Source organism: Acidisoma sp. C75 (assembly GCF_054665095.1).
In genome coordinates this window covers 165162-221160 of record NZ_BAAFHD010000003.1, presented here as the reverse complement: position 1 = coordinate 221160, position 55999 = coordinate 165162, and the positions used below count along the sequence as shown (strand labels likewise).

At 65.8% G+C, this 55999-nt stretch carries 53 protein-coding genes (2 of these 53 only partly in view); 29 read left to right on the top strand and 24 right to left on the bottom strand.

Annotated features, from left to right (window positions below; translation table 11 throughout):
• Positions 1-410, bottom strand: partial view of a type 1 glutamine amidotransferase domain-containing protein gene (locus ACYQ7X_RS05405; protein WP_459695835.1) — the 5' portion only. 277 nt of this gene lie to the left of the window's left edge; 410 of the gene's 687 nt are visible here — the first part of the coding sequence; its start codon is at positions 408-410; the stop codon falls past the left edge of the window.
• Positions 411-809: 399 nt separating this feature from the next.
• Here ACYQ7X_RS05405 and ACYQ7X_RS05400 point away from each other — a divergent pair, with 399 nt between their 5' ends.
• The 5 genes from ACYQ7X_RS05400 to ACYQ7X_RS05380 all read left to right on the top strand — a co-directional run bounded on the left by ACYQ7X_RS05400 (position 810) and on the right by ACYQ7X_RS05380 (position 8010).
• Positions 810-1424, top strand: coding sequence for a TetR/AcrR family transcriptional regulator (locus tag ACYQ7X_RS05400; RefSeq protein ID WP_459695834.1), 615 nt, complete (start codon positions 810-812; stop codon positions 1422-1424).
• Between the two features lie 193 nt (positions 1425-1617).
• Positions 1618-2226, top strand: coding sequence for a TetR/AcrR family transcriptional regulator (locus tag ACYQ7X_RS05395; RefSeq protein ID WP_459695833.1), 609 nt, complete (start codon positions 1618-1620; stop codon positions 2224-2226).
• Between the two features lie 26 nt (positions 2227-2252).
• Positions 2253-3422, top strand: coding sequence for an efflux RND transporter periplasmic adaptor subunit (locus tag ACYQ7X_RS05390; protein WP_459695832.1), 1170 nt, complete (start codon positions 2253-2255; stop codon positions 3420-3422).
• Between the two features lie 22 nt (positions 3423-3444).
• A complete protein-coding gene (locus ACYQ7X_RS05385) occupies positions 3445-6585 on the top strand; it encodes an efflux RND transporter permease subunit (protein WP_459695831.1) in 3141 nt (1046 codons plus the stop codon).
• Between the two features lie 3 nt (positions 6586-6588).
• Positions 6589-8010, top strand: a complete 1422-nt coding sequence (locus ACYQ7X_RS05380; protein ID WP_459695830.1) for an efflux transporter outer membrane subunit — start codon at positions 6589-6591, stop codon at positions 8008-8010.
• A gap of 75 nt (positions 8011-8085) precedes the next feature.
• Here the strand turns inward: ACYQ7X_RS05380 and ACYQ7X_RS05375 are convergent, their stop codons facing one another.
• The 3 genes from ACYQ7X_RS05375 to ACYQ7X_RS05365 form a co-directional block, all read right to left on the bottom strand.
• Positions 8086-8379 (bottom strand): SRPBCC family protein, encoded by a 294-nt coding sequence (locus tag ACYQ7X_RS05375; protein ID WP_459695829.1) that lies wholly within the window; start codon positions 8377-8379, stop codon positions 8086-8088.
• A 9-nt stretch (positions 8380-8388) separates the two neighbouring features.
• On the bottom strand, positions 8389-9333 hold the full coding sequence (locus tag ACYQ7X_RS05370) for an aromatic ring-hydroxylating oxygenase subunit alpha (protein ID WP_459695828.1): 945 nt from the start codon (positions 9331-9333) through the stop codon (positions 8389-8391).
• Between the two features lie 61 nt (positions 9334-9394).
• Positions 9395-11434 (bottom strand): oxidoreductase, encoded by a 2040-nt coding sequence (locus tag ACYQ7X_RS05365; protein WP_459695827.1) that lies wholly within the window; start codon positions 11432-11434, stop codon positions 9395-9397.
• Positions 11435-11551: 117 nt separating this feature from the next.
• Here ACYQ7X_RS05365 and ACYQ7X_RS05360 point away from each other — a divergent pair, with 117 nt between their 5' ends.
• Genes ACYQ7X_RS05360 through ACYQ7X_RS05335 form a run of 6 tightly spaced genes read left to right on the top strand, consistent with a single transcriptional unit; the run spans position 11552 to position 18029 of the window.
• Entirely contained in the window at positions 11552-12229 is a 678-nt protein-coding gene (locus tag ACYQ7X_RS05360; RefSeq protein WP_459695826.1) for a TetR/AcrR family transcriptional regulator, read from the top strand.
• Positions 12230-12239: 10 nt separating this feature from the next.
• A complete protein-coding gene (locus tag ACYQ7X_RS05355; RefSeq protein WP_459695825.1) occupies positions 12240-14252 on the top strand; it encodes a CocE/NonD family hydrolase in 2013 nt (670 codons plus the stop codon).
• A gap of 46 nt (positions 14253-14298) precedes the next feature.
• Positions 14299-15243 carry an ABC transporter permease gene (locus ACYQ7X_RS05350; RefSeq protein ID WP_459695824.1) on the top strand — a complete coding sequence of 315 codons (945 nt, stop codon included), beginning with the start codon at positions 14299-14301 and terminating at the stop codon, positions 15241-15243.
• Positions 15224-16093 (top strand): ABC transporter permease, encoded by an 870-nt coding sequence (locus ACYQ7X_RS05345; RefSeq protein ID WP_459695823.1) that lies wholly within the window; start codon positions 15224-15226, stop codon positions 16091-16093. The genes ACYQ7X_RS05350 and ACYQ7X_RS05345 overlap by 20 nt, the downstream gene beginning before the upstream one ends.
• Positions 16090-17061 carry an ABC transporter ATP-binding protein gene (locus ACYQ7X_RS05340; RefSeq protein ID WP_459695822.1) on the top strand — a complete coding sequence of 324 codons (972 nt, stop codon included), beginning with the start codon at positions 16090-16092 and terminating at the stop codon, positions 17059-17061. Before ACYQ7X_RS05345 ends, ACYQ7X_RS05340 begins: the two co-directional genes overlap by 4 nt.
• On the top strand, positions 17058-18029 hold the full coding sequence (locus tag ACYQ7X_RS05335; RefSeq protein WP_459695821.1) for an oligopeptide/dipeptide ABC transporter ATP-binding protein: 972 nt from the start codon (positions 17058-17060) through the stop codon (positions 18027-18029). Before ACYQ7X_RS05340 ends, ACYQ7X_RS05335 begins: the two co-directional genes overlap by 4 nt.
• Positions 18030-18236: 207 nt before the next feature.
• On the opposite strand, the gene ACYQ7X_RS05330 is transcribed toward ACYQ7X_RS05335, so the two are convergent.
• From ACYQ7X_RS05330 to ACYQ7X_RS05305, 6 genes are all read right to left on the bottom strand, one after another.
• Positions 18237-19790 carry an ABC transporter substrate-binding protein gene (locus tag ACYQ7X_RS05330; protein ID WP_459695820.1) on the bottom strand — a complete coding sequence of 518 codons (1554 nt, stop codon included), beginning with the start codon at positions 19788-19790 and terminating at the stop codon, positions 18237-18239.
• 268 nt (positions 19791-20058) lie between these two features.
• Positions 20059-20877 carry a DODA-type extradiol aromatic ring-opening family dioxygenase gene (locus ACYQ7X_RS05325; RefSeq protein WP_459695819.1) on the bottom strand — a complete coding sequence of 273 codons (819 nt, stop codon included), beginning with the start codon at positions 20875-20877 and terminating at the stop codon, positions 20059-20061.
• A complete protein-coding gene (locus tag ACYQ7X_RS05320; RefSeq protein ID WP_459695818.1) occupies positions 20874-21437 on the bottom strand; it encodes a YceI family protein in 564 nt (187 codons plus the stop codon). Before ACYQ7X_RS05320 ends, ACYQ7X_RS05325 begins: the two co-directional genes overlap by 4 nt.
• Positions 21438-21443: 6 nt before the next feature.
• Positions 21444-22064, bottom strand: coding sequence for a cytochrome b (locus ACYQ7X_RS05315; RefSeq protein WP_459695817.1), 621 nt, complete (start codon positions 22062-22064; stop codon positions 21444-21446).
• Between the two features lie 27 nt (positions 22065-22091).
• Positions 22092-22712, bottom strand: a complete 621-nt coding sequence (locus tag ACYQ7X_RS05310) for a YceI family protein (protein WP_459695816.1) — start codon at positions 22710-22712, stop codon at positions 22092-22094.
• Positions 22713-22775: 63 nt separating this feature from the next.
• Complete coding sequence (locus tag ACYQ7X_RS05305; protein ID WP_459695815.1) at positions 22776-23387, bottom strand: FMN-dependent NADH-azoreductase; 612 nt, start codon at positions 23385-23387, stop codon at positions 22776-22778.
• 110 nt (positions 23388-23497) lie between these two features.
• Here ACYQ7X_RS05305 and ACYQ7X_RS05300 point away from each other — a divergent pair, with 110 nt between their 5' ends.
• Both ACYQ7X_RS05300 and ACYQ7X_RS05295 read left to right on the top strand, forming a co-directional pair.
• Positions 23498-24427, top strand: a complete 930-nt coding sequence (locus ACYQ7X_RS05300; RefSeq protein ID WP_459695814.1) for a LysR family transcriptional regulator — start codon at positions 23498-23500, stop codon at positions 24425-24427.
• 10 nt (positions 24428-24437) lie between these two features.
• Positions 24438-24941, top strand: coding sequence for an N-acetyltransferase family protein (locus tag ACYQ7X_RS05295; protein WP_459695813.1), 504 nt, complete (start codon positions 24438-24440; stop codon positions 24939-24941).
• Here the strand turns inward: ACYQ7X_RS05295 and ACYQ7X_RS05290 are convergent, their stop codons facing one another.
• The gene (locus ACYQ7X_RS05290) at positions 24942-25259 is read right to left on the bottom strand and encodes an antibiotic biosynthesis monooxygenase family protein (RefSeq protein WP_459695812.1); all 318 of its coding nucleotides are present in this window, start codon (positions 25257-25259) and stop codon (positions 24942-24944) included.
• A gap of 81 nt (positions 25260-25340) precedes the next feature.
• Here ACYQ7X_RS05290 and ACYQ7X_RS05285 point away from each other — a divergent pair, with 81 nt between their 5' ends.
• The 3 genes from ACYQ7X_RS05285 to ACYQ7X_RS05275 all read left to right on the top strand — a co-directional run bounded on the left by ACYQ7X_RS05285 (position 25341) and on the right by ACYQ7X_RS05275 (position 28464).
• A complete protein-coding gene (locus ACYQ7X_RS05285; RefSeq protein WP_459695811.1) occupies positions 25341-26774 on the top strand; it encodes a mannitol dehydrogenase family protein in 1434 nt (477 codons plus the stop codon).
• 212 nt (positions 26775-26986) lie between these two features.
• The gene (locus tag ACYQ7X_RS05280) at positions 26987-27934 is read left to right on the top strand and encodes an antibiotic biosynthesis monooxygenase (protein WP_459695810.1); all 948 of its coding nucleotides are present in this window, start codon (positions 26987-26989) and stop codon (positions 27932-27934) included.
• A 44-nt stretch (positions 27935-27978) separates the two neighbouring features.
• Positions 27979-28464 (top strand): nucleoside deaminase, encoded by a 486-nt coding sequence (locus ACYQ7X_RS05275; protein WP_459695809.1) that lies wholly within the window; start codon positions 27979-27981, stop codon positions 28462-28464.
• Positions 28465-28518: 54 nt separating this feature from the next.
• On the opposite strand, the gene ACYQ7X_RS05270 is transcribed toward ACYQ7X_RS05275, so the two are convergent.
• From ACYQ7X_RS05270 to ACYQ7X_RS05255, 4 genes are read right to left on the bottom strand one after another with little or no spacing between them, the layout of a single operon-like run.
• Entirely contained in the window at positions 28519-29031 is a 513-nt protein-coding gene (locus ACYQ7X_RS05270; protein WP_459695808.1) for a nucleoside deaminase, read from the bottom strand.
• On the bottom strand, positions 29028-31226 hold the full coding sequence (gene glgB, locus ACYQ7X_RS05265; protein ID WP_459695807.1) for a 1,4-alpha-glucan branching protein GlgB: 2199 nt from the start codon (positions 31224-31226) through the stop codon (positions 29028-29030). The genes ACYQ7X_RS05270 and glgB overlap by 4 nt, the downstream gene beginning before the upstream one ends.
• Positions 31223-34549, bottom strand: coding sequence for a maltose alpha-D-glucosyltransferase (treS, locus tag ACYQ7X_RS05260; protein ID WP_459695806.1), 3327 nt, complete (start codon positions 34547-34549; stop codon positions 31223-31225). Before treS ends, glgB begins: the two co-directional genes overlap by 4 nt.
• Before the next feature lie 2 nt (positions 34550-34551).
• Positions 34552-37794: a maltotransferase domain-containing protein gene (locus tag ACYQ7X_RS05255; protein ID WP_459695805.1), complete on the bottom strand. Its 3243-nt coding sequence runs from the start codon at positions 37792-37794 to the stop codon at positions 34552-34554.
• A gap of 254 nt (positions 37795-38048) precedes the next feature.
• On the opposite strand from ACYQ7X_RS05255, the gene ACYQ7X_RS05250 reads away from it, so the two are divergent.
• On the top strand, positions 38049-38990 hold the full coding sequence (locus tag ACYQ7X_RS05250) for a carbohydrate kinase family protein (RefSeq protein WP_459695804.1): 942 nt from the start codon (positions 38049-38051) through the stop codon (positions 38988-38990).
• 77 nt (positions 38991-39067) lie between these two features.
• Entirely contained in the window at positions 39068-40261 is a 1194-nt protein-coding gene (locus tag ACYQ7X_RS05245; protein WP_459695803.1) for a M20 aminoacylase family protein, read from the top strand.
• A gap of 37 nt (positions 40262-40298) precedes the next feature.
• Here the strand turns inward: ACYQ7X_RS05245 and ACYQ7X_RS05240 are convergent, their stop codons facing one another.
• Entirely contained in the window at positions 40299-41183 is an 885-nt protein-coding gene (locus ACYQ7X_RS05240; protein ID WP_459695802.1) for a LysR family transcriptional regulator, read from the bottom strand.
• 110 nt (positions 41184-41293) lie between these two features.
• Between ACYQ7X_RS05240 and ACYQ7X_RS05235 the strand changes: the two genes are divergently transcribed.
• Positions 41294-42193, top strand: a complete 900-nt coding sequence (locus ACYQ7X_RS05235) for an NmrA family NAD(P)-binding protein (protein WP_459695801.1) — start codon at positions 41294-41296, stop codon at positions 42191-42193.
• 170 nt (positions 42194-42363) lie between these two features.
• Positions 42364-42819: a hypothetical protein gene (locus tag ACYQ7X_RS05230; RefSeq protein ID WP_459695800.1), complete on the top strand. Its 456-nt coding sequence runs from the start codon at positions 42364-42366 to the stop codon at positions 42817-42819.
• 58 nt (positions 42820-42877) lie between these two features.
• Here the strand turns inward: ACYQ7X_RS05230 and ACYQ7X_RS05225 are convergent, their stop codons facing one another.
• Positions 42878-43117 carry a hypothetical protein gene (locus tag ACYQ7X_RS05225; RefSeq protein ID WP_459695799.1) on the bottom strand — a complete coding sequence of 80 codons (240 nt, stop codon included), beginning with the start codon at positions 43115-43117 and terminating at the stop codon, positions 42878-42880.
• Positions 43118-43135: 18 nt separating this feature from the next.
• Between ACYQ7X_RS05225 and ACYQ7X_RS05220 the strand changes: the two genes are divergently transcribed.
• Positions 43136-43927, top strand: coding sequence for an AraC family transcriptional regulator (locus ACYQ7X_RS05220; protein ID WP_459695798.1), 792 nt, complete (start codon positions 43136-43138; stop codon positions 43925-43927).
• A 117-nt stretch (positions 43928-44044) separates the two neighbouring features.
• Here ACYQ7X_RS05220 and ACYQ7X_RS05215 read toward each other — a convergent pair whose 3' ends face one another.
• On the bottom strand, positions 44045-44449 hold the full coding sequence (locus tag ACYQ7X_RS05215) for a winged helix-turn-helix transcriptional regulator (protein ID WP_459695797.1): 405 nt from the start codon (positions 44447-44449) through the stop codon (positions 44045-44047).
• A 97-nt stretch (positions 44450-44546) separates the two neighbouring features.
• Here ACYQ7X_RS05215 and ACYQ7X_RS05210 point away from each other — a divergent pair, with 97 nt between their 5' ends.
• The 5 genes from ACYQ7X_RS05210 to ACYQ7X_RS05190 all read left to right on the top strand — a co-directional run bounded on the left by ACYQ7X_RS05210 (position 44547) and on the right by ACYQ7X_RS05190 (position 48251).
• Positions 44547-45464 (top strand): NmrA/HSCARG family protein, encoded by a 918-nt coding sequence (locus ACYQ7X_RS05210; RefSeq protein WP_459695796.1) that lies wholly within the window; start codon positions 44547-44549, stop codon positions 45462-45464.
• 122 nt (positions 45465-45586) lie between these two features.
• A complete protein-coding gene (locus ACYQ7X_RS05205) occupies positions 45587-46039 on the top strand; it encodes a MarR family winged helix-turn-helix transcriptional regulator (protein WP_459695794.1) in 453 nt (150 codons plus the stop codon).
• A gap of 55 nt (positions 46040-46094) precedes the next feature.
• Positions 46095-46661, top strand: coding sequence for an isochorismatase family protein (locus tag ACYQ7X_RS05200; protein ID WP_459695793.1), 567 nt, complete (start codon positions 46095-46097; stop codon positions 46659-46661).
• Between the two features lies 1 nt (position 46662).
• Complete coding sequence (locus ACYQ7X_RS05195) at positions 46663-46992, top strand: hypothetical protein (RefSeq protein ID WP_459695792.1); 330 nt, start codon at positions 46663-46665, stop codon at positions 46990-46992.
• Positions 46989-48251, top strand: a complete 1263-nt coding sequence (locus ACYQ7X_RS05190; RefSeq protein ID WP_459695791.1) for an MFS transporter — start codon at positions 46989-46991, stop codon at positions 48249-48251. Before ACYQ7X_RS05195 ends, ACYQ7X_RS05190 begins: the two co-directional genes overlap by 4 nt.
• A 92-nt stretch (positions 48252-48343) precedes the next feature.
• Here ACYQ7X_RS05190 and ACYQ7X_RS05185 read toward each other — a convergent pair whose 3' ends face one another.
• The 3 genes from ACYQ7X_RS05185 to ACYQ7X_RS05175 form a co-directional block, all read right to left on the bottom strand.
• Positions 48344-49048, bottom strand: coding sequence for an ABC transporter permease (locus tag ACYQ7X_RS05185; RefSeq protein ID WP_459695790.1), 705 nt, complete (start codon positions 49046-49048; stop codon positions 48344-48346).
• Complete coding sequence (locus ACYQ7X_RS05180; protein WP_459695789.1) at positions 49045-49737, bottom strand: ABC transporter permease; 693 nt, start codon at positions 49735-49737, stop codon at positions 49045-49047. Before ACYQ7X_RS05180 ends, ACYQ7X_RS05185 begins: the two co-directional genes overlap by 4 nt.
• 85 nt (positions 49738-49822) lie before the next feature.
• Positions 49823-50635 (bottom strand): ABC transporter substrate-binding protein, encoded by an 813-nt coding sequence (locus tag ACYQ7X_RS05175; protein WP_459695788.1) that lies wholly within the window; start codon positions 50633-50635, stop codon positions 49823-49825.
• Between the two features lie 428 nt (positions 50636-51063).
• On the opposite strand from ACYQ7X_RS05175, the gene ACYQ7X_RS05170 reads away from it, so the two are divergent.
• Complete coding sequence (locus ACYQ7X_RS05170; RefSeq protein WP_459695787.1) at positions 51064-51837, top strand: ABC transporter ATP-binding protein; 774 nt, start codon at positions 51064-51066, stop codon at positions 51835-51837.
• A 9-nt stretch (positions 51838-51846) separates the two neighbouring features.
• Here the strand turns inward: ACYQ7X_RS05170 and ACYQ7X_RS05165 are convergent, their stop codons facing one another.
• Complete coding sequence (locus ACYQ7X_RS05165; RefSeq protein WP_459695786.1) at positions 51847-52725, bottom strand: MurR/RpiR family transcriptional regulator; 879 nt, start codon at positions 52723-52725, stop codon at positions 51847-51849.
• A gap of 44 nt (positions 52726-52769) precedes the next feature.
• On the opposite strand from ACYQ7X_RS05165, the gene ACYQ7X_RS05160 reads away from it, so the two are divergent.
• Positions 52770-53372, top strand: coding sequence for a hypothetical protein (locus ACYQ7X_RS05160; protein ID WP_459695785.1), 603 nt, complete (start codon positions 52770-52772; stop codon positions 53370-53372).
• A gap of 4 nt (positions 53373-53376) precedes the next feature.
• Positions 53377-53940, top strand: a complete 564-nt coding sequence (locus tag ACYQ7X_RS05155; protein WP_459695784.1) for a DNA-3-methyladenine glycosylase I — start codon at positions 53377-53379, stop codon at positions 53938-53940.
• Between the two features lie 21 nt (positions 53941-53961).
• On the opposite strand, the gene ACYQ7X_RS05150 is transcribed toward ACYQ7X_RS05155, so the two are convergent.
• The gene (locus tag ACYQ7X_RS05150) at positions 53962-54942 is read right to left on the bottom strand and encodes an aldo/keto reductase (RefSeq protein WP_459695783.1); all 981 of its coding nucleotides are present in this window, start codon (positions 54940-54942) and stop codon (positions 53962-53964) included.
• A 137-nt stretch (positions 54943-55079) separates the two neighbouring features.
• Positions 55080-55999: the 3' portion of a multicopper oxidase family protein gene (locus ACYQ7X_RS05145; RefSeq protein WP_459695782.1), read on the bottom strand. It continues 580 nt past the right edge of the window; only the last 920 of its 1500 coding nucleotides appear in the window; its start codon lies beyond the right edge, outside the window; the stop codon is at positions 55080-55082.

Genomic DNA, 55999 nt, shown 5'->3' with positions numbered 1-55999 from the left:
CCGGGGGCATGACAGACCAGGGCGACCGGCTTGTTGGCTGCCAGAAAGCTCTCGATGAGGGCGATCGACGCCTTGTCCTCAGCGAGATCCCAGAGCGGGCCGTGGCCGCCCGGGTAGAAGACGGTGTCGAATTCGGCTTCCGAAACCTCCGACAGCTTGACGGTATGGGCGAGTGCCGCGGTTGCTTCGGCATCCGCCTCGAAGCGCCGGGTGTCATCGGTCTGGTTGGCGGGCTCGTTGCTTTTGGGATCGAGGGGAGGCTGGCCGCCCTTGGGGGATGCGAGCGTGATCTCGGCACCGGCCTGCTTGAAGGCATAGTACGGGGCGGCGAGCTCCTCGAGCCAGAAGCCGGTCTTACGGCCGGTGGTGCCGAGAGCATCATGCGAGGTGAGGACCATCAGGATCTTCATCGAACGTCATTCCTTGTTTGCGCGACCCGAAGGCGAACGGGTTGCGGCGCATCGGCTGGAGAGCGGACTGACCCCCGGCAATCGCGGCGACTACCGACGATTTTCGCCGGCAGCCTGAGCCTTGGGTGGCCCGAACAAGGGCATGACTAACCTTAATCCGACCGGTCGTCTAGTAAAAAAATATCGGCCAGACGCAGTTCTTTCAAATCTGTTTCCTTCGATCTCTTGCCCGTTAAGATGAGGCAGGCCAATCTAGACGACCGGTCAGATCACGTGTAAGAGCGGCTATGGAAGAGGAGAGAGCCGGATGTCTTGCGCTTGGCTTCCTGTTTCAAGCAAGCGGGGCTCGACCTTTCCCCATGAAGAGACGACAAGCCGAAGTAACTGTGTGAGGCGCAGATGGCACTAGCGATTGACGAGCACCATGTTCGCGACACCCTCATCGCGACGGGTCAAAAGATCATGGGCCGGAAGGGATTCTCCGCCGTTGGGCTCGCCGAGATCCTCAAGGAAGCGGGCGTCCCCAAAGGCTCATTTTACTACTATTTTTCGTCGAAGGATGCCTTTGGCGAGGCTTTGATCCTCGAATACTTCAAGCAATACCACGCACAGATGGATGCGCTCTTCACCAAGACGGGGCTGACCATGGCTGACCGCCTGATCATGTATCTCGATAGCTGGCGGGACCATCAATGCGCATACAATTTTCAAGGGCGTTGCCTGGCCGTCAAGCTCGGCGCCGAGGTTTCCGACTTGTCGGAACCCATGCGGCTTGCGCTGAAGGAAGGAACGGCTGGGGTGATTTCCCGTCTGACAGTCGCCATCGAGGCCGGCCTTGAAGAAGGGTCCTTGGCCTCTCCGGAACCGGCCGAGCTTCTCGCGCAATCGCTTTACAGCCTGTGGCTGGGCGCGAGCGTCATGGCCAAGATCGTTCGTGCGGATGCCCCGCTGGATATTGCCCTACACGCCTCGCGGCGACTGCTCGGGATCGCAAAGGCAAGAGGCCAGGGATAGCTCGGGCGGGAAGCCGCCATCACCTAGCACCATCGCCCTGTCAACGCGGGAGGCCGCCCACGCCGCGGCGGGCAGCAGAAAGAAGCCGAGCAGCATCCCGCGCCTGGCGCATACCCGCCCCTGGAAAGGGTGATTGCGCCCGGCTTGGTGACGAATTATATCAGTCGTCACATTTTCATCACGATGAGTTCCCTTGCCCAGTCGTTCCGAAACTCACGAACTGATCCTGGAGACCGCGAAGGAGCTGTTTTCCCGCTTCGGTCCCCGGCGTACGACAGTTGCAGACATCGCCCGAGAACTGCGCATGTCGTCCGCCAATGTGTACAAGTTCTTTCCTTCCAAGGATGCGATCGTCGAAGCAGTGGGCGAGCGATTCATGGAGGAACTGCATCGCGAACTCGTGCCGCTGATCCGCGCACGCAAGCCGGCATGGGCGCGAATCGAAGACCTCGTAAGAGCCGTCAACCGCCACTTCGCGGATATGATCGAGGCCAACGTCTCTCGTCACGGTGCGCAGTTTTTCCAGAATGTCATCGAGTTCGAAATGCTCAAGCGCGAGCAGAAATGGCGTTTCGTCGAGGAATTCCTCCACTCCACCCTCCGGCTTGAAGTGGCCAAGCTTCTGCGCGAGGGTATGGAAACCGACGGGTGGCGCGTGGACGATCCTCTCCTGCATGCCGATACCCTCCTCAATTGCCTTGCCTGCTCTATCGAACCAGTCATGCTGATCGGCCTCTCCCGGGAGGTGATCGAAGCCCGCCTCGACCGGCAGCTGGCCCTCCTCGCCCGCACGCTCTCCTGACATTTTTTTTGGCCAATTGGTGACGAATGTTAAGTTCCGTTACTCGTCTTTCATCATGCGTTACACTCCGCGCGACGGCCGGCCTCGCCGTCCTGGCGCTCGCGCTGACCGCCTGTGACAAGCACGGCCCGGGCGGCCCACCGCCAGGGCCGCCTCCCCCCGTGCCCTACATCACGGTGACCCCCCAACCGGTGACGCGGACAACGGAGCTGCCAGGCCGCACCTCCGCCATCCTGACCTCGGCGGTCGCGCCGCAGGTGACCGGCGTCATCCTCAAACGTCTGTTCACGGAAGGCAGCGAGGTCACCCAGGGTCAACAACTCTATCAGATCGACCCTGCCACCTATCAGGCGACCTATGATCAGGACCGAGCGACGCTCGCCTATGACGAGGCGGCACTCGCCACCGCGCGCGCCAAGGCCAATCGCTATCGCCCCCTGGCCGCGGCCAAGGCCATCAGCAGCCAGGATTACGACGATGCAGTTGCCGCCGCAAAGGAAGCCGCCGCCAATATCCTGATCGCCAGGGCCCAACTCGAACAGGCGCAGATCAACCTCACCTATACCAAGGTGCTGGCACCGATCTCCGGCCATATCGGCGCCTCCGCGGTGACACCGGGCGCCCTCGTCACCGCCAATCAGACGACGGCGCTCGCCACCATCACCCAGCTCGATCCGATCTATGTCGTGCTCAACGAGCCGGCGACCACCATTCTACGCCTGCGCCGCGAGATGCAGCAGGGCCAGTTGCAGGATGCCGGCAATGGCGAGGCACAGGTGACGCTGAAGCTTGAGGACGGCACCACCTATGCCGAGCCCGGTAAGCTCCAGTTCTCGGAAGTGACGGTGAGCGAGACCACCGGCACCGTTCTTGTCCGCGCCGTCTTCCCCAACCCCGACCACCTGCTGCTGCCCGGCATGTTCGTGCGCGCGGAGCTTGTCGAAGGGATCAACAAGAACGGCATCCTGCTGCCGCAGGAGGCCGTTTCCCATAATTTCCATGGAGACCCGACCGTCTATCTCATCGGACCCGATAACAAGGCGCATCAGCAGGTAATTCAGACCGGAGACGCCGTCGGCGACAAATGGATCGTCACCGGTGGCCTCAAGCCAGGGGATCGCGTTGCCGTGGGCGGCTTCATGGCGATCAGGGACGGTGCCCCGGTGACGCCCGTGCCCGCCGCCAGCAAGTCCTGATCCCAGGCCGGAGACCCCTACAGTGTCGCGCTTCTTCATCCATCGCCCGGTCTTCGCCTGGGTCATCGGCATCATTCTCATGCTGGTCGGCGGGATCGAAATACTCCGGCTGCCGATTTCGCAATTTCCAACCATCGCGCCGCCGCAGATCTCGATCTCGGTCACCTATCCCGGCGCCTCCGCCGAAACCGTGGCCGATACCGTCGTGCGGCCGATCCTGCAGCAGATGAGCGGGCTCGACGGTCTTGAATACATCTCAGCCAGCGCCCAGGCGAACGGCTCGATGGAAATCGACCTCACCTTCACCCAAGGCACCAACCCCGACATCGCCCAGGTGCAGGTGCAGAACAAGGTCTCGCTTGCCGAGTCGACACTGCCGACGGAGGTGACCCAGCAGGGCATCACCATCGAAAAGTCCACCAAAAACTACATGCTGATCGTGGGCCTGGTCTCCACCAACGGCAGCATGACGGCGCAGGACATTTCCGATTACATCGCCTCCAACATCGAGAATCCGCTGACGCGCATTCCTGGCGTGGGCGACTATCAGCTCTTCGGCTCCGAATACGCCATGCGCATCTGGGTCGATCCGGCAAAACTCTACAAATACGCGCTGACGATTTCGGACGTGACGACAGCGATCGCCGCTCAGAATGTCCAGGTCTCCTCGGGTGAGCTCGGCGGCCTGCCAGCAGTGAAGGGGCAACGGCTCGATGCCCTCATCGTCGGCCCCAGCCGTATGACGACGCCCAATCAATTCCGCAACATCCTGCTGAAAGTGGAGCAGGACGGCAGCCGCGTCCTGCTGAGCGATGTCGCAACCGTCGAACTCGGCGCCCAGAACTACAGTTCGAGCGCGCTCTATAACAATCACCCTGCTTCGGGCATCGCGCTCAAGCTCGCGCCCGGAGCCAACCAGCTAAGCGTCGAAAAGGCGGTCAAGACCGAACTCAACAAACTCAGCACGCAATTCCCCTCGGGCCTCGAGATGGTCTATCCGATCGACGGCGCGCCCTATATCTCGCTTTCGATCGAAGAAGTGGTGAAGACGCTGGCCGAGGCGATCGCCCTCGTCGTCATCGTCATGCTCATCTTCCTGCAAAACATCCGGGCAACCCTGATCCCGGCAATCGCCGTGCCGATCGTGCTGCTCGGCACCTTTGCCGTGCTCGGCACCCTCGGCTACTCCATCAACACCCTGACCATGCTCGCGATGGTGCTTGCCGTCGGCCTGCTCGTTGATGATGCGATCGTCGTCGTCGAGAATGTCGAGCGGCTGATGCAGGAGTACAACCTCTCGCCAAGGCAGGCAGCCCTTCGCTCCATGGAGGAGATTTCCGGCGCCCTCGTCGGCATCGCGACCGTGCTTTCCGCGGTCTTTCTACCGATGGCGTTCTTCGGCGGCTCCACCGGCGTCATCTACCGGCAGTTCTCGGTCACCATCATCTCTGCCATGGGCCTCTCCGTTCTTGTCGCGCTGGTCCTGACGCCGGCGCTTTGCGCTACCCTCCTGAAGCCCCGCAGGCATGACCCGATGCAGGGGAACGGGCCCGGCGCCATCTTCAATCGCAGTTTTGAGCGGATGCGCCGCGGCTATGGTCGGGGGGTGGGCGGGCTCATCAACGGTTCTGTCTTCACTATGCTCGGCTTCGTCGGTATCGTCTTCATCTCCGCCTGGCTGTTTCTGCATCTTCCTGCAGGCTTCCTGCCGCAGGAAGATCAGGCGCTGCTCATGGGTCAGGTTTCCCTGCCGCCGGGCGCGACGGCCGAGCAGACAGAAGACCTGAACCGCCAGGTCGTCGATTGGACGCTCAAGCACGAATCCGCCAATGTGAAGGGCGTCTTCACCGTCTCCGGCTTCAACTTCGCAGGCCAGGCGCAGAACGCGGGTTTCATCGCGATCTCGCTGAAGAACTGGGCCGAGCGCACCCGGCCGGATCAAAGCCCGGCCGCCATCGCGGGGCGCATCATGGCGCATTTCGCGGGCAACCCCGCAGGCCAGGTCTTCATCCTGCAGCCGCCCGCGGTGATGGAACTCGGCAACGTCTCCGGCTTCGACCTCGAACTCGAAGACACGGGAAACCTTAGCCATGCGAATTTCCTGCAGGCGCGCAACATGCTGCTCGGCATGGCAAATACGGACCCCAAGCTCATGGCGGTCTATCCCAATGGGTTGAACGACGCACCGCAATACAAGCTCGACATCGACCGAGAGAAAGCCTCTGCCTATGGTCTCTCGATCTCCGATATCGACAGCCAGATCCAGGGCGCGCTGGCCTCCGATTATGTTGACCAGTTCATGCGCAACGGGCGGGTAAAGGACGTTTATGTGCAAGGCGAGGCGAGCAGCCGCATGCTGCCCGCCGACCTCGGCAAATGGTACGTGCGCAACAGTACCGGCAGCATGGTGCCGTTCAGCGCCTTTATGACCGGGCGTTGGGTTTCCGGCCCGCAAAAGGTCGAAATCTACAACGGCATCACCTCCTACGAGATCCAGGGCCAGCCGGCACCCGGCGTCAGCACGGGCGAGGCCATGGCCGAGATGGAAAAGCTCATCACCAGACTGCCGCCCGGCGTCGGCTATGAATGGACTGGGCTTTCCTTCGAGGAATTGGCCTCGGGTTCGCAGACCTACGTGCTCTATCTCATCTCGCTCGTGGTCGTTCTGCTCTGCCTCGCCGCCCTCTACGAGAGCTGGCCAGTGCCCTTTGCGGTGATGCTGGTGGTGCCGCTTGGCCTCGTGGGCACGATCCTCGCCGCCTTCCTACGCGGCATGGACAACGATGTCTATTTCCAGGTGGGCATGTTGACGACGGTAGGCCTCGCGGTGAAGAACGCCATCCTCATCGTGGAATTCGCCAAAGCCTTTTATGACGCAGGCAAGTCTCTGCGGGAGGCGGCGCTCGAAGCGGCGCGGGAGCGCCTGCGTCCGATCTTGATGACCTCGATTGCCTTCATCTGCGGCAGCATTCCGCTGGCGATCGCCAGTGGCGCCGGTGGCGCCAGCCGCATTGCCATCGGCACCGCCGTGGTCGGCGGCATGCTGACGGCAACGATACTCGCTGTCTTCTTCGTCCCCGTCTTCTTCGTCGTCGTGCTGCGCCTGTTCCGCGTCAAGCCTCGGCCATCGCTTGAAGCTACAACAGCGCCGAAAGAGGCCTGACCCATGCGCCGCCTTCTGCTCGGCAGCTTCGCGCTGCTCTCCCTCTCCGCCTGCAGCCTCATCCCGGACTATCACCGCCCCTCGCCCGGCGTCGCCGGCCAATGGCCGGCCGGCCCCGCCGCCCTCTCTGCCGCCAACACGAAAGGGCAGACCGCTGCCGATCTCGGCTGGTCGCAGTTCTTCACCGATCCGGTGTCGCAGAGCCTCATCCGTCTCGCGCTCGACAACAACCGGGATCTGCGGGTCGCCGCGCTCAACGTGCGCAGTGCCGAAGCCCAATATGGGGTGGACCGCGCAAGCCTGTTCCCCACGATCAACGGCACGGCGAGCTTCGACCGCTCGGTTACGCCCGGGGATGTCTATGGCACGCAGGGCCAAACCCAGAACTTGCGGGAATACAGCCTGGGCGCGAGTGCCGTTTCCTGGGAGCTGGACCTCTTCGGCCAGATCCGCAGCAAGGCGCGCGCTCAACAGGAAACCGTGTTCAGTGAGGCCGAAACACGAACGGCGACGCAGCTCACCCTGATCGGCGAGGTCGTCTCCGAATATCTCGCCTGGCTCGCTGACCGGCAGAGCCTCGCCGTCGCACAGGATACCGTGAAAACCGAAGCCGATTCCGTGCGCCTGACCCAGCTCCTGCTTGCCCATGGCGACAGCACGCAGCTCGACGTTGCCCAAGCCGAGGTGACGTTGCATTCGGCCCAGGCGAGCCTCGCCCAGTATCGGCGGGCAGTGGCGCAAGACATGGACGAACTTGTCCTCCTGGTGGGCGCCCCGCTTCCGGTGGACCTTGTGCGGCGCATGGAGGCGGTGAACTTCTCCGACAAGCCGCCCTTCCCGTCACTCTCGGCCGGGGTGCCATCTGACTTGCTCACGCGCCGGCCAGACATCCGGGCCGCCGAGGACACTTTGCTCTCGGCCAATGCGAATATCGGTGCGGCCCGCGCCGCCTTTTTCCCCTCGATCACGCTGACGGCCAATGGCGGCACTGCCAGCGGCAGCCTCTCCAATCTCTTCAAAGCCGGGCAGGCAAGCTGGGGGTTCGAGCCCCAGATCACTTTGCCCATCTTCGATGCCGGCTCAAATCTCGCCAATCTCGATATCGCCAAGCTGCAGAAGCAGATCGACATTGCGGATTACCAGAAGGCGATCCAACAGGCCTTCCACGATGTCTCGGACGCGCTTGCCGCCCGCGCCACCTACGAGGATCAGATTGCCGCCCAGCAGGCGCTGGTCGCCGCCGATCAGCAGAACTTTGATCTTTCGACGATGCGCTTCAAAGCCGGCGTCGATGCTTATCTGACCGTTCTGGTAGCGGAAGAATCCCTCTTCAGCGCGAAGCTGACGCTGATCAGCCTGCAACTCGACAAGCAGCAGAATCTGGTAACGCTCTATAAGGCACTCGGCGGAGGCTGGAAGATCTGATTTTCGGCCCGGCGGCCGGCTTTCGGCTGATGCTGTCTCCAGGCGACAGGCCGACGATGCCGCCCATGACGTCAGCTAAAGCCCGTGCGCCTGCATCCGATCGACGTACCAGGACAGAAAGTTGTCGAGCTGCTGTTCCGTGAAGTGGGAGTATGGGCCGGGCCGGTAGCCGCGGCTCGCAATGCCGGCATGAGCCAGGGCAACGAGATGCGCATCCTGCGCATTGGTCGCAGTCCAGACAGAGGTCAGCCGATCAAGCTCGTAATCGACTCCCTCGATCGCGTCCTTGTGCACGAGCCATTTTGTCCGAACGAGGGTCCGATCCGCGGCGAGCGGCACCACCATGGCAATGACCGCATGGTCCCCCATAAAGTGATGCTAGCAGTTATGACCCCACAAATGGATGTCTCCAAGGTCCTTCCGGATCATGCGGCCGAGCAGCCGGGCGGAAGCGGCGCGCGCATCGGGGGTCTGGGACTCGCCTGCATTGGCGATGATGAGCCGCTGCGTTCGAAAGTTTGTCACATGGCCGCGCAGATGCTCGACCGGCCTTGACGGGTAGCCGAGCGATTCCCACTCCGTCATCTTGTCAGCATAGCGTTGGGCGTGGCGCTCCGCCATCCGCCGGTCCTCCTCGCTCAGGCTCTGCGGGTCGAAGCCAAAGTCCAGATCGATGAAGGAAACGCAAAGCTCAGGATGGTTGGCGGAGCAATGATAGCATTCGCGGTTGTTTTCGATCGTGAGTTTCCAGTTACCCTCTTCGACGATATCCGCCTGAAACGCCACCTTGGCGTTACGAATGTCATAGGGAGCGAGCCGCGGCTCCATCACCGCGACGAGATCTTGGATGTCCTCGGGCGGATGCTCGGCGAGACAAGCATAGAGCAGGCCACCCACGGATCGCAACGCCACCTCACCGAGACTATGGCAGCTTCGATCGAAAGCCTGTCCCATATGCGGCGCGTCGATCAGCCTGCCGTCCAGCTCGTAGGTCCATTGGTGATAGGGGCAGACAAGCTTGCCGACAACGCCGCGGCCAGGCGGCAACAGCCGTGCTCCGCGATGCCGGCAGACGTTGTGAAAAGCCCGAACCGTCCCCGCGTCATCGCGCAGGATGGCGATACTGGATTTGCCGATATCCAACACCGAAACATCGCCGGGCTCCGGCACGTCGCAGTCAAGTCCGATGAAGATCCAATGACGGTGAAACATGATGTCGAGATCCGCCTCGAACACGTCTTGCCGCGTGTAGAGTTCAGCGGGCAGCGAATAGCCCGGCAAACGCTGTCGCAGTAACTTCGTGATCGGCGCGGATTCGTGCATCGGCTGCTCCGGTTATGGTGGTGGGCAAGGGGGACGGCACGCGAGCGTAGGCGAAGAGTGCTCAGAGATCTTTGACGAGCCGCAGCGCATCAAAGATTGCGGCATGCGTGTTGCGCGCTGACACGGCATCGCCGATCCTGAAGAGGTCGAACCCATCGTCGGTAGCGATATTCCCCGGCTGCGTCCGCCCCGCGAGCAGCGCATCGTAATCGATACGGCCGAGATTGCGAGAATGCGGCTTCAACGCGAAATACAGCTCATCGAGCGGGATCGTGCCGTGGTTGATGACGATCTGATCCACCACCCGTTCCCGCAAGACGGCGCCGTAATCGCTGCCGATACGCGCGAGGATCTGGTTCCCGACGCGATGAGCCGAAAGCAGCCGGAAAGTGACGGTGAAGGTGACATCGGCAGGCTGCAAGGAGCGCATATAGGGCACGAGATTCATCGCCATCACCTCCGGCGCGAAGCTGCGATCGGGGGTCATGATCTCAAGCTTCGCGCCGCTCCTTGCAAGCACCTCGGCCGCCTGCAAGGCCGCGTGATCGCCCGCGTCATCGAAAAGCAGAACGTTGCTGCCTGGCTTGATTTCGGCCGCGATGATGTCCCAGGTCGAGACGACGAGATCGTTCCCCTCCGTCAGAATCTCGGTATGGGGCAGGCCACCGGTCGCGACGATGACGACATCCGGCCGTTCGGCGAGAACCTCGTCCACACCTGCGACGGTGTTAAACCGGAAGGCGACACCGAGTGCCTCGCAGCGCATCAGCCGCCAGTCGATGATGCCGATCATTTCTCGCCGCCGCGGACTTTGCGCCGTCAGGCGGATCTGACCGCCGGCATCCTTCGCTGCCTCGAAGACGAGCACCTGGTGACCGCGCTCCGCCGCTACGCGGGCTGCCTCCAGGCCGGCAGGGCCGGCGCCGATGATGACGATCTTGCGCGCCCTCTCGGCACGCGGGTTGACGTGCGGCATCGTCTCCTCACGCCCGGTCGCTGCATTATGGATGCAGAACGCGGCACCACCCTGATAGATCCGATCGAGACAGTAATTGGCACCGACACAGGGGCGGATGTCCGCTTCTCGGCCTGCCACGATCTTGGCGACGATATCGGGGTCCGTCATATGGGCGCGGGTCATGCCGATCATATCGACTTTTCCCGATTGCAGGGCGTGCCGCGCCGTCGCGACGTCCGAGACCCGGGCGGCGTGGAAGGTGGGTGCGCGAGTCTCGGCACGGATCTCGCCAGCGAGGTCGAGATGCGGGGCGGACGGCATGCCCTGAATCGGTATCACATCGGTCAGCCCCGGATCGGTGTCGATGTGGCCACGCACGATGTTGAGGAAATCGACGAGCCCGCTATTGACGAGGCTATGCGAGATTGCGAGCCCGTCCTGTCGATCTAGCCCGCCTTGCTGAGCCTCGTCCGCCGTATAGCGCACGCCGAGGATGAAGTTCGCGCCCACGCGCCGGCGGATCTCGCGCAGCACCTCGAAGGTGAAACGCATCCTGTCCCCCAACGCACCGCCATAGGGCGCATCGAGTGTGTTGGTGAGGGGAGACCAGAACTGATCGAGAAGATGGCCGTACGCCTCCAACTCGATGCCATCAAGCCCGGCTGCCTGCATGCGCTCGGCGGCATCGCCATAATCCTTGATGATCCGGGTGATGTCCCAGTCTTCGATTTTCTTGGGGAAGGCACGATGCGCTGCCTCCCGATGATGGGAGGGCGAAACGACCGGCAGCCAGTCCCCCTTATCCCAGCGCGTCCGCCGCCCGAGATGGCTGAGTTGGATCATCACAACCGCCCCGTGCTCGTGGCATGCATCGGCAAGGTCGCGCATCCAGGGCACGACCTCGTCCTTATAGGCAAGCACGTTGTTGAAGACCGGCGGACTGTCACGGGATGTCGAGGCAGAGCCGGCTGTCATGGTGAGAGCGATGCCGCCCTTGGCACGCGCCACATGATAGGCACGATAGCGCGCCTTCGGCATGCCATCTTCCGCGTAAGCCGGCTCATGCGCCGTCGTCATAATCCGGTTTCGCAGCGTGAGATGCTTCAACCGATACGGCTGCAGAAGCGGATCGCTCATCGCCATGGGCCGATTTCCAAAAGGATGAGGATACACTACCGCCCTGTACACCCCTGTCAATCCGATCGACGCATACGCACATTTTCTCTTGCCAGATGGGTCGCTTTGTTGGTTTGATCTGCCATGGCAAGCGTTCGGACGCTCGATACAGGTTGGCGAGGTTCACGTGACGTATGGCTCACTGCGGCCTACGAGAGCCTCGTCCTATCAGGGGTGGATGGGGTGCGCATCCAAGCGATCGGCCAGAAGCTCGGGCTGTCGCGAACCAGTTTCTACTGGTTCTTTCGCGATCGGGAGGATTTGCTCAGCGCCTTGCTTGATCTTTGGCGAGAGAAAAACACCGGCAATCTGATCGGGCGGGCTGCGGCTTATGCCGCCAGCATTGCGGAAGCGACCCTCAATCTTTTCGATTGCTGGCTTGATGGTACATTGTTCGATGCCGATTTCGAAATCGCCGTGCGTAGCTGGGCGCTTCAGTCCGCGGCGGTCGAGGCAGAGATCGGCGCCGCCGACGAGGCACGGCTTGCGGCCATCTTCGCTATGTTCGAGCGGTTCGGCTATGGCGCCGCCGAAGCCGATGTGCGGGCGCGCACGCTCTATCTCACCCAGATCGGCTATATTTCAATGAGGACGCGTGAGGATCTTGCAACTCGCATGCGGCGCATCCCGCATTACGTGACGATTTTCTCCGGCACCGCGGCACGGCCTGAGGAGCTGGCGCGTTTCCACGCGCGGCACGGCTTTGCGCCGGAGGCAGCAGGACGGCGCGGACGCGGGCGCAAGCGTATCGAGGCAGCATGACGGGAAAGCCATGAAGATAAAAGACGATTTTCCCTATCCGGTTCGCGAGATAGAAAATGAGTGGATCGTGCTGGCAGACGGCACCCGCCTTGCCGCACGCATCTGGCGCCCGGATGTTGCGGATGCGGAGAAGTTCCCCGCCATCCTCGAATATCTTCCCTATCGCAAGCGGGATGGCACGGTTGATCGTGATGCTTTGACCCATCCCTATTTCGCGGGCCATGGCTATGCCTGCTTGCGGGTGGATATGCGCGGTTCCGGCGAATCGGACGGTCTGCTCGATGATGAGTATCTCAAGCTTGAGCAGGATGATGCGCTTGAGGTCATCGCCTGGATCGCCGCGCAGCCCTGGTGCTCGGGCGTGGTCGGCATGATCGGAATCTCCTGGGGAGGCTTCAACGGGTTACAAGTGGCGGCCCGTCGGCCGCCCGCCTTGAAAGCCGTCGTCAGCATCTGCTCGACGGATGACCGCTATGCTGATGATATCCACTTCATGGGCGGATGCCTGCTCAATGACAATCTCTCCTGGGCATCGACCATGCTCGGGTACATGTCCCGCCCGCCGGATCCCATGCTGCTCGGCGAGAACTGGCGCGAGATGTGGCTTCGCCGGCTCGATCATCAGCCGCTTCTGGTCGAGACCTGGCTCGGCCATCAGCGCCGCGACGATTACTGGAAGCATGGCTCGATCTGCGAGGACTGGTCCGCCATCACCTGCCCGGTTCTGGCGGTCGGCGGTTGGGCGGACGGCTATTCGAATGCGGTTCCGCGGCTGCTCGCTGGGCTGAAGGCGCCGTGCCGTGGCATCAACGGGCCCTGGGCCCATAAATACCCGCATTTCGCCAAGCCTGGCCCGCGTATCGGCTTTTTGCAGGAATGTCTGCGCTGGTTCGACCAGCATCTGGCTGGGCGCGAGACCGGTGTGATGCAAGAGCCGGCCTATCGCATCTGGATGCAGGACTGGACAGCGCCGCGGGCCGATTATGAGGAGCGCCCCGGCCGCTGGGTGGCGGAGCCCAGCTGGCCGAGCCCCGCTATCCTGGAGCAGCGCCTCGCGCTCAACCCGGAGGGTTTGCGGCTGCAAGCCGGAGCCGAGACGAAGATTGACTGGTCCTCTCCTCAGGATCTTGGAGAAGCGTCTGGCAGTTGGTTCAGCTTCGGCATTCTGCCTGATCAGCCGACGGATCAGCTTGTCGATGACGGTCGTTCCCTCGTGTTTGACACGGAGCCCTTGGCCGAACGGCTGGAGATCGTTGGCGCCGTCGTGCTCGACCTCGAAATCGCGGTGGACCAGCCGCAAGCGCTGATCTGCGTGCGCCTGTGCGACGTATCGCCGACCGGCGGATCGCTGCGCGTCAGCTACGGCCTCCTCAACCTGACCCATCGTAACGGGCATGAGGTGCCGGAGCCGCTGGAGCCAGGCCGGCGCTACACCGTCCGTCTGCACCTCAACCACGCGGCGCATAGCTTCGCACCCGGCCATCGCCTTCGCATCGCCCTCTCCACCAGCTATTGGCCGATCGTCTGGCCATCGCCGCAAGCGACAACGCTCAGCCTCTTCACGGGGCGGAGCAGCGTCGTGCTGCCCAAGCGACTGCCGCGGCCGACGGATGACAGCATCACTTTCCCGAGCCCCGAGGCCGCGGCACCGCAGGAGCGGCGCTGGATAAGCCGCGGCCAGGACAGCCGGCGTGTGCTGCGGGATGCCGCGACCGGCGAGACGGTGGTGGAGGTGACAGGGGATACGGGCCTTTCCGCGATCGAGCCGCATGGGTTGGAGACGCAACAGATCAATCGGGAAATCTACCGCATTTCGGCGCGAGACCCGCTCTCCGCCACGGTCGATATCAGCTACACCATGCGCGTCGGCCGTGGCGAGTGGCAGACCAGAACGGAGTCACGCACGGTGATGCGTGCGACCAAGGATAACTTCCTGCTCGAAGCGCAGCTCGATGCTTTTGAGGGCGAAACGCGCGTCTTCTGCCGCAGCTGGTCACGCCAAGTGCCGCGGGACGGCGTATGAAGCCCCGCTTGCCGATCTTCCTGCCCCCCCGCCTCACGGGTAGCCGATGCTGAGCTACGCGGCCAAGCGCGTGGGGCTTGCCGTCATCATCTGCCTCTTGGCGATGACGATCATGTTTACCCTCATCTTCCTGATCCCGGGCGACCCCGCCTCCATCGCGCTCGGGCCGATGGCGACGCCCGCGATGAAGGCGGCTCTGCGCGCCAGGATGGGGTTGGACCAGCCGATGCTCGTGCAACTCGCGCGCTTCTTCCTCCGCGTGCTGCATGGCAATCTCGGCACGGATGTCTGGACGGGGCGGAGTGTCACGAGCCTCGTCGCCGGCGCCTTGCCCTATACGCTCGCCCTGGCGGTCGGCGGCCTCGGCTGGGCAGCCTTGCTCGGCATTCCGCTCGGCTGCTATTCCGCAATCCGGCAGGGATCTTGGGTTGATAGGCTATCCGGTTTGCTTTCGGTTGGCGCTATCTCGATGCCGTCCTTCGTCGTCGCGATCTACGCCCTGCTGCTCTTCTCTCTCACCATCAACCTCTTTCCGGCCATTGGCGCCGGATCGGCCGGCCATCCGCTGGATGAGCTGTATCACCTCGTGCTGCCTGCATTCGCGGTCGGGCTCGGTTGGGTCGGCTATCTCGCCCGACTGGTGCGCGCCTCCATGCTGGAAGTGATGGCCGAGCACCATATCCGCACTGCGCGCGCTTTCGGATTGCCGGAGCGGATGATCGTCTTCCGCTACGCCCTGCGCATCGCGGTGTTGCCCACCGTCACGCTCATCGGTCTCGGCCTCGGCAGCTTACTCTCCAGCGCGGTCTTCGCAGAGGCCGTGTTCAACCGGCCGGGCATCGGCAAGCTGGTGCTCGGCGCTGTCGAAGCGCGGAACTATCCCGTGGTGATGGGCGCGGTGCTCGTCACGGTGGCGCTCTTCGCGCTTTTCACGCTCGTCGCCGATCTCCTCGTTGCATGGCTTGATCCCCGTGTCCGCGCAAACCTCTGATCATCCCACGGCATGGCGGCGCCGACTGCCGCCCGGGCTGCGAGACGGCACGCGTCTCCTCGGCCTGCTGCTTGTGCTTATGCTCGTCATCCTCGCCATCGGCGGACGCGCGGTCGCGCCTTACGATCCGCTGCATATGGCGATCCTGCATCGCTTCGAGGCGCCATCCTGGGCACATCCGCTCGGCACCGACCAACTCGGCCGGGATATTCTGAGCCGCGTTATCGTCGGCGCACGCTTCGCCCTTTATCTCGGCGGCTTCGCGACCGGGCTTTCGATGATCGGTGGTATCATCCTCGGTCTCATCGCGGGCTATGGGCCGCGCTGGCTGGATGCCGTTCTCGTCGTTCTGTTCGACACCACCTATTCCTTTCCGGTCGTCATGCTGGCACTCGCCATCATCACCTTGCTCGGCCCCGATCTCGATACCGTCCTCCTGATCGTCGTCGTGGTGACGATCCCGCGCTATGCGCGCGTCATCCGAACCTCCACCCAAAGCCTGCGGGGTGCCGAGTTCATCCTGGCCGAACGCTCCCTCGGGGCGCGGAACGGGCGCATCCTGCTCCGCCATGTGCTGCCCAATGTCATCGGCCCGCTCTTCATCCTGGCAAGCATGGATATCCCGGGCGTCATCACGCTCGAGGCCGGGCTCTCCTTCCTTGGGCTCGGGGTGCCGCCGCCGGCCCCCAGCTGGGGGCGTATGTTGAGCGAGGGCTATAACTTTATCCGCGATACGCCCTGGATCGTTATCGGCGGCAGCCTGCCTCTTGTTCTTACAACGCTCGGCTTCACCTTCCTGGGCGAGGGTTTGCGCGATGCGCTGGATCCGCGAACGAGGCACCGGCGATGACGGCGGGCGACGCACCGCTGCTCACGATCTCGAATCTCTCCGTATCCTTTCCGGGAGAGAGCGGCCGGGTGCAGGCGCTGCGCCATGTCGATCTCACCGTCGGACGCGGCACGGTCATGGGGATCGTCGGGGAAAGTGGATCGGGCAAATCGACCCTTATCGCAGCGGCGATGCGCTTCTTGCCGCAAGATGCCGTGGTTTCCGGGACGGTGCGCTTCGACGGGCAGGATATGCTGAGGCTTGATGCGCGGGCGCTGCGGGATCTGCGGGGCAGACGCATCGCCATGGTCTTCCAGGATCCGATGACCGCGCTCAACCCCGTGCTTTCGATCGGCCGGCAGATGCAGGACATCCAGTATCGCGAGCCCGGCGGGCGCGCTGCGAAATGGCGGCGGGCGGCAGAGATGTTGCGCCACGTCGGCATTCCCGATGCCGAGAGCAGGCTCTTGCGATACCCGCACGAGTTCTCGGGCGGCATGCGGCAGCGGATCGCAATCGCCATGGCGCTGCTCGGCAGCCCGGATCTCCTCGTCGCCGACGAGCCAACGACGGCGCTCGACGTGACCATGGAGGCGCAGATCATCCATCTGCTCCGGCAATTGCAGCGGGAGTTTCGTGGATCGATCCTGTTCGTCTCGCACAATCTTGGCCTCATCGCCGAACTCTGCGATCAGGTCACGATTCTCTATGCCGGGGCGGTAATGGAGAGCGGGCCGGTGCGCAGCTTGATGCAGCGGCCACGCCACCCCTATACGCGCGGCCTGCTGGATTGCGATCCGGCACGGATTCCGGGAGCCATTCGCATCCTGCCGACGATCGGCGGCGAGGTTCCCAATCTGGCCTCCCCGCCACCCGGCTGCGTCTTCGCGCCGCGATGCCCCCTTGCCGAGCCTCTGTGCCAAACGCCACCGCCTCGCCGCAGCCTGGAGCCGGGCCATATCGTCCACTGCCACAAGGCGGCCGCATGACGCTTCTAGAGGTATCCGGCCTCGCGGTCAGCTATGGCGGGCAAGGTCTGCTGTCCTTCGGCGCGCCCCGGATCGATGCCGCGCTCGATATTTCCTTCACCTTGCCGGAGGCGACCACTTATGCCGTGGTCGGCGAGAGCGGATCAGGTAAAAGCACGCTCGGCCGCGCCATCATGGGGCTCACGCCGGTTCAGTCCGGCACGATCCGATTGAGCGGCCAAGCGATGCCGGCGGGCGAAGGCAATGTGCGCGTGTGGCGCCGCCAGATGGCGATGATGTTTCAGGATGCCGTGGCCTCGCTCAGCCCGCGGATGACGACACGCCAACTGATCACCGAGCCCTTCGACATTCATGGCTTTCCGGGCGGCCGATTCGGGCGGCGCGAGCGGGATGCAGAGGCTCGCCGGCTGCTCGCCCTCGTCGGTCTTCCCGTCGATTTTGCGGATCGCTACCCGCATCAGCTGAGCGGTGGCCAGGCCCGGCGCGTGGGGGCCGCCCGCGCCCTCGCCCTCTCCCCCCGCCTCATCATCGCCGATGAGCCGACAGCGGGGCTCGATGTTTCCGTGCAAGGCGAGATCCTCAACCTGCTGCGCCGGCTTCAGGATGAAACCGGCCTCTCCTATCTCCTCATCACCCACAACCTCGCCGTGGTGCGCCATATCAGTGAGCGGATGGCGGTGATGTATATGGGACGATTCATGGAAGAAGGGCCGACGGCAGACATCTATGCCGCGCCCGCCCATCCCTATACCCATGGCTTGTTGAGCGCGCAGCCTGATCTCGATCCGGACAAGCGGCGCGCCGATGTCGAACTGAAGGGCGAGGTGCCAAGCCTTGCCGCCCGCCCACCGGGGTGTGAGTTCCATACGCGCTGCCCTCATGCGCAGCCGCGTTGCCAGCAGGAAAGGCCGGAGGCCCGCGGGATAGGCGGGCGCGCGGTGCGGTGTCACTTCCCGCTGGAGTTTTGACCTCTGGACGTTTGAGCGGGCAGCGCTCCGCCTCAGCTGCGCCCGATGTACCGCCAGATCGGGCGTCTCGCTACTGCCCGCCTTCGAGACCCGCCACCGCGCAGAGCCTGGTCAGACAGACGCATCTGACCAGGCAAAGATGCCCGCACAACAAACAAGCGAGGGCAGATGAGGAGCCGAGCATAAGCGAAGAGGAACAGCCTCAGACTAGGCTTTGGCGAACTCGAACAGTAGAGGCTGGCCATCGGGGAGCAGGGCGGGCTTCACCGTGTTCCGCGCGATACTGGGCGAAGCGCCGTTGGTGATGAAAACATAGGCGCCCGATTCTTCCATCAGATCCTGCATATGCTGGTAGGTCTGGCCACGCTGCGTGTCGTCCTTCATGTGCAGCGCCTTTTCCTGCAGCGCATCGAACTCCTTGTTGCTCCACCGCTCCCAGTTCCATACGCCGATCTGGCTCGTCGTGAACCAGGCGGTCGCCCAGGACGGGTCCGGCTCCATCGTATAGCGGTTGAGAATAAGCTCGATCTCTTTCCAACTCGTGCCGCTCTGCGCGCCAAGCGTCCAGAACGTGCCTGAATCATAGGGCTTGATGTTCACCGTCACGCCGATCTCCTGCAGGCTCGCCTGGATGACCTGGGCGGCCGACACGAATTCGGAGGTATTGAGCACGCTGAGCGTGACGACGAGGCCGCCGGCGGCCGCGCTGCCCGCCAGGGACTTCTTGGCCGCCGCAGGATCGTAGCCGTAGAGGTTCTTCGGACGATGCCCAAGCAAGCTTGGCGCGATGAGCCCGGTCGCGCGCTGCGCCTCGCCGAAATAGGCCGCCTGCAAGACGGCATCCATGTCCACCCCCTGCTGGATGGCACGCCGCACGCGAATATCCTGCAGTTTAGGATTGGTCACATTCATGCCGAGCCAGGTGAAAGCAAGCGACGGCCGTTCCGTCACGGTCGCCTGCGCCATTGGCTTCTTCTTCAGCCGGGCGAGCGCATCGAGCCCGATCCAGGTATAGTCGAGGCTGCCAGCCTGAAAACCGATGAGCGCGGTGTTCGCGTCGTCGATCGGATAGATCTCGATGCTGTCGAAGGCCGGGGCGGCGCCTTGCCATCCGGGGTTGCGCGTCAGAACCGTCTTCTGCTTCGGCACCCATTGGCTGAGCTGGTATGGGCCCGAGACGGCCGGCAGCGTCGTCGTGTACTTCTTGCCGGGCAAAGCGTCCACCGCCTTCTTGCAGACGATGAGGCCGGAGGCTTCGGGCAGGGTGCTGGTCCAAAGCGGCGCGAAATACTCCTTCAGCACGATGACGCCAGAATGGCTGTCCGTCACCTCGACATGATCGAGCGCCGACCAGTCGGACTGGTAGGGAGATTGCATCTTGGGATCAGCGATGCGCTCGAAGGAGAATTTAACGTCCTCCGCGGTCAACTCGCCGAAGCCGCCGGACCACACGATCCCCTTCTTGAGGGTGAAGGCGATATGCGTATCGTCGATCTGTTTGATGGATGCGGCGGCATCCAACTCCCACTCCCATTGCGTGCCGGGCTTGTGGCGGATCAGCTTGTTGAGGCAGCAGACCATGATATCGACATCGGGCTGGGAGACCCAGGCGAGCGGATCGAGAACCTCCAGATCTGCGTAAGCGCGAGCCCGCAGAACGGTATCAGCCGCGGCACTGGCCAGGCGCGGCGCGCAGGCAACGGCGCCGAGCATGGCGGCACCTTGAAGCAGATGGCGGCGACCGAGAGAAGCTGGGTTCATGGAAGGTTTCCTTGACGACAGCAAAAACGAAATCACGCGCCCCGATGCTTGTCAAACGAGCAGCGCGGCTTGCCGTGCTCTGGCAACGTTTTGGGCCTCCCGGGTTTGAAGCGATCTTGTCTATTCAACCCTTGGTCTCGAATCCTGCGAGCTGCCCCGTCACCCGCGGAACAAGCCCGCGCGGGACGGGGGAGTGGCAGCATATGCAAGGGCGCGGGCGCGGGCGCGGGCCCGCGGAGCAGCATCGCGGGCCGCGCGGCCACATGCGTCAGCCGAAGCGGAAGCCCGAAAGCGCTTTGCCGAGCACCGTATCGGCATAGGCGTGATGCCCCGCATCCCCGCCCGCTGCGCCTGCCGCCACCATGAGCGGGATGAGGTGCTCCTCCTGCGGGTGGCAGAGGCGGGCGGCCGGCGCCTGTTCCCACCGCGTGAGGGCCGCTTCCCGTGCCGCCTGCGGCTGGCGCACAGCCTCGGCAAGCCAGCCGTCGAATGCCCGCGACGCTTCGCCAGCGCGCGGATCGTTGGTGAAGAAGCCGCGCAGGTTATGGTAGCTCATGCCGGAGCAGAGGATCAGCACGCCCTCTTCCCTGAGCGGCGCGAGCGCCCGGCCGATCGCGATATGCGCCGCCGGATCGAGATCGTTCCGCACCGAAAGTTCCACGACCGGAATATCGGCCTCGGGAATGGCGATCTTGAGCGGGATGAACATGCCATGGTCGAAGCCGCGCTCGGCATCCTCGGCGCAGGGGTGGCCGGCCGCCCTCAGCAGCGCGGCGATGCGGGCGGCAAGCGCAGGCTCGCCCGGCGCCGGGTAGGTCAGGCGATAGGTCTCCTCGGGAAAGCCGTAATAGTCGAAGATCAGCGGCGGCTGGGCGCCCGCCGTGACCCGCAGATCCTGCGTCTCCCAATGGCCGGTGATGCTGAGGATCGCGCGCGGTCGCACCCCCACATCGGCCGGGATGGAGCGGAGGAAATCCGCCATCCGGTCCCAGGTGCCGGGGCCGCCGGGCGGCGGATTCATGAAGAAGCAGGGGCCGCCGCCATGCGGAATGAAATAGGTGGGAAGCCGATGGGAAGGCGTGCTCATGGACCTGTCCTCCGGGCGGTGATGGCGAAGCTTACCGCAACTTTGAGCGCGACGTACTGGCCGCTGCTCCAGGCGCCCTGGCCGACGCCGTAATCCGTGCGGGTGAGATCGACCGCGCCCTTCGCCTTCGCCTCGTCACCCGCGATCGTGAGCGCGAAGGGCAGCGCAAGGGGCTTCGCGATACCGCGAATGGTGAGCATGCCATCGGCCTCATAAGCGCCGGGCCCGGTCTGGCGAAAGCTTTTGGCGATGAATTGCGCTTTCGGAAAGCGGCTCGCGTCGAACCAGTCCGCGCCCGGCAGCGCGCCATCCTTCTGCGGATCGCCGGTCGCCGCACTCGCGGTCTCGATCGTGATCGCGGCATGCCCGGCTTCGGGATGCGCCGGATCAAAGACGATGGTGCCGGAGAATTTGCCGAAATGGCCGGAGAAGGCAGCCCCGCTCTGGCTGCCGGTAAAGCCGAGGCTGCTCTGCCCGGGCAGGATCGTCCAGGTCGCCGCCTGAGCGGAGACGGCGGCGAGGAGCAGTGTTGCGGAAGCGAGGCCGAGGGCGCGCAGCATGGAGATCTATCCTTGGTAGCTTCGGGGAGAGGAAGCCCGCCGCCACGGCCGCGGCAGCATGCGGTCGAGGATGCCGTCCCGCTTGATCACCTGGTGGCGGAAGACGGCGCCGAGATGCAGGCCGAGAAGGCCGATCAGACCCCAGGCGCCATAGGCATGCACCCGGCCGAACACCGCGCTGAGCCGCGCCTTGTCCGCGAGATGGCCGAGCCACGGCAGATCCGGCCAGCGGATGAGGCCATAGAGCACGGTCGGCAGGTTGAAGGGCGAGGTGGAGACCACGACCCAGCCGGTCAACGGCAGGGCGAGCATGAGCGCGTAGAGCAGCCAATGCGCGCCGTGCGCGGCGCCACGCTCCACCCCGCTCATGCCGGCGGGCAGTGCCGGCGGCGGCCGCAGGCAGCGCCAGGCGAGGCGCAGCACCGCCAGCAGCAGCACGGTGATGCCGATCGACTTGTGCAGCTGATAGAACCTGAAGGTGGCGAGCGGCCCGATCTTGCCGGGCCACTGCGTCATCAAAAGGCCGATCGCGATGAGGGCGAGGATGCCGGCCGCGATCAGCCAGTGCAGCAGGATGGCGACCGCCGTGTAGCGCGGTTCGCTGACGCTCGGCCGGGCCAGGGGCATGGCGCTCGCCCTCCTTGCGCTGGCCGTCTAGTTCTGGTGCTCGAAGGCGCCGCTGAGGATAAGGCCCACCTTGTCCCCGATCAGCGGCTCGTAGGTCTTGACCCCCCATTCGGCGCGGGAGAGCGTGCCCGTGGCGTTGAAGCCGATGGTATAGGCCTTATCGAGCGGGTTGACGCCGCCGCCGTTGAAATGGGCGACGAGGCTGACCGGGTGTGTCTGCCCGTGGAAGGTGAGATCACCGGTGATGATGCCGGTATCCCGCCCCGTCACGCGGATCTTGGTCGATTTGAAGGTGATGGTCGGGAACTGGGCGGCGTCGAACCAGGTGGGGCTCTTCAGCTCGCCATCCAGCTTCGCGTTCGTCGTCGTCACGCTGTCCGCCGGGAAGCTGATGTCGAGCGCGCTCTTCGCCGGGCTCTTGGGATCGAAGCTCAGCGTGCCACTGGCATTGCTGAAATCGCCGTACCAGGTGGTGAAGCCCATGTGGGAGACGGCGAAGAGAATGCGGGTGTGATAGGGCTCGACCTTATAGGTGCCGGGCAGGACCTTGGCGGCGCTGGTGGTGGCGACCTGGGCGGAAGCGGGCGCGAAGGCGGCGAGCGACAGGGTAGCCGCGAACGCGGCCCCGAGCAGAAGCGTGCGGAGCATGGTTATCCTTGAAGCTTAGGGGAAAGAGGCGGAGGGGGCCGGCCGCGCCGGCCCCTTTGGCAATCAGAAGGCGAGGCCCGCGATCTTCGCCTTCGCATCGGCCGCAGCCTTGGCCGCCGATTCGGCGCCGAGGGCGATGCCTTCGGCGCGCACCACCGTCACGTCGGTCAGGCCGATGAAGCCGAGCACGGCGCGCAGATAGGGTTCCTGGAAGTCGTAGGTCTTGTAGGGACCATCGGAATAGACGCCGCCCGAGGCGAGCAGCAGATAGACCTTCTTGCCGGTGACGAGGCCCTGCGGCCCGCTCTCGGTATAGCGGAAGGTGCGCCCGGCGCGGACGATATGGTCGATCCAGGCCTTGAGCGCCGAAGGAATGCCGAAGTTATACATCGGCGCGCCGATGACGATGATGTCCGCGGCCTCGATCTCCCCGATCAGCGTATCGGAAAGCGCAATCGCCTGCTTCTGCGCCGGGGTATGCTGTTCCGGCTGGGCGAAGAGGCCGCCCAGGAGATCGACGCCGAGATGCGGCACTGCCTCGGCCACAAGATCGCGGGTGAGGACGGTGGCATCGGCATGCGCCGCCCGATAGCCGGCCAGGAAGGCTTGCGTCAGATCGCGGCTGACGGACCCCGCAAGATTGGCACTGCTTTCGATGACGAGAAGTTTGCTCATGGCAACGGCACCCAAAAAGTTGATTGGGCGCGAGAAAAGCGCAAAATTTCCTTCTGAGAAACTGATAAAATATCGTGCGTCTTAATCGTATTTCTTGATAGAGTAGCCACATGCTCTTGCACGGCCTTTCGCTCGACCAGTTTCAGGTCTTCGTCGCGGTCGCGGAGACGGGCAGCTTCTCGGCTGCCGCCCGGCGGATGAACCGCGCGCAATCGGCCGTGACCTATGCGGTGCAGAAGCTGGAGCAGCAGCTCGGCCTCATCCTCTTCGATCGCGCCGGCTACCGCCCCGCCCTGACCGAGGCGGGCGCCGCCCTGCTGCCGCGGGCGCTGCGCATCGTCAGCGAAGTCGGCGCCTTTTCAGACCAGGCGCGCGGCATCGCCCAGGGGCTGGAGGCCGAACTCGCCCTCGTCGTCGATGCCATGTTCCCGATGGAGCGGATCGTCGGCGCGCTGCACGAATTCGGCGAGCGCTACCCGACGGTGCCGACGCGCATCTTCGTCGCCTCCATGGGGCGGACGCCGGAACTCGTCTCCGATGGCACCTGCATGCTCGGCATCGCGCTGGTCTTCGCCTCGGAAAGCAGCAGCGAGCTGACGCTGCAGCCGATCGACATGGTGGAGATGGTCGCCGTCGCCGCCACCTGTCATCCGCTCGCCAAGCTCGGACGTCCGATCGGCCGCGATGAATTGCAGGAGCATGTGCAGCTGGTACTGACCGACCCTTCCGGCCGCACCGCCCAGCGCGACCACGGGGTGCTCTCGCGGCGGAACTGGCGGCTGGCCGATCTCGGCGCCAAGCACACCATGCTGCTCGGCGGCTTGGGCTGGGGCGGCATGCCGCGCCATATGGTGGAAGAGGATATCGCGGCCGGGCGCCTCGCCCTCATCCAGCCCGAGGAATGGGAAAGCAGAGTCACGCTCTCCATGGCCCTCATCCACCGGCGGGACCGCGTCTTGGGGCCGGCCGGGCGCTGGTTGTCGGACTGGCTGATCTCTGGCAAGCCGGGCCGGCGGCGCCCCGGCGCGGAAGCCGCCTAAAGGAGGGATGATGGCCTTGCTGCCGCTGCGCGATGCGACTGAGGATGATCTGCCGGCGATCCTCGCCATTCTGAACGACGCCATCCTGCACAGTACCGCAAGCTGGCAGACCGCCCCCAACAGCCTGGAAAGCCGGCGGCAATGGTTCGCCGACCGCCGGACGCTCGGCCAACCGGTGCTCGTCGCCACCGCGGCAGACGGCACCATCGCCGGCTTCGGCGCCTATGGCCCCTTCCGCGCCTATCAGGGCTACGCGCTGACGGTGGAGCATTCGGTCTATGTCGATGCGCGGTTCCGCGGCCAGGGGCTTGGCCGCGCCTTCCTCGCAGCCCTCCTGGCGCATGCCGGGAAGGCCGGCATGCATGTCATGGTCGGGGCGATTTCGGCCGAAAATGCGGTCTCGATCCGTCTGCATGAAAGCTTCGGCTTCACCATCACCGGCCGCATGCCGGAGGTCGGCCGCAAGTTCGACCGCTGGCTCGAACTCGTGCTGATGCAGAAAATCCTCGGCTGATCAGCCGCGCGCGGCGCCGGCAACCGGCTCGAAGCCTTCGAATTCGGGCGGCCCGATGGTCAGCGGCTTGGCGCCGCCGGCCGCGGCATGGGCCATGCGGAAGGCTTCCGAGCGCGTCCAGCCCTCGAAATCGGCGCGGGATTGCCAGATGGTGTGCGAGGCGTAGAGGATATGGTCCTCGCGTTCCGGCCCGCGCAGCAGGTTGAAGCTCACGAAGCCGGGCACGGTATGGAGCTGGCTATCGCGCCCAATCCAGCGCTCCTCGAAGGCCCCAGCCTCGTCCTTGATCACCCGGAAGCGGTTCATCGCCACGAACATCGCTGTCGTCCCTTCCCTCACTCTTGGCGGCGAGACTAGCCCATGGCTTGATGCCCGGCCAGACGAGGGAGGACGAGAGGCATGCGCCTGAAGCGCAAGACGACCGCAGAGCAGTGGCAGACCGGCATCGTCCATCTCGGGCTCGGCGCCTTCGCCCGCGCGCATCTCGCGCTCTATACCGAAGATGCGGGAGAGCATGGCTGGGGCATCCTCGGGGTCAGCCTGCAGCGGCCAGACCAGCGCAACCACCTGGCGCCGCAGGATTTTCTCTATACCGCACTCGAACGTCGGCCGGAGGGCAATGCGCCCCGCCTGGTGACCTGCCTCACCGGCGTCCTGGTCGCGCCGGAAGACCCGGAAGCCGTGCTCGCCGCGCTCAGCGCCCCGGCCACGCGGATCGTGACCCTGACCATCACCGAGAAGGGCTATTGCCACGATCCGGCGACCGGGCGGCTCAACTGGTCCCACCCGGTCGTCGCGCATGATCTGGCGCATCCGGAGGCGCCGGAAGGCGCAATCGGCTTCATCGCGCAGGCGCTGCGGCGGCGCCGGGCGGCGGGGCTGCCGCCCTTCACCGTGCTGACATGCGACAATCTGCCCGCCAACGGCCGCCTGGTGCGCGGCCTCGTCACCGCTTTCGCCGCTCGGCTGGACACAGCGCTCGCCGCCTGGATCGAGGCGGAAGGCGCCTTTCCCTGCGCCATGGTGGATCGCATCGTGCCAGCGACGACGGAGGCCGATATCGCCGAGGTCGCGCGCCTCACCGGTCAGGAGGATGCCGCCCCGGTGGTGCACGAGCCTTTTCGCCAATGGGTGATCGAAGATCGTTTCGTCGGCGGCCAGCGCCCGCGCTGGGAGGCGGGTGGGGCGCAATTCGTCTCCGAGGTCGAACCCTTCGAGCATATGAAGCTGCGCATGCTGAACGGGGCGCATTCCGCCCTCGCCTATCTCGGCTATCTCGGCGGGCATGAGACGATTGCCGATACGATGGCCGATCCGGCCTATGCCGGCTTCGTCGCGCGGCTGTGGCGGGAGGAGATCATCCCCGTGGTGCCGCCGCCGCCGGGCACGGATCTGTGGGCCTATGCGGCGGCGCTGGCCGACCGCTTCCGCAACCCGGCGATCCGCCACCGCACCTGGCAGATCGCGATGGATGGTTCGCAGAAGCTGCCGCAGCGCCTGCTCGGCACCATCCGCGAGCGGATCGCCCGCGGCCTCTCCTACCCCTGCCTCGCCCTCGTCATCGCCGGGTGGATCCGCTACGTCGGCGGCACGGATGAGCAGGGCACGCCGATCGACGTGCGCGATCCACTCGCCGCCCGGCTGCGTGCCGAGCCCGAGGCGGATGGCGGCGCGCGTGTCCGCGCCGTGATCGGCCTGCGCGAGATCTTCGGCGATGATCTGGCGAGCGACGCGCGCTTCGGCGCGGCCGTGGCCGCCGCCTATGCCGATCTCTGCGCCCAGGGCGCCCGCCGCGCCGTCGGCGCCCGCGCGGCGGGAGAGGCCGCCAGCTAGCTCGCAGCACGCGGCCTGCCGCCGCGGCGGCGGGCCGGTGCATGCGGAGGGCAATCGTTACGACTGCGCTGGCGGCGCAGGGTGGTTCTTGCTAGGATAATTTAGCAGGGACATCGCCGCCCGCCCGTTCCGAAGCCTGCCGACCCTTTCGCCTCCCGGTGCTATCTCCGCCCCTCACGGCCATCGCCTCGCGGCGCAAGGAAGAGCAAGCCATGCCCGAAGCCCCTGGCCGGCCCGCCGCGCCTTCGGTGATGATGACCGTGCATCTGCGCCCGACGCAGGAGCAGGCCTTCGCCGATTGGCAGGCGCGCTTCGCCCGTACGGTCGCCTTGGCGCCGGGCTTCATCAGCATCGAGATCATCCCCGCCTATGCCGGGGCGCCGGAATGGCGCATTCTCCTCCGCTTCCAAAGCCCGGCCGCCCTCGAAGCCTGGCAGGCGGGGGCGGAGCGTGCCACCCTCCTCGCCGCGCTCGGGCCCCTGCGGGCAGATCCCGCGCGCGCCCTCGCCGAGGAATGGGCGCCGGATTTCCATTCCCTCACCTCGGTCACGGAAGTGGTCGCGACCGAGGTGGAGCCGGGCCGCCAGCAGGCCTTCCAGCTTTGGGCGGAGCAGATGCAGGCGGCGCAGGCGCGCTTCCCCGGCTATATGGGCACGCTCATCCAGGCACCGCTCGCCGCCGAACTGCCGTATTGGACGACGCTCGTGCGCTTCGCCTTGCCCGAGCAGTTGGAAACCTGGCTCGCTTCGGCCGAACGGCGGGTGCTGCTCGCACGGGCCGATCCTGCCGTCTCCCGCTGGCAAAGCCGGCGGCTCGCCAATCCTTTCGCCGGCTGGTTCCCGTCTGAGGGCGAGCAGCCGCCGGTTCCCGCCTGGAAGCAGAGTTGCCTCGTCCTCCTGGTGCTGTTTCCGGTCGTGATGCTCGAACTGCGGTTCCTGATGCCGCTGCTGCACCCGCTGCCGCCGCCGATCGCGACCTTCATCGGCAATGCCCTCAGCGTCGCCCTCGTTTCCTGGCCCTTGATGAAGCTCGCCATCTGGCTGCTCGGCTGGTGGCTGGCGCCGAAAGCCGCCACCCGCGCGCGGGACGAAGGGCTCGGCCTGCTCTGCCTCTGCGCCCTCTATGCGGTGGAGATCGGCGTCTTTCTCCCCGCCTGGTGACGCCTCACCTTGCCACTTCCCTCCTCCGTTGAAAGATCACATACATGACCAGCGATGACGACCGGACTTTCATGGCGCGTGCGATCGAACTCTCGCGCCTTACCTCGATGGTAGAGAGCGCCGGTGGCGTTTTCGGCTGCGTCATCGTCAAGGATGGCAAGATCATCGGCGAAGGCGCCAACCGCGTGGTGGCCGAGAACGACCCCACCTGGCATGGCGAGATGGAAGCCATCCGCAAGGCCTGCAAGGCGGAAGGCAGCTTCAAGCTGGAGGGTACGACGCTCTATACCAGTGCCGAACCCTGCCCGATGTGCATGGGCGCGATCTATTGGGCCGGCATCAGCAAGGTCTTCTACGGCGCCAAGGTGGAAGACGCGCTGCGCTACGGCAATTTCGACGACAGCAAGATCTACGCCGAAATCCGCAAGCCGACGGAGGAGCGCGAGATCCCGATCAAGGAGCTGATGCGGGAAGAGGCCGTCGAGATCTGGAAGATGTACGAGAAGAAGGCGGACAAGGTTCCCTATTAAGGGAAGTCGGCAGCAGCGCTCAGGCCCCATCGGGGCCCGGGCGCCAGGCGCCTTCTACCGGTTGCCCTGTTCCTCCTCCGCCACCGCCTCTCCCGGCCGGTGATAGAGCCCGGCACATTCCGTTGCCAGCACACCGCCGGTAAAGGCGAGGTCCTGGCGGAAGGCATCGCGGATGAAATCCATCGTGTCGAAATGCCGGTCCTCGAAATACATGTCATGCACCTGGTGCCGTTCCGCCCCATAGACGATGCGGGAGACATGCGCCCAGATCGAGCCCATGGCGCACATGCCGCAAGGCTGCAGCGTGGAATAAAGCGTCGCGCCGCGCAGATCCGTCCCTTCCTGCGCCGCCGCCGCGCGGATCGCCACTATCTCGGCATGCGCCGTCGGGTCTTGCCGTTTGGCGACTTCGTTGACCGCCTCGGCGATGATCCGCCCGCCGCGCACGATGACGCAGGCGATCGGCACGGCGCCATCCGCATCCCCCGCCGCCCGGGCGAGCGAGACGGCGCGCGCCATATAGGCCGCGTCTTCCGCCTCGGCCGGAACCGGCTTGCCCCCGGTCATGCTGCCTCCAAGATCAGGGTAGCGAGCGGCGGCAGGGTGAGGGTGAGCAGCGCGGGCCAGGCCTCACCCGCTTGCGCGGTGGCTTCCACCCAGCCGCCATTGCCGAGGTTCGAGCCGCCATATTGCGCGGCATCGGAATTCAACACCTCCCGCCAGCCGCCGGCCCGCGGCACGCCGAGGCGATAGCCTTCGCGCGGCACGGGCGTGAAGTTGCAGACGATAAGGACCGGCGGGTCGCCCTCCCGCCCCTGGCGAAGATAGGCGAAGACGCTCTGATCCCGATCGTCGAGCACGACCCAGCGAAAGCCTTCGCCCTCGCAATCCTTCGCATGCAGCGCCGGCAGCCGCCGATAGAGCGTGTTCAAATCGCGCAGCAGCGCCTGCACCCCGGCATGGGGCGGCTCGTCCAGCAATGACCAGTCAAGCGGCGCGTCGTGGTTCCATTCCCGCCCCTGCGCGATCTCGCCCCCCATGAAGATCAGCTTCTTGCCCGGATGCGTCCACATGAAGCCGAGATAGGCGCGCAGATTGGCGAATTTCTGCCAGGCATCACCCGGCATCTTGCCGATGAGCGAGCCTTTGCCATACACCACCTCGTCATGCGACAGCGGCAGGATGAAATTCTCCGAAAAGGCATAGACCAGGCCGAAGGCGATTTCATCGTGATGCCAGCGGCGATGGATCGGCGGCTGCGACATGTAGCGCAGCGTGTCGTGCATCCAGCCCATGTTCCATTTGTAGTGAAAGCCGAGCCCGCCTTCCGCGGCCGGGCGGCTGACGCCGGGCCAGGCGGTGCTTTCCTCGGCGATCAGCACCGCGCCGGGGCAGCGCCCGCGCACCACCTCGGAAAGCTCGCGCAGGAAGGAGATGGCTTCGAGATTCTCCCGCCCGCCATAGATGTTCGGGATCCACTCACCCTCGCGGCGGCTGTAGTCGCGATAAAGCATGGAAGCGACGGCATCCACCCGCAGCCCGTCCACATGATAATGCTCCAGCCATCGGAGCGCGCTTGCGATGAGGAAGCCGCGCACCTCGTTGCGGCCGAGGTTGTAGATGTAGGTGTTCCAGTCCGGATGGAATCCCTCGCGCGGATCTTCATGCTCGTAAAGCGCCGTGCCGTCGAAGCGGGCGAGGCCATGCGCATCGCCCGGGAAATGCGCCGGCACCCAATCGAGGATGACGCCGAGCCCCGCCGCATGGCAGCGATCGACGAAGCAGGCGAAGCTTTCCGGCGGGCCGAAGCGGGCGGTCGGCGCGAATTGACCGAGCGGCTGATAGCCCCAGCTGCCGCCGAAGGGATGCACCATGATCGGCAGGAACTCGACATGGGTGAAGCCCATCTGCACGGCATAGGGGATGAGTTTCTCGGCAAGTTCCGCCCAGCAATCCTTGCCCGCCGCATCCTCGGGCAGCCAGGAGCCGGCATGCACCTCGTAGATCGAGATCGGCTGGTCCCGCGCGCCGGCGATCATGCGATGCCCTGTCATCCAGGCCTCGTCGGTCCAGACGAAACGGTCGTCCACCACGATGGAAGCAGTCCCGGGCGCGGCCTCGGCGCCAGCCGCCACCGGGTCGGCCTTGAGCGGCAGCAGGCGCCCATCGGGCCCCAGCAATTCGTATTTGTAGAGCGCGCCGGGGCCGACGCCGGGGAGGAAGATATCCCATACCCCAGCGCCAGGATGATAGCGCATCGGATGGCGCCGCCCGTCCCAGTTGTTGAAGGCTCCGACGACGGAGACGCGGCGCGCATTCGGCGCCCAGACTGCGAAGCGCGTGCCGGCGACGCCGTCCATCCGCACAGGGTGGGCGCCGAGCGCGCGGGCGAGATCCTGATGCCGGCCTTCCGCCAGCAGGTAGAGATCGACCTCGCCAAGCGTCACGCCGAAGGCATAAGGATCATCGATGATGCGCTCCCCATCCTGATCGGTGATGCGCAGGCGATAGGGCATCTGGGCCGCGACCGGCCCGCTCCAGAACCCGTCGGGATGGATCAGCGACAGGCTGCCGAGCGAGGCGCCGCCCTCGCGCGCCAGCGCCTCCACGGCGAGCGCACCGGGATAGAACACCCGCAGCGCCGGGCCCATGCCATCCTCATGCAAGCCGAGCAGGCCGAAGGGATCGCCGTGCCGCCCTTCGATGAGCGCCTCGACGGCGGCCGGATGCGGCCGGTACTGCTCGGCGGGACGATCGTTCATCGCGGTGCCTCCCCCAGGATGGTCTCGGCCAGCGGCACGAAGCTCCGCAAGGGAATGCCGAGCCAGGCGGGACGGTTGAGGATTTCGTAGCGGATTTCGTAAGCCGCCTTCTCGATCAGGAAGAGATCAAGAAGGCTCGCCTCTGCGCCGATGGTGGCGGAAGCGTCCGGCATGGCGACGATCGCCTGGCGATAGGCGCTGAGGAAAGCCGCCTCGGCGACATCGCGGAAGGAGGAGAGCAGCGCGCCGTAGCGCTCCGCCGCATTGGGCGAGAGGGCGGCGATGGACGGCGCGGTCGCCGCTGCCGCCGCCGCATAGTCGAAGCTCCGCAAGACACCGGCGACATCGCGCCAGCCGCTCGATTTCATCCGCCGCTCGTCGAGCGGCCGGGCCGGCTCGCCCTCGAAATCGATGATATAGGCGTCGTTCTGCACCACCAGCACCTGGCCGAGATGCAGATCGCCATGAATGCGGGTGCAGAGCGCGCCTTCCGCCCGCCGCGCCCGCGCCTCGATCGCGCCCGGCAGGGATTGTGCCGCCGCCAGCGCACGCGCGGCGAGTTGCGCTGTCTCCTCATCCGGCCAATCGCTGCGCGCGGCGAGCAGCTCCGCCGCCTGGCGCACCTGATCGATCGCGGATTGCGCCCAGGCGCCGAGGATCGCCGCATCGGCGCGTTGCGGGGCGAAATCCGCATCCATCGTCGGTTCGGCCAGCACCGTATGCAACTCGCCCAGCCGCTGGCCGAGCGCTTCGGCGAAGCGCGTATAGGTGGCGAAAGGCTCGTGATCCTCGCCCGCCTGATCGCTGCCCAAGCGGGCTGCCTCCTCGACACTGCGGGCGAGGTAGCTCAACGTCCAGCTCCAGGCATCGCCCTGGTTGCGGACGAAGGTCTGCAGAATCATCAGTGTATGCGGCGTGCCATCCGCCCCGATGCGCACCACATCGCCGAGGAAGGGCGCGATATTGGCGAAGCCCTTGAGCGTGAGATGCCGTGTCATCTCCACCTCGGGGTGAATGCCCGGGCTCACCCGGCGGATGAGCTTGAGCACTGCTCGATCGTCGATGATTTGCGAACTGTTGGATTGTTCGGCCGAGAGGCGCCGGATCTCGGCCGCCTCCAGCGGCTCCGTGCCCAACTCCTCCTGCAAGAGCGGGCTCGGCCGGAACTCGACCCGGCCGCCATCGGCGAGCGGCAGGGAGGTCGCGCGCGCGAGGCTGAGGAGCACGGCGCGCGTGAAGGGATCGGCCGCGAAAGCATCCGTGAGCAGGCCGACGCGGCGGAACTGGCGCACCCGCGCGAGGGCCAGTTGCTGCACCAGAGGCGAGACGCCATCGCTCGTCTGCTCCCAGGCGATGGCGAGCGGCAGGAGATACCGGCTCACCAGCGTGCCCTGCCGCGTCTCGATTTCGCACAAGAGCAGATCGGCAGCCCCCGGCAGCGGCACCGCGAAGGAGAGGCCGAGCGCATCGAGTGCCGCGCCCTTGCTCGCGAACCACCGCCGCATCGAGACATAGGCCGGCAGGATCTCGCGCTCCAGGTTGCGCCAGACGGCAGGCGTTGTCACATCGGCGATGCCGCTGCGCAGCACGAGGGTGGTGAATTCGGGCAGCGGCTCCGGCGCCGGGGTATGCCAGGCGGGAAGCTCCGCCTGCTCGGCGAGCAGGAACCAGAAGCAGCCATAGGGCGGCAGGGTGAGGAGATAAGGCAACTGGCCGATCGGCGGAAAGATCGACCCGCCGACCATATCGACCGGCACGCGGCCGACGAAGGCCGAAAGATCGAGCTCCACCGCCTGGGCGGTGCGCGCCAGGTTGCAGACGCACAGGATAGACTCGCCCCCCTCGCCCAGGATCTCGCGCAGATAGGCGAAGATCTTGCGGTTGCCGGGATAGAGGAAGCGCAGGCTGCCACGGCCGAAAGCCGCATGGCTTTTGCGTACGGCGAGCATTCGCCGCATCCAATGCAGCAGGGAGTGCTGGTCCGCCTCCTGCGCTTCGACATTGAGCGCCTGGAAGCCGTAGAGCGGATCCATGATCGCTGGCAGCACCAGCGACGCCGGGTCCGAGCGCGAGAACCCGCCGTTGCGATCGTAGGACCATTGCATCGGCGTGCGCACGCCATCCCGATCACCGAGATGGATATTGTCGCCCATGCCGATCTCGTCCCCATAATAGATGACGGGGGTTCCGGGCATGGAGAGCAGGAGCGTGTTCATCAGCTCGATCCGCCGACGATCCCGCTCCAGCAGCGGCGCGAGGCGACGGCGAATGCCGAGATTGAGCCGCGCGCGCCGATCCCGCGCGTAGGTCTCCCAGAGATAATCCCGCTCGCTATCCGTCACCATCTCGAGCGTCAACTCGTCATGATTGCGGAGGAAGATAGCCCATTGGCAGCTGTCCGGAATCTCCGGCGTCTGGCGCATGATATCGGTGATCGGAAAGCGATCCTCGCGGGCGATCGCCATGTACATCCGCGGCATCAGCGGAAAGTGGAAGGACATGTGGCACTCGTCGCCATCCCCGAAATAGACCTGGGCATCCTCGGGCCACTGGTTCGCCTCGGCGAGCAGCATGCGCCCGGGTGCATGCGCATCCATCGCCGCCCTGATGCGCTTGAGGACGGCATGGGTCTCCGGCAGGTTCTCGTTGATCGTGCCCTCGCGCTCCACCAGATAGGGCACGGCATCCAGCCGCAGCCCATCGACCCCGAGATCGAGCCAGAAGCGCATGACATCGAGAACCTCCTCGATGACCGCCGGATTGTCGAAATTGAGATCAGGCTGATGGGCATAGAAGCGGTGCCAGTAATAGGCCTGCGCCTCCTCATCCCATGTCCAGTTGCTCTTCTCTGTATCGACGAAGATGATGCGCGTGCCCGCGTATTTCGCATCTGTCTCGGACCAGACATAGAAATCGCGCTCGACCGATCCGGGCGGCGCACGGCGGGCGCGCTGGAACCAGGGATGCTGGTCGCTCGTATGGTTGATGACGAGTTCGGTGATCACCCGCAGGCCACGCTGATGCGCGGCCTCGATGAAGCGCCGCACATCGTCGAGCGTGCCGTAATCGGGGTGCACGTCGCGGTAGTCGGCGATGTCGTATCCGTCATCCCGTCGCGGCGAGGGGTAGAAGGGCAGCAGCCAGATCGCTGTGACCCCGAGCTCGGCGATGTAATCGAGCTTCTGCAGCAGGCCCGGGAAATCCCCGACGCCATCATTGTTGGCGTCGAAGAAGGATTTGATGTGCAGCTGGTAGATGACCGCATCCTTGTACCATTGCGGATCATCGAGGCTGGCGGCCGGTTGGGAAAGGAGGTTATCCATCGTCAGAAGGTCTCCGCCTCGACGCGCCATAGCGCGAAGGGAAAGCTCGGGTCGAGCGTGATGCGCTGCCATTTGCCCTGCCAGCGCGCTGGGCGGTCGGGGACGAGATCGGTGAGCGTCATGCTGCCGTCATCCGCGATACCCCATCGATAGAAGGGAATCTCGGTATTCGCCGCCTGCGGGTTGAAGGGATCGAGGCTGACAGCGACGATAATAACGTTGGAACGGTCGGGCGTCGCGCGCTCATAGATCATGACCTGCGGATTGTCCGAGGGCAGGAAGCGCAGGCCGAGATGGGATTGCAGCGCCGGGTTGCGCCGCCGCAGCCGGTTGAGCAGGGTGATTTCGGCGACGATATTGCCCGGCCTCTGCCAATCCCACTGTTTGAGCTGATATTTCTCCGAATCGAGATATTCCTCGCGCCCCGGCAGCGGCGTCGCCTCGCACAGTTCGAAGCCACTATAGACGCCCCAGAGGCCGGAGAGCGTGGCGGCAAGGCAGGCGCGGATGAGATGCCCCGCCCGCCCCGAGGTCTGCAGAAAGACCGGGTTGATATCCGGCGTGTTGACGAAGAAATTCGGGCGGAAGAAATCCGCCTCCGGCCCCTCGTTAAGGCTCGCCAGATACTCTTCGAGTTCCGCCCGCTCGTTCCGCCAGGTGAAATAGGTGTAGGACTGGTTGAAGCCGATCTTGGCGAGCCTGTTCATGATCTTCGGGCGGGTGAAGGCTTCCGCCAGAAACAGCGTGCCGGGATAGCGAGCCCTCACTTGCGCGATCATCCACTCCCAGAAGGGGAAGGGCTTGGTATGCGGGTTATCGACGCGGAAGATGCGGATCCCCTGCTCGCACCAGAAAAGCACGACGCGGGCGAGGGCCACCCAGAGATCGGGCACCGCATCGCGCGCGTAGAAATCGACATTGACGATATCCTGATATTTCTTCGGCGGATTCTCGGCATATTTGATCGAGCCGTCGGGCCGCCAGTCGAACCAGCCGGGATGCTCGGCGAGCCAGGGATGATCGGGCGAGCACTGGATGGCGAAATCGAGCGCGATTTCGAGGCCAGACGCCGCCGCCGCCGCGATCAGGTGGCGAAAATCCTCGAAGCTGCCAAGCTCCGGGTGCAGTGCGTCATGCCCGCCCTCTGCGCTGCCGATGGCATAGGGGCTGCCCGGATCATCGGGCCCGGCATCGAGGGAATTGTTGCGGCCCTTGCGGTTGGCGCGGCCGATCGGGTGGATCGGCGGGAAGTAGAGCACATCGAACCCCATGGCGCGGATGCGGGGAAGGTGCCGCTCCACATCGCGGAAGGTGCCGTGGCGGGCCGGATCGTCGCTCATCGAACGTGGGAAGATCTCGTACCAGGATGCGAACTGGCTCTCCCGCCGGTCGGCATCGACCTGAAAGACCGGCGAGCGCAGGCGGAAGGGCCGCGGGTCGGCGGCCGCCATCAGCGCCGCCACCTCCTGCGAGAGCAGAAGCGCGATTTGCGCCGCGGGCGCCATCGCATCGAAACGCTCAAGCACGGGCTGCAAGGGCGCGCCTGCCGCTTCGATCAGCCCCCGCCCCTCCATCAGCTCCACCCCGAGATCGAGCCCGGCCTGATGTTTCTTCGTCAATTCATCCCGGTAGGTTGCAAAGACATCCCGCCAGGCTTCCACGGCGAATTCGTGCAGCCCGATGCCGGCGAGCGGGAAGGCCGCCTCCCAGCGATCGTTGACGCGGAGCGCCATCGGCACCTCCGTCCACTGCGCCTCGCCCGCGCGGCGGTGGAGAAGGACGGCCGCGAGCTTATCATGCCCATCGCAGAGAAGATCGGCCGCGACCGTCACCATCTCCCCCGCCAGCCGCTTGACGGGGAAGAGCCCGCCATCGACCGCGGGGGAGACCGCCTCGATCGCGATGCGCTGTCCCTCGCCGGCCGCCTCGCGGGCGGTCGCGTCCAGCGCCGGGGGTGTGGGGCGGGCCGGCTCTTCGGCGAGGAGGTCAAGCCGGGCCAGCGCCCCAGGGTCGAGCACGATCGCAGGCCCGGCGGAGGGCGCCTGAAAGCGCCCGCCGCTCGCCGCGAGCAAGGGGCCGAGCGCCAGGGAGTGCCGCTTTTTGAGCGCCGGGTTGAGGCAGTAGAGCGCGGCGGCGGCGCCGCGTGGTGCCCCCTCTCCCTCACGCAGCAGGGCGATCGCCGGGGCGGCCGGGGCCGAGAGCAGACGCGCCGCGCCGCGACCGGGCTTGGCTGCCATGGCGTTGGCGGCGCGAATGGTCTCGGCGAGCCGGGGCGGGGTCGGCGCCTGCGTCTCGGCTCGGCCGAGCCGGAGGGACCAGCTGCGCGCCTCGCCGGTTTCGAAGCCCATCGGCAGGAGCAGCCCCTCGGCGAGGCTGACGGCTGCGTGGAGCGCGCGGGCTTGCGCCGCCGGCAGCAGGGCGGCATCGCCGAGCTGGGCGGCAAGGCGCGGGCCGAACGGCGCTTCCACCGGCGCGATGACGGGGGCGACGGCGCGAAGCGCGGCCAGTTCATCCCACAACCACTCGGCGCGATAATCCCACCAGGGCAGGGAGCAAAAGGTCGCGTCCAACCCCGCACCTTGCAGCTCGGCCAGAGCGTCCCGCGCGAGCCCCGGGGTCCAACCCAGCAGCTCCGCCGCCGTCGCCGCGCGCAGCCCTTCGATAAAGCCACGCCGGCAGGGGCGTGGGATGGCCGCGAGGTCGATACGAAACCCGCCGATGCCGAGCCTTTCCCAAGCACCGAGGCGCGCCGCCCAGAAATCCCCAAGCCCGGCGGCGGCGTGCGGCCAATCGGCCAGTGCCGCTTCCGACGAGCGGCCGTAGCGGCGCGGATCGAGCGCCCCGTGCGCGGGGTTGGGAAGAAAGAGCGCCCCCTGTTCGCGCGCGATCGGCCCGCCATCGGCTACCGCACCGGGCAGCAGATCGAGCAGCGGCGTCAACCCGCGGGCGCGCGCCTCAGCCGCGAAATGGCGCAGGGCATCCTCGGCGCTGCCGGACCAGCCGAGAGCGCCATGCACCGCCTCGAAGCTCAATGGCAGATCAAGCGCGGGCCCGGCGAAGATCGGCGCCGAGAGCACATGGCTGAAGCCGAGGCCGGCAGCGTGGTCGAGAAGGCCGGACCACTGCTCCAAAGGGCCGGCCAGCAGGGGATGGATCATATAGATGCGCGGCGGCGACGCCGATTGGTGCCCGGACTTCACGCGGCCGTGAGGGGTGGGATCGGTGATGTTCGCCTGCGCTGCCATTCGCCATTCTTTCCGTCATCCTCGGCCATGAGGTAGGCGCACCATCGCGAATTGCCAGGGCGGGATATGCACGGTTTTGTTTCCAAAATGTCCAGGTCAAAAATCGGTGTGCACCCGTCACGTCTGCCGGACGCGAGAAATAATGTTGAGTTTACAACATTATGCGCCAGCGCCACGGCCCGGCGCGGACGCGGCTTTTCCCGCCGCGCGCGAGGCTCTAGTCTCGCGCCTCCTCACGAAAGAGCGACCTCCCGATGCTGCTGATCTGCGGTGATGCCCTGATCGACTTCCTGCCCGATGGCCCGGCACTGAGCGGCCAGCCGATGCCGCCTTATCGGCCGTTCGCCGGCGGCTCCTGCCTCAACCTCGCCGCGGGTCTCGGCCGGCTCGGGGTTGCGGCCGGCTTCATGGGCGGCCTCTCGACCGACTTCTTCGGCAGCTTCCTGGCCGAGACCCTCGGCGCCGCCGGGGTTTCACTGCACTATGCGGCGCGGATGGCGGAAGGCACCACCCTCGCCTTCGTCCAGCTCACGGAGGAGGAGCCGCAATACGCCTTCTACGACCGGCAGAGCGCGCTGCGGCTCTGGCATCGCGCCGCCTCGCCGCCCCCCGGGCCCGAGGTCCGGCTGCTGCATATCGGCTCCGTCACGCTGACCGAGGGGCCGGCGGCAGAGGAATCCGCCGCTCTGTTCGCGGCGGAGAAGGGGCGCCGGCTGCTCTCGATTGATCCGAACTGCCGCCCCGGCCTCGCCGCTGACGAGGCGGACTATCGCGCGCGGCTGCTCGCGCTCATCGCGCAGGCGGATATCGTCAAGCTCTCGCAGGCCGATCTCGCCTTCCTTCTGCCCGAGACCGCGCCGGCGGCGGCAGCGCGGGCCTGGCTCGGCGGCGGCGCCCGCCTCGTTGTGCTCAGCCGCGGGGCGGAGGGTGTTTCCGCCTTCATGCCGGGCGCGGAGGAGATCACCCAGGCGGCGCATCCGGTGCCGCTGGCCGATAGCGTCGGCGCCGGCGATAGCCTGATGGCGGCGCTGCTCTGGCGGCTGGAGCGGGCCGGCCGCCTCGATCGCGGCAGCATCGCCGGCCTCACCGAGGCGGAGGTGCGGAGCGCCCTCGCCTGGGCGGTGCGGGCGGCCGCCCTCACCTGCGGGCGGCGAGGCGCGGATCTGCCCTGGGCTGCCGACCTCACCGAGGCTTGAGCGCCGCTAGGGGGTTGTCCGCCGCTTCCCCGGCGCGCACCATAGGCCGGTCAGGACAGCGCCCAGCGGAGAGAGCCATGCCCATCATCAACCGCATCGCGGATTTCCATGCCGATATGACGGCCTGGCGGCAGGATCTGCACGCCCATCCCGAACTCGGTTTCGAACTGCCGCGGACCAGCGCCAAGGTCGCCGAAAAGCTGCGGGAATTCGGCCTCGACGAGGTGGTGACGGGGATTGCTAAAACCGGCGTGGTCGGCGTCATTCGCGGCCGCAACGCCGGCAACGGCCGGGCGATCGGGCTGCGCGCCGATATGGATGCGCTGCCGATCCTGGAAGAAACCGGCGCGCCCTACGCCTCGCAGACGCCGGGCGTGATGCATGCCTGCGGGCATGACGGGCATACCGCCATGCTGCTCGGCGCGGCGCGCTACCTCGCCGAGACGCGCAATTTCGACGGCACCGTCTATGTCATCTTCCAGCCGGCCGAAGAGGGCGAGGGCGGCGGCCGGGTGATGGTGGAGGAAGGGCTGTTCGAGCGCTTCCCCATGGACAAGGTTTTCGGCCTGCACAACTGGCCGGGCCTCGCCGCCGGCACTTTCGTCTGGCGCAATGGGCCGATCATGGCGGCGACGGGCGAGATCACCATCACCATCACCGGCCGAGGCGCCCACGCCGCGAAGCCCAATGAAAGCGTCGATCCCATCCTGGTCGCCGCCCATATCGTCACCGGGCTGCAATCCATCGTCTCGCGCAATATGGAGCCGACGGAGGCGGGCGTCGTCACCATCGGGCAGATCGCCTCGGGCCATGCCGATAATGTCATCCCCGAGCGGGCGGTCATGGGCGGCACGGCGCGGTGGTTTTCCCCCGCCGTCGGCGATGTCTTGGAAGCCGGCGTGCATCGGGTGGCGACCGGCGTTGCCGCCGCCTTCGGCGCCGAGGCCAAGGTGGTGTTCCGCCGCAACTACCCGGCGACGGTGAACGACCCAGAGGCGACGGCGCTGACGGTCAAGGCCGCGCAAAGCGTGGCGGGCGAGGCCCGGGTGCAGCCCATGGCCCGCCCCACCATGGGGGCGGAGGATTTCGCCTATATGCTGAACGCCAAGCAGGGCAGCTACATCATGCTCGGCACCGCAGCCCCCGCCGATGCGGCCAAGGGCGGCACGGCGGCCGGCCTGCACCACCCGCGCTATGATTTCAACGACGAGGTGCTGCCGGTCGGCGCCTCCTACTGGGCGACCCTCGCCGAGCAGCTGCTCACGCCCTGAGCCTGCTGCCGCGGATCGTGGCCTTGGAGCGCGGCGTTCACGCTCCGCCGCCGGACAATGACCGGCTGCGCTGCTTGAGCCCGATGCGGAGCGCGTCGGCCAGGGCTTTGAGGCGCGGCATGTTCCGCGTATCGCGATGCTGGGCAAGCCAGATCTCCCGGCTCGCCGCGCAATCGGCGACCCGGATGAGGCCCGCCTGCTCCGCCAGGTAATGCGCGAGGCAGGCGATGCCCATGCCGGCTTTGCATACAGCGAGATGCACGTAACGGCTATCGCTGCGGAGCGCGACATCCGCCTCGGGAAAGCTTGCTTCCAGGGCCTCGAACTCCGGCAATGCGGCGGTCTCGTCCGCGAGGAGGATGAGCCGATGCCGAGAGCCCGCGTCCATCGCAGGCCCATGCGCGTCGATATAGGCGGCGCTTGCATAAAAGCCGAATCCCATCTCCCCGAGTTTGCGGATGACGAGGTCGCCGCCGGCTGGGCGCGCCAGCCGCACCGAAAGATCCGCCTCGCGGGAGGCGAGGCTGAGCGTCTGGGTTCCGGTGATGAGTTTCACCCTGATCCCAGGATGGGTTTCGGCGAATTGCACAAGAATGGGCGCGAGCAGTTCGGCGGCCAAGGTCTCCACCGCGGTCAGGCGGATTTCCCCCGCCAGCCTCCCGTCATGCGCGGTAATCGCCCGTTCCGCAGCGAGCGCGGCAGCTTCCATTTTCTCGGCCTCGGCGAGAGCGATTTCGCCAGCCGCCGTCAGGACAAAGCCCCTCGGGGTTTTCTGCAACAGGCGCACGCCGGTACGGTCCTCGAAAGCGGCGAGGCGTCTGCCCATGGTGGATTGCTTGACATCGAGCGAGCGCGCGGCGGCGGATAATGTGCCCAGGCGGGCAACGGCCAGGAAATTGCGGAAGTCATCCCATTCGATCACCACCCACTCCCTATGCGAAAACGCATAATGATCCTGCCTGATTGGGCAATCCCGTGCCAGCCTCCGCATCGCTAGATCGCTGCCATCAACATCGTGCAGTGGAGTTTCAGATGAGCGAGACCGACACCTCCCATGACACCTCGACCGTAAACACCCGGATCTACGGCATCACCGCGGCGAGCGGCCGGCTCGGCCGCCTCGTGATCAAGCAACTCCTGCACTCGGTCCGCCCGGGCCACATCGTGGCGGCGGTGCGCAATCCGCAAGCTGCCGCCGACCTTGCGGCCCTGGGCGTGCAGGTCCGTCATGCGGATTACGATCAGCCGGCAACGCTTGCGCCGGCCTTGGCCGGCGTCGATAGGCTGCTGATGATTTCATCGAGCCTCACCTGGGGCCGCGTCCGGCATCATCAGGCCGTGATTGACGCCGCCAAGGCGGCAGGCGTGGGTCTGATCGCTTATACCAGCATGCTGCACGCCGATCACTCGGCCGCCAAGCTCGCGCAAGAGCATTTTCAGACGGAGGCCGCGCTGCACGCCTCCGGCATTCCGGCGGTATTCCTGCGCAATGGCTGGTACACCGAGAACTACCTAGCGGCGCTGCAGCCGGCCGTGCAGGCGGGCAAGATGATCGGCGCGGCTGCCGATGGAAAGATCTCCCTCGCCGCGCGTGCGGATTATGCGGCGGCGGCGGCGGTGGCGCTGACGACGGCGGAGGCGCCGGCGACCTATGAGCTTGCGGGCGACAGCGCCTGGACCTTGTCCGAGCTCGCCGCCGAGATCTCGCGGCAGGTTGGCAAGACAATCGCCTATGCCAATCTGAGCGAGGCTGAGTTCAGAAGCGCCCTCGTCTCCATAGGCCTGCCCGAGGATCTGGCGGACCTCCTGGCCGATGCCGATGCGAAAGCGGCCCATGGCGCGCTCTTCGATGACAGCAACACGCTGAGCCGCCTGATCGGGCGACCGACCACGCCGGTCGCGCACACGGTGCGCGAAGCGCTCAAGGGCTGAAGGCCAGCCGCCGGTTTCGGCGGCGGATCGCGCGGGCCGCCGGCGTGCATATCCTGGCGGTATGCGCCCGCCCCCCGCACATCATCCATCATGAACTGCACTGGAGGAGAATCATGCACGCACATCATGCAGTCGGCCAAGCGGCGCCATCGGCGAATTTGCAGGCCGGATTGTCCGCCGCGCTGCGGGCCGGGTTGACGGCAGGCATTGCCACCGGGGTGATCGTTCTCGTCCCCGTTCTCATCCTGCAGGCAGCGCGCGGCATCGGCGTCGTGCCGGAAATGCAGCTCGCGGCCAGCAGCCTGATCGGACTGGCCGCCTATGCGGGCGCCCTCGGCTTCCTGCTTGGCACGGCGCTTCACTTCTTCGTCGCCATCGTGCCAGCGCTCGCCTATGCGCTGATCGTCTGGCGTCTGCCGGCGGTGGGCCGCTGGGCGTGGATCGGCGGCCCGGTCCTCGGGCTTATCGTGTTTTTCTTCATGGGCTTCGTCGTGTTGCCCCTGAGCGCCTTTGCCACGCCCGCGTCTGTGACACCCATGCCGTTCCTCGGCGCCCTCCTGATCCACATCTTCGGCCTCGGTCTGCCGATCGCGCTGATCATTCGCGCGCGGATGCCGGCGCAGTGAGAGCAGGAGGGCCGCGAGCCGTTTCACGCTGACAGGGCGCGCGATCGACGAATAACGCTCAGGCCGGCCGCCGCGCGATCTCGCGCTCAGGGGTGGTGGCATCCGGCCAGCGCAGCCAGTCGATCAAGGCCCGCAAGGCCGGCGTGACTTGCCGGCTCGGGTAGAATAGATGGCAGCCGGGAAAGGGGCGGCACCAGCCGTCGAGCACCTGAACCAGCCGCCCGGCTGCCAGATCCTCCGCCACATCCTCCTCAATCATGTAGCCGAGGCCGACGGGGTCGCGCGGACTTCGATCCAAGGGCTCTCGGCCGTCCGCGTGTCAGCGCCGAGCGGTCTCGTCTATGCGATCTCCCGGCCGCTCATTTGCCTCGTGCTGCAGGGGAGCAAGGACGTCACGATGGGCGCGCAAACCCTTCGTTTCTCTGCAGGGGATTCGCTCCTGATCACCGCAGACGTTCCAACGGTCAGCAAGATCACCCGTGCGAGCATCGCCACACCCTATCTCTCGCTCGTTCTGGAGCTTGATCCGGCAGTCATCGCGGAGCTTGCCGTGGAGATGAAAGTGGTGCTCGTTGCAGACCACGCGCCGGTTCGGGTCGATTCTACCGCCGTGGAGGTCATCGACGCCGCGCTGAGGTTGATACGCTTGCTCGATCGCCCTGCCACGGTGCCGATACTGCAGGCCCAGTTGGTCCGCGAGATGCATTATTGGCTGCTGGCCGGCCGGCATGGCACGGCAATCCGTCGCCTGGGATGGCCGGAGAGCCATGTACGGCGTGTCGCCTGCGCGGTCGCTCTCTTGCGCGCCGAGTTTGCCAAGCCTTTGCCGATCGTGCGTCTGGCCGCGGCCGCCGGGATGAGTCCGTCGACGTTCCACGAACACTTCCGCGCCGTCACCTCGCTTTCGCCGCGGCAATTCCAGAAGCAGCTGCGCCTGATCGAAGCGCGCCGGTTGATGCTCTCGGAGGGTGCTTCGGCGGGCAGCGCGGCCCTCGAGGTTGGGTACGAAAGCGTGCAGCAGTTCACCCGGGAGTACGGCCGCATGTTCGGGCTGCCGCCGCTGCGGGATATTGCATTGGCAAAACGCCAGACGAGCGCAGCGGTTTGACCGCGCCGCCGCGGATGCAGGCAGTGCGACAGCCGATCCGCCGGCGATATGCCTTTTCGGGTATCGATCGCGGCGTCAGCGCAGTGTCCTGCCGGCCGGATCCTGATGCGCCGCTCTCTATTTTTTCGCGCGATCGTAAGAGGATCGGCTCGCTTCGATGCGAGGCCAATTGTCCTTGATCCAAAGGGTAAATCCTTCGAGCGCAGGCAGCATGCTGGCGCCCAATGCACTTAACTCATATTCCACGCGCGGCGGCACTTCCGGAAAATAATACCGCAGCAAGAGACCATCCCGTTCGAGATTGCGCAGAGTGATCGTCAACATCCGCTGAGAAATTCCCTCTATCCCGTTCCTGAGCGCCGAAAAGCGCAGCCGCTGCCCGCTCGAGACGGCCAGATGCGATATGACCAGGATCGTCCATTTGTCGCCAAGCCGTGCAAGCGCCCCATGGGGAGCGCATGGCCTGAAGCGCGGGCCATCCTCCGTTTCCTCATAGGGTCGGCCATGTATCGTCTTTTCCAAGGGTAACATCCCTGTGCCTGAAGAAGGAGAATGTGCCGTCTTTCGCCGGATTTGCCGGGGACTATATACCTGGCCCTTAGCCATAGACGAGGTTGTCATGTCCTATGAAAAGCGGCCGATCCTAGTTCTCGGCGCCACCGGCCAGCAAGGCGGCTCGGTGGCGGCGGCACTTCTCAAGGCGGGCTGGCCGGTTCGGGCCTTGGTTCGCGATCCCCTTTCGCCGAAAGCCTTGGCCCTTCGGGACGCCGGTGTCGCGGTGCTGCGCGGCGATCTCGGCAATCCCGAGGATGTCCGCGCGGCCATGCAAGGCGCGCATGGTGTCTTCAGCGTGCAGACCAGTTCGCCCAGCGGTGAAATCAGTGACGAAGACGAGGTTCGCTACGGCATCACGGTCGCCGATATGGCGGTGCGCAGCGAGATCGCGCATCTCGTCTACAGTTCCGGCGCGGGAGTCGGCCAGGTGCCCACGGGCGTCGGCCACTTCGACAGCAAGGCGCGCATCGAAGCGCATATCGCGAGATTGCCGATCACAGCCACCGTCATTCGTCCGGTGACCTTTATGGAACTCTTGATGATGCCGGGGCTGGGTCTGGATGAAGGGCGCTTCACATTCTTCGTCGGGCCGGATCAGTCGATGCAGCTGCTGGCGGTCGATGACATCGGCAAGTTTGTTGCCGCAATCTTTTCCGATCGCGAGCGGTTCGCCGGGCAGACGCTGGAAATCGCCAGCGACAGCGTGACCGGGCGAGAGATCGAAGCCCTCTTCTCCGAGGCGGCGGGCAGACCCATCCCCTATGCGCGTTTTCCGGATGAGGTTTTGTTGAGCAATCCTCTGTTTGGCAAGCTCGCCGCACTCGTGGATGACGGTCGCCTCGCCGGCAAGGCGGACCTCGCAGCTTTGCATCGCATCAACCCGGAGATCCTGAGCTTCAGGTCCTGGCTCGCGGGCCCGGGGCGAAAGGCTTTCGATCAGGCTCTCAGCCCAGCCGACGCTGGCGAGGATAAGGAGGGCTGACGCCCACGCTCTGCTTCCGGGCGCACGCGCTCCCCTCCGTTGGCATCACGCCGTGCCTCGCGCGGGCGCCCAAATAGACAGTTATCTTTACAGGTCACCTGTATATCTGCTAGCGATCTCCTATGGTGAGCGCAGCGGATAAGCAGAAAGTCATCCAGGCGTCGGTTTTGGCCCAGGATCTCCGGGCTTTGCTCGGCAAGCTGAAGCGCCGGCTGCGCGAACAGGCGCCAGCGGGGGATCTCACGCCCTCGCAGATTTCCGTGCTCCTTCGCCTGGAGAAGGATGGCCCCGCCACAGCATCCGGACTTGCCCGAGCCGAGGGGATGCGGCCCCAGTCGATAGCGCCGGTCATCTCCGTCCTGGAGGAGATGGGCCTGGTGTGCGGGGCGCCTGATCCAAAAGACGGACGCCAGACCATTCTGTCGCTGACCGACACCTGCCGGACATGGATCGCGCAAGGCCGCGCCGCACGGCAGGACTGGTTGACCCGCGCCCTGCAGACAAGGCTTTCCCCGCAGGAGCAGGAGAAGCTCGCGGAGGCTGTGGAATTGCTCAAGCAACTCGTTGACGATTGACGCGGCCTCTCCGTCTCACCTCTGCCGAACGATCCGCACTGCGGGAGGAGGCTTCATGTCGCTCAGCACGCTCGATCAAAATGTCGCACTGATCATCATCGACCTGCAGAAGGGCATCGTCGGCCGGCCCGGCATTCATGCCATCGGCGATGTCATCAAACACACGCGCGCGCTTGCCGATGCGTTTCGCGCGCGAGCCCTGCCGGTCGTCCTCGTCAACGTCGCCGGCGGCGCGCCGGGACGGACCGAACAGCCCCGACGTCATAGCGAGCCTCTCCCGGAAGGCTGGACCGCGTTTATCGATGAGTTGAACGAGCAACCCAGTGACATCGTCGTCACCAAGCGGAGCTGGGGCGCGTTCGCGACCACCGATCTCGACGCTCAGTTGAGGGCGCGCGGCGTCACCCAGGTGGTGATCGCGGGTGTGGCAACTGGAACCGGCGTCGAGGCGACGGCGCGACAAGCCTATGAGCAAGGCTTTAACGTCACCTTGGCCATCGACGCCATGACCGACATGCGCCCCGAGGCCCATGAGTACAGCATCAGGACCGTGTTCCCGCGGCTCGGCGAAACCGGCACGACCCAGGCGATCCTCGACCTTCTCTCCAAAAGGAGCCAGTAACTTGCCGTGGTTCTCTCTCATCTCTTACTTCCTGGGCGGCGCCTTCCTGGCGAACGCGGTGCCCCATCTCGTCAGCGGCATGATGGGCCGGCCGTTTCAGAGCCCCTTCGCTCAGCCGCCAGGACAAGGGCTTTCCTCCTCGACCGTCAATGTGCTCTGGGGCTTTTTCAATCTCTGCCTCGGCTATGTCCTGCTCGGCCGCATCGGTGACTTTGTGTGGCGCAACACGGCCGATGTGTTTGCATGCGGCGCGGGCGCGTTTCTGATCGCGCTATTCGCTGCCCGGCATTTTGGCCGCTTCCACGGCGGCCATCAGCCCGGACATTCATGAGAAGCCCCTTCACGGGCGTCTTCCGCTCGCTGCGCGGGTTCAATTATCGGCTCTGGGCGGCAGGCGCCGTCATCTCCAATATCGGCACCTGGGTACAGCGCACGGCCCAGGACTGGCTGGTTTTCACCCAGCTCACCCATCACGACGCCTCGGCCCTTGGCCTGGTCATGGCCCTGCAATTCGGGCCGCAGCTTCTTCTCTTGCCCTGGACCGGCTTCGCCGCCGATCATTTCAATCAGCGGAAGCTGCTCATCGCCACGCAGGCGACGATGGGCGCCCTTGCTCTTGCACTCGGAGCGTTGACGGTAACCGGCGCCGTCCGGCTCTGGCATGTCTGCGTTTTCGCCTTCCTGTTCGGCAGCGCCGCTGCCTTCGATGCGCCGGTGCGCCAGACCTTTGTCGGTGAACTGGTAGGCGATGACGACTTGCACAATGCGGTGGCCCTCAATTCGACCTCGTTCAACGCCGCACGGATGATCGGCCCTGCCGTCTCAGGCGTCATCATCGCAGGAATCGGAACCGGCTGGGCCTTTCTGATCAATGGAGCATCCTTCGCCGCCGTGCTGATCTCGCTTGGCTTCCTGCGCCTCGCGGAGCTTCGCCCGAATGCGCGGGCAAACCGCGCCCGCGGCAGTTTCACGGAGGGATTTCGCTACGTCTGGCGGCGACGGGATCTGCGGGCGGTCCTCGTCATGCTGTTCCTGATCGGAACCTTCGGCCTGAACTTTCCGATTTTCGTCGCGACCATGGCGGTCGGCATCTTTCACGCCAATGCCCGCAGCTTCGGCTTGCTATCCTCGATCATGGCGATTGGCACGATGGCGGGCGCGGTCTTGGGCGCGGGCCGCAGCAAGCCGCATCCGAACCTGCTCTTGCTGGGAGCGGGTGTCTTCGGGCTCGGCTGCATGCTGGCGGCGATGGCGCCGGGCTACTGGTTCTTCGCCGGCACGCTCGTCCTGATCGGCGTCGCGACCCTCACCTTCACCAATACCACGAACAGCCTCATGCAGCTTTCGACCGAGCCCGCCATGCGAGGAAGGGTGATGGCCCTGCGGGTGGCCGTGGCCCTCGGCGGCACGCCGATCGGCGCGCCCATCATCGGCTGGGTGGCGAACCATTGCGGGCCACGCTGGGCACTTGGCATCGGCGCCGCGTCGGGCTTCGCGGCGGCCGTGGTGGGGCTTCGTGCCTTCGCTCATCGAGGAGCGTGGCAACTGCCGCCGATCTCCCATCCCTCCGCACCGAAGGACGATAGCTGAGAGCGCCGCGCGGGGTGGCCCCGGGGTAGCGACGTCACCCGCGGCGGCATGGCCCGCCCGCCTGCCGCGCGTCGATCACAGCTGGACCCGGATTACCGCCGGAGGAAGGCGAGGAAGCGGCGCTCCGCCCGGCGGAAGATGAAGATGAGCGTGAAGGAAATGCAGAGGTAGAGCGCGGCCGCGATGCCGAAGGACCAGAAGGGCTCGTAGGAGGCCGAGTTCGCGTCATTCGCGACCTTCAGGATGTCCGGCACCGTCGCGGTGAAGGCGAGCGTCGTCGAATGCAGCATGAGGATGACCTCGTTGCTGTACATGGGCAGCGCCCGCCGTAGCGCGCCGGGGATGATGATGCGGCGGTAGAGGGTGAAGCGGCTCATGCCGATCGCCCGTGCCGCCTCGATCTCGCCATGCGGCATGTCGCGCATCGCGCCGGCGAAGATCTGGGTTGTATAGGCACCGGTATTGAGCCCGAAGGCGAGGATGGTGCAGTTGATCCCCTGGCGGAAGAAGGCGTTGAGGAAGGCCGTGTGCTGGACGATGCTGAGGCTGTACACGCCCGTGTAGATGATGAGCAGCTGCACGTAGAGCGGCGTGCCGGTAAAGACGAAGACATAGGTCCAGACCGGGCCGCGGATGAAGGGGCTGCGCGCATTCCGCGCGATCGCCAGCGGCACGGCGAGGCAGAAGCCGATAACGAGCGAGATGGCGAGCAGCCAGAGCGTCATCGCCACACCCGTCATGGTGTAGCCGTCGGTATAGAGGTAGGCGCGCCAATATTGCTGGAGGATTTCGATCATGAGGTCGCCCTCCGCACGCCGATCGCGTAGCGCCGTTCGAGCATGACGAGCACCGCGTTGGAAACGGTCGTCAGCAGCAGATAGATCACCGCCGCCAGCACGGAGAAGAAGAAGGCGCGGAAGGTCGCCTTACCGGCATCCTGCGTCGCCTTGATGACATCGGAAAGCCCGATGATGGAGACGAGCGCCGTCGCCTTCAGGATCACCTGCCAGTTGTTGTTGAGGCCGGGCAGCGCAAAACGCATCATCTGCGGAAAGAGGATGCGGCGAAAGGCGTGGAAGCGCCGCATGCCAAAGGCGCGGGCCGCCTCCATCTGGCCATGCGGCACGGCGAGAAAGGCGCCGCGGAAGGTCTCGGTAAAATAGGCGCCATAGATAAAGCCGAGAGTGATGACGCCGCTGGTAAAGGGATCGAGGTTGAACTGCGCGAGGCCGAGCGCGTCCGTCAGGTCATTCAGCCAGATCTGCAGGCTGTAGAAGAGCAGCAGCATGAGCACGAGATCGGGCACGCCGCGGATGATCGTGGTATAGACCGTCGCGACCCCCCGCGCGATCGGGCTGCGAGACAGTTTCGCCGAGGCGCCGAGCAGGCCGAGGAGGAAGGAGACAAGCAGGGTCAGCAGCGAGAGTTCGATCGTCGTCAGCGTGCCGGCGATGATCGCCGGGCCGTAGCCCGCCAGTTTGAACATGCAATTTCCCCGGATCGCCGCAGGCGGAAGCGAGAGCGGCTGCCCTCCCCGCCGGGGAAGGCAGCCTGATCATGGCGACCGGCCGTTACTGGTTGTTGGCGGCGGCGTTATAGATGCTGAAGGGGAAATACTGCGCCTGGAGCTTGTCGTACGTGCCGTTCTTGTGGATGGCGGCGATCGCCTCGTTGATCTTGGCGAGCAGCGCCTGCTCATTCTTGCGCACGCCGATCGCGACATAGGAGCCGAGCACGTCCTTCGGATCTTGCGCCGCGGTGATATCGGCGACGAGGGCGTAATCCTTGCCCTTCGGCGTCTTCAGGAAGCCGTATTCGGCCTCGACGGAATCCTGCAGCGAAGCGTCGAGCCGTCCGGAGAGCAGATCGGCATAGACCTGATCCTGGCCGGGATAGGAGACGACCTTCACGCCATGCGGCTTCCAATAGGCGTTGGCATAGGATTCCTGGATGGTCCCGGCTTCGACGCCGACCGTCTTGCCCTTGAGGCTGGCAACCGTCGCCTGGATGCCCGAGCCCTTCTTGGCGATCAGGCTGGTTGGCTCGTCATACATCTGGGAGGAAAAGGCGACTGCCTTTTCGCGCTCCGGCGTCTTGGACATGGAGGAGAGGATGGCATCGAACTTGCGCGCTTCGAGGGCGGGGATGATGCCGCTGAAGGTCTGCGAAACGAAGACGCATTTGACCTTCAGATAGGCACAGATCGCCTTGCCGAGGTCGATGTCGAAACCCTGCATCTGCCCGGAGGGCGCGAGGCTCTCGAAGGGCGGATAGGTTGCGTCCACGCCGAACTTGATTTCGGTCAGCGGCTTGGCCTGGGCCGCCGCACCCATGCCGACGAACAGGGTTGCCGCGAGAAAGCCGGCGGCGAAAAGCTTCTTCATTCCATCATCTCCCTTAAGGATCTTGCCGAACCCGGCGCCTGGAGCCCGCACGGCAAACGCCGTCGATAAGCAGGTCGCCCGCAATATGCAATCCACGCGCCATTCATCTGCAAATCGTCAACAGGTCGCACCCAGCCCCCGCCCTCTGCGCAGCCTTCTGCACCCAATCCCCATGCAATCGCCGTGCAAGCCGCCCCGTCACCAAAACGCGAGCCGGGCACAGCCTAGCTCTGCCGATCGGCTAGGACAAACGGGTTTTTTCCGCGCTTCTGACGGGAGAGAAAAATTTTGTGCAAAGCCACGGCGAATACGCTGCCGGCCGCGAACCGCTTGACAGCGCCTGCGCGTTGCGCGGATCAATCGCGATCTTCCACAGGGCCAGCGAGCGAGGACGAGCGGTGCAGGTAGAGACGAGGACTGCGCGGCCCGTGGGCGCCGCCGAGGCGCTCAGCGTCGTCGAGATGCATAAGAGCTTCGGACCGCACGCGGTGCTGAAGGGCGTCTCCCTCACCGCCCATGAGCATGACGTGATCGCGATTCTCGGCAGCAGCGGCTCCGGCAAAAGTACGTTCCTGCGCTGCATCAACCTGCTCGAAATGCCCGATTCGGGAGATGTGCGAGTGCGGGGCGAGCTGATCACCATGAAGCCGCGCCGCGGCGGCGGGCAGGAGCCGGCGGACCCCCGCCAGGTGGAGCGCATCCGCCGCCAGCTCGGCATGGTGTTTCAGCAGTTCAACCTCTGGAGCCATATGACGGTTCTGCAGAACCTCATCGAGGCGCCGATGCACGTGCTCGGCCTCGGCCGCACGGAGGCGACCGAGCAGGCGGAAGCCATGCTCGCCAAGGTCGGCCTCACCGCCAAGCGCGATGCCTATCCGATCCAGCTTTCCGGCGGCCAGCAGCAGCGCGTCGGCATCGCCCGCGCGCTCTGCATGGACCCCGCCGTGCTGCTCTTCGACGAGCCGACTTCGGCGCTCGACCCCGAACTGGTCGGCGAGGTGCTCAGCGTGATGCGCGATCTGGCGGCCGAGGGTCGCACCATGCTGGTGGTGACGCATGAAATGGCCTTCGCCCGCCAGGTGGCGAGCCATGTGCTCTTTCTGCACCAGGGCCGGGTGGAGGAGGAAGGCACGCCCGAAGAGGTCTTTCTGCATCCGAAATCGGAACGCTGCCGGCAGTTCCTCTCCCGCCTGCACGCCTGAACGCGCGGCTCAGCGCAGGCGCTGGCTGTCGAAAGCGGCTGTGACATCCGAAAGCCCCGAGCGCCCGGCGGCGATATCCTCAAGCGCGAGCAGGGTATAGACGGCATCGAAGACGAGAAGTTGGGCGATGCGGCCGGAAAGCTCGTCGGTCGGCAGGTCGGTCTGCCGGCTCGGCGTGATGATCAGAAGATCGGCGACCGCCGCGATCGGCGATGCCGCATCCCGCGTGAGGGCGATCACCGTCGCGCCCCGGGCGCGGCCACGGCCGAGCGCGGTCACCACCGTTTCCGTCCGCCCGGTATGGCTGATGCCGATCAGGACATGGCCCGGCCGGGCGGCGGCGGCGGCGATCGTCATCATATCGCCATCGCCTTGCGCGGCCGCGGCAAGGCCGAGCTTGCCGAGCTTGTGGCAGAGGTCCGCCGCGACGGTTGCGCTGCCGCCGATACCGAAGGCGCTGATCCGCGTGGCGCCGCGCAGCAGCCGGCCGATGGCGGCGATCTGCCGCGCGTCGATCATCGCCGCGGTTTCCCGCAGCACCGCGGCATAGGCGGCAGCCGTGCGGGCGAGCGCGCGGCTCGCCGCATCGCCGCCCGCCAGCGCCTCCTGCTCCTCCAGCGCCGCCGCCGGCCGGCGGGCCGCCTCCGCCACCAGCGCGAGCTTGAGCGCCTGGAAACTGGCGAAGCCGAGATGGCGGCACATGCGCGTCACCGTCGCCGGGCTCACCGCCGCGCGGTCGGCCAGGGCGGCGATGCTGAGCGTCGCCGGGCGGTCGGCCTCCGCCAGCAGCGCGGCACAGGCCCGGTCCTCCGCCTCCGACAAACCGCCGCGATGGCGCCCGATCCGCGCGAGCGCGCCCGAGAGGTCGGCCGGCGCCTTCTGCTCCATGGATCGGCCCTCCCTATCGCGCCATCCCGCCGTTTCGCCCCGCTTTGTCAACCAGATTTCGCGCGAGCCCCGGGAAGACGACGCGCCTGCGGCTCAGGCACGGCCGGCTTCTCTTCGCCATCGGCAAATACACGATCTTCGGCCTCCTGCTGCTCAACATGGTGATCTTCTTCGCCATGAGTTCCCTGAACAAAACGATCGATTCCTTCGGCTGGCTCATCCTGCTCGGGGTCTTCGAATACGAGTCGATGACGCTCGGCGCCGCCTATGGCCGGTGGGAGAAGCGCTTGCTCGTGCTCGCTCAGCTCGCGGGCTATGGTCTCGCGATCCAGGCGGCGGTCGGCTACGGGCTGACGGGCGTCTGGCTCGAACTCGCCAATGCCGTGCTGTGGCTCGCCGTCTGCTGCACCCTCGCCTATGATCTCTACGTGCCGGGGGAATTCGGAGGGCGCGAATGGCATATCCGCACCGCGATCAAGACGCTGCTTTATGCCGGGCTCATCGCCTGCGCCCTTGGCTGGGCGCTCAGGCGGGAATGGCTCGATCTGCTGGACGCGACGCTCTGGCTGCTCTGCTTCGGCCTCGTCGAGCGCAATATCCTCGCTTTCGAGGAAGGCGAGGCGCGCCCCTCGGCCGCTGCACGCTGAGCCGATGAGCGGCGCGAACCCGCCCCGCCGCTGCGCCTGGGCGGAGGGCGACCCGCTGATGGCCGCCTATCACGATGCGGAATGGGGCCGCCCCCTGCGGGATAGCCGGATGCTGTGGGAGATGCTGATGCTGGAAGGCTTCCAGGCCGGCCTCTCCTGGCGCACCATCCTCGCCCGTCGGGAGGGCTTCCGCGCCGCCTTCGCGGGCTTCGTGCCGGAGGTGGTGGCGGCCTTCGGCCCGGCCGATATCGCGCGGCTGATGGCCGATCCCGGCATCATCCGGGCGCGCGCCAAGATCGAGGCGACGATCGGCGGCGCCCGCGCCTATCTCGCCATGCGCGAGCGGGGCGAGGATTTCGCGGCATTCGCCTGGGGCTTCACTGCCGGCCAGCCGATCCGCGGCGATGGCATCACGCTCGCCGCCGAAACCCCGCTCTCGCGCGAGGTTTCCAAGGCGCTCAAGGCGCGGGGCTTCAAATTCGTCGGCCCCGTCATCGTCCATGCCTGGATGCAGGCGGTGGGGCTGGTGGATGACCACGCCCTCGGCTGCTTCCGCCGCGACGGCTGAACGGGGCCGCGGCGCCGCGCTTCAGGAGAAACCGCTGACCGCGTGCGGCACGTAGGGCGCCTCCAGCCGGGCGATTTCCTCTGCCGTCAGGTCGAGATCGACCGCCGCCACCGCATCCGCGAGATGCTGCGGCTTGGTGGCACCGATGATCGGCGCGGTGATGCCGGGCTTGGCGAGCGCCCAGCCGAGCGCGATCTGCGCCCGCGGCAGGCCGCGCGCCTGCGCCACATCCCGCACCGCTTCCACCACGGCACGATCGGCCTCGGCGGTTTTGGCATAGAGCGTCTTGCCGAATTCGTCGGTCTCGGACCGGGCGGTCTGCTCGTCCCAATCCCGTGTCAGCCGCCCGCGGGCGAGCGGGCTCCAGGGAATGACTCCGATGCCCTCCTGCCGGCAGAGCGGCAGCATCTCCCGCTCCTCCTCGCGATAAAGCAGGTTCACGTAGTTCTGCATGCTGACGAAGCGGGCCCAGCCATGCGCGTCCGAAACCGCCAGCGCCTGAGCGAATTGCCACGCATACATCGATGAGGCGCCGATATAGAGCGCCTTGCCGGCGCGCACCACGTCGTTCAGCGCTTCCAGCGTCTCCTCGATCGGCGTTTCATAATCCCAGCGATGGATCTGGTAGAGATCGACGTAATCGGTGCCGAGGCGGCGGAGGCTGGCATCGATCTCGGTCATGATCGCGCGGCGGGAAAGCCCCGCCCCGTTCGGCCCCGGCCGCATGCGGCCATGCACCTTGGTCGCGATCACCACCTCCTCGCGCCGGGAGAAATCCTTGAGCGCGCGGCCGAGGATCTCCTCGCTCGTGCCGTCCGAATAGACATTGGCGGTGTCGAAGAAGTTGATGCCGGCTTCCAGCGCCTGGGAGATGAAGGGGCGGCTCTGCTCCTCCGGCAAGGTCCAGGCATGGTTGCCGCGCTCGGGCACGCCGTAGCTCATGCAGCCGAGACAGATGCGGGAAACTTCGAGCCCCGTGCGCCCAAGCCTGACGTATTTCATGCTCTCTCCCCCTGCGGCCCGATGATGCGGCGCGCGAAACATGGCCGGGTGGCGGCGGGCTGCACACCTGCGCCGCGTTTATGTCTGTCATGCGGCGAAAGCACCCGGCGTCTTGCCTGTCGCTGGCGCGGCCGCGCTCAGCTCGGGATTCCGTGGTAGCGGAACTCCATCATCATGCCGGTCATCATGTGATAGAGGTTGTGGCAGTGGAAGGCCCAGCGGCCGGGATTGTCGGCGTCAAAGGCGATACGCACCCGCCCGGCCGGGCCCACCAGCACGGTATCGCGCACCGCCCCGGCAACCGGCCGGCCGTCGATCGCCAGCACCTGGAAGGCGTGGCCGTGCAGGTGCATCGGATGCGCCATGGCGGAGCGATTGACGAGGTCGAGCTGCACGCGGCTGCCGGCGCGCAGCATCAACGGCGGCACCTCTGGCCAGGTGGCCCCGTTCAGCGTCCAGCGATAGGGCTGCATGCTGCCATCGAGCAGGATGGTCGCGCGCAGGTCCGGCGGCCGCGGCGCCAGCGGGGCCGCCGCCGCCAGCAGCACTTCGAGCCGGTTATCCACCGGCGGGGCCGGCCGCGCCGCCATCGGCGCCGGGCGCGAGACCGTGGCGCCAGGGCTCGCGAGCAGGATGCCGGTGCGGCTGCGCGCGCCTTCCAGCTGGGCGAGGATAGGAAAGGCGCCGGCGCCCGGCAGGTCGATCAGCAGATCGAGGCGCTGGGCGATCGCCAGCGGCAGCGGGCCTGAAACGGCGAGCGGGCGGACCGGATGCCCATCCACCGCCACCACCTGCGCCGGCAGGCCACCGAGATCGAGCCAGAAGGCGCTGGAGGAGGCGCCGTTGATCGCCCGCAGGCGCAGCCGCCCCTTCGGCGCGACCCGCACCACCGCTGGATCGGCGAGCGTACGGTCATTGGCCAGGAAGGCATCGTAGTGGACATCGTTGAGATCCATCCCCGCCGCCATGCGCATGCCCTGCGGCGGGGGCGCGGGATTCGGCGTGGGCGCGGACATGCTGGGCATGCTGGGCATCCCGGGCATCCCCGGCGCCATGC

Bases quoted from the DNA above. Each gene is read 5' to 3' on its own strand.
- ACYQ7X_RS05400 (WP_459695834.1), top strand. From the start codon at position 810: ATGGCACTAGCGATTGACGAGCACCATGTTCGCGACACCCTCATCGCG.
- ACYQ7X_RS05390 (WP_459695832.1), top strand. From the start codon at position 2,253: ATGTTAAGTTCCGTTACTCGTCTTTCATCATGCGTTACACTCCGCGCG.
- ACYQ7X_RS05380 (WP_459695830.1), top strand. From the start codon at position 6,589: ATGCGCCGCCTTCTGCTCGGCAGCTTCGCGCTGCTCTCCCTCTCCGCC.
- ACYQ7X_RS05375 (WP_459695829.1), bottom strand. From the start codon at position 8,379: ATGGGGGACCATGCGGTCATTGCCATGGTGGTGCCGCTCGCCGCGGAT.
- ACYQ7X_RS05370 (WP_459695828.1), bottom strand. From the start codon at position 9,333: ATGCACGAATCCGCGCCGATCACGAAGTTACTGCGACAGCGTTTGCCG.
- ACYQ7X_RS05365 (WP_459695827.1), bottom strand. From the start codon at position 11,434: ATGGCGATGAGCGATCCGCTTCTGCAGCCGTATCGGTTGAAGCATCTC.
- ACYQ7X_RS05360 (WP_459695826.1), top strand. From the start codon at position 11,552: ATGGCAAGCGTTCGGACGCTCGATACAGGTTGGCGAGGTTCACGTGAC.
- ACYQ7X_RS05355 (WP_459695825.1), top strand. From the start codon at position 12,240: ATGAAGATAAAAGACGATTTTCCCTATCCGGTTCGCGAGATAGAAAAT.
- ACYQ7X_RS05350 (WP_459695824.1), top strand. From the start codon at position 14,299: ATGCTGAGCTACGCGGCCAAGCGCGTGGGGCTTGCCGTCATCATCTGC.
- ACYQ7X_RS05340 (WP_459695822.1), top strand. From the start codon at position 16,090: ATGACGGCGGGCGACGCACCGCTGCTCACGATCTCGAATCTCTCCGTA.
- ACYQ7X_RS05335 (WP_459695821.1), top strand. From the start codon at position 17,058: ATGACGCTTCTAGAGGTATCCGGCCTCGCGGTCAGCTATGGCGGGCAA.
- ACYQ7X_RS05330 (WP_459695820.1), bottom strand. From the start codon at position 19,790: ATGAACCCAGCTTCTCTCGGTCGCCGCCATCTGCTTCAAGGTGCCGCC.
- ACYQ7X_RS05325 (WP_459695819.1), bottom strand. From the start codon at position 20,877: ATGAGCACGCCTTCCCATCGGCTTCCCACCTATTTCATTCCGCATGGC.
- ACYQ7X_RS05320 (WP_459695818.1), bottom strand. From the start codon at position 21,437: ATGCTGCGCGCCCTCGGCCTCGCTTCCGCAACACTGCTCCTCGCCGCC.
- ACYQ7X_RS05315 (WP_459695817.1), bottom strand. From the start codon at position 22,064: ATGCCCCTGGCCCGGCCGAGCGTCAGCGAACCGCGCTACACGGCGGTC.
- ACYQ7X_RS05310 (WP_459695816.1), bottom strand. From the start codon at position 22,712: ATGCTCCGCACGCTTCTGCTCGGGGCCGCGTTCGCGGCTACCCTGTCG.
- ACYQ7X_RS05305 (WP_459695815.1), bottom strand. From the start codon at position 23,387: ATGAGCAAACTTCTCGTCATCGAAAGCAGTGCCAATCTTGCGGGGTCC.
- ACYQ7X_RS05300 (WP_459695814.1), top strand. From the start codon at position 23,498: ATGCTCTTGCACGGCCTTTCGCTCGACCAGTTTCAGGTCTTCGTCGCG.
- ACYQ7X_RS05295 (WP_459695813.1), top strand. From the start codon at position 24,438: ATGGCCTTGCTGCCGCTGCGCGATGCGACTGAGGATGATCTGCCGGCG.
- ACYQ7X_RS05290 (WP_459695812.1), bottom strand. From the start codon at position 25,259: ATGTTCGTGGCGATGAACCGCTTCCGGGTGATCAAGGACGAGGCTGGG.
- ACYQ7X_RS05285 (WP_459695811.1), top strand. From the start codon at position 25,341: ATGCGCCTGAAGCGCAAGACGACCGCAGAGCAGTGGCAGACCGGCATC.
- ACYQ7X_RS05280 (WP_459695810.1), top strand. From the start codon at position 26,987: ATGCCCGAAGCCCCTGGCCGGCCCGCCGCGCCTTCGGTGATGATGACC.
- ACYQ7X_RS05275 (WP_459695809.1), top strand. From the start codon at position 27,979: ATGACCAGCGATGACGACCGGACTTTCATGGCGCGTGCGATCGAACTC.
- ACYQ7X_RS05270 (WP_459695808.1), bottom strand. From the start codon at position 29,031: ATGACCGGGGGCAAGCCGGTTCCGGCCGAGGCGGAAGACGCGGCCTAT.
- glgB (WP_459695807.1), bottom strand. From the start codon at position 31,226: ATGAACGATCGTCCCGCCGAGCAGTACCGGCCGCATCCGGCCGCCGTC.
- treS (WP_459695806.1), bottom strand. From the start codon at position 34,549: ATGGATAACCTCCTTTCCCAACCGGCCGCCAGCCTCGATGATCCGCAA.
- ACYQ7X_RS05255 (WP_459695805.1), bottom strand. From the start codon at position 37,794: ATGGCAGCGCAGGCGAACATCACCGATCCCACCCCTCACGGCCGCGTG.
- ACYQ7X_RS05250 (WP_459695804.1), top strand. From the start codon at position 38,049: ATGCTGCTGATCTGCGGTGATGCCCTGATCGACTTCCTGCCCGATGGC.
- ACYQ7X_RS05245 (WP_459695803.1), top strand. From the start codon at position 39,068: ATGCCCATCATCAACCGCATCGCGGATTTCCATGCCGATATGACGGCC.
- ACYQ7X_RS05235 (WP_459695801.1), top strand. From the start codon at position 41,294: ATGAGCGAGACCGACACCTCCCATGACACCTCGACCGTAAACACCCGG.
- ACYQ7X_RS05210 (WP_459695796.1), top strand. From the start codon at position 44,547: ATGTCCTATGAAAAGCGGCCGATCCTAGTTCTCGGCGCCACCGGCCAG.
- ACYQ7X_RS05205 (WP_459695794.1), top strand. From the start codon at position 45,587: ATGGTGAGCGCAGCGGATAAGCAGAAAGTCATCCAGGCGTCGGTTTTG.
- ACYQ7X_RS05200 (WP_459695793.1), top strand. From the start codon at position 46,095: ATGTCGCTCAGCACGCTCGATCAAAATGTCGCACTGATCATCATCGAC.
- ACYQ7X_RS05190 (WP_459695791.1), top strand. From the start codon at position 46,989: ATGAGAAGCCCCTTCACGGGCGTCTTCCGCTCGCTGCGCGGGTTCAAT.
- ACYQ7X_RS05185 (WP_459695790.1), bottom strand. From the start codon at position 49,048: ATGATCGAAATCCTCCAGCAATATTGGCGCGCCTACCTCTATACCGAC.
- ACYQ7X_RS05180 (WP_459695789.1), bottom strand. From the start codon at position 49,737: ATGTTCAAACTGGCGGGCTACGGCCCGGCGATCATCGCCGGCACGCTG.
- ACYQ7X_RS05175 (WP_459695788.1), bottom strand. From the start codon at position 50,635: ATGAAGAAGCTTTTCGCCGCCGGCTTTCTCGCGGCAACCCTGTTCGTC.
- ACYQ7X_RS05165 (WP_459695786.1), bottom strand. From the start codon at position 52,725: ATGGAGCAGAAGGCGCCGGCCGACCTCTCGGGCGCGCTCGCGCGGATC.
- ACYQ7X_RS05155 (WP_459695784.1), top strand. From the start codon at position 53,377: ATGAGCGGCGCGAACCCGCCCCGCCGCTGCGCCTGGGCGGAGGGCGAC.
- ACYQ7X_RS05150 (WP_459695783.1), bottom strand. From the start codon at position 54,942: ATGAAATACGTCAGGCTTGGGCGCACGGGGCTCGAAGTTTCCCGCATC.